43 protein-coding genes and 1 other annotated feature (2 of these 44 cut by a window edge) are annotated in these 57,671 nt (G+C 60.6%); of the genes, 15 read left to right on the top strand and 28 right to left on the bottom strand.

All coding sequences use genetic code 11. The features are described 5' to 3' along the window. Positions 1-2,070, top strand: the final stretch of a protein-coding gene (locus tag JFN93_RS02235; RefSeq protein ID WP_328753428.1) for a DEAD/DEAH box helicase. The gene continues 2,103 nt to the left of window position 1, outside the view; only the last 2,070 of its 4,173 coding nucleotides appear in the window; its start codon lies off the left edge, out of view; its stop codon occupies positions 2,068-2,070. A 103-nt stretch (positions 2,071-2,173) separates the two neighbouring features. On the opposite strand, the gene JFN93_RS02230 is transcribed toward JFN93_RS02235, so the two are convergent. Next, entirely contained in the window at positions 2,174-2,605 is a 432-nt protein-coding gene (locus JFN93_RS02230) for a type II toxin-antitoxin system HicB family antitoxin (RefSeq protein ID WP_199382363.1), read from the bottom strand. A 755-nt stretch (positions 2,606-3,360) separates the two neighbouring features. On the opposite strand from JFN93_RS02230, the gene JFN93_RS02225 reads away from it, so the two are divergent. The 4 genes from JFN93_RS02225 (at position 3,361) to JFN93_RS02210 (ending at position 9,127) form a co-directional block, all read left to right on the top strand. Continuing rightward, entirely contained in the window at positions 3,361-5,916 is a 2,556-nt protein-coding gene (locus tag JFN93_RS02225) for a hypothetical protein (protein ID WP_199382362.1), read from the top strand. A gap of 20 nt (positions 5,917-5,936) precedes the next feature. After that, on the top strand, positions 5,937-6,641 hold the full coding sequence (locus JFN93_RS02220; RefSeq protein ID WP_199382361.1) for a CsgG/HfaB family protein: 705 nt from the start codon (positions 5,937-5,939) through the stop codon (positions 6,639-6,641). 116 nt (positions 6,642-6,757) lie between these two features. Next, a complete protein-coding gene (locus JFN93_RS02215) occupies positions 6,758-7,252 on the top strand; it encodes a YkgJ family cysteine cluster protein (protein WP_199382360.1) in 495 nt (164 codons plus the stop codon). 207 nt (positions 7,253-7,459) lie between these two features. Beyond that, positions 7,460-9,127: a mucoidy inhibitor MuiA family protein gene (locus JFN93_RS02210; protein ID WP_199382359.1), complete on the top strand. Its 1,668-nt coding sequence runs from the start codon at positions 7,460-7,462 to the stop codon at positions 9,125-9,127. Positions 9,128-9,433: 306 nt separating this feature from the next. Here JFN93_RS02210 and def read toward each other — a convergent pair whose 3' ends face one another. Next, a complete protein-coding gene (def, locus tag JFN93_RS02205) occupies positions 9,434-9,955 on the bottom strand; it encodes a peptide deformylase (protein WP_199382358.1) in 522 nt (173 codons plus the stop codon). Between the two features lie 168 nt (positions 9,956-10,123). Here def and JFN93_RS02200 point away from each other — a divergent pair, with 168 nt between their 5' ends. The 4 genes from JFN93_RS02200 to JFN93_RS02185 all read left to right on the top strand — a co-directional run bounded on the left by JFN93_RS02200 (position 10,124) and on the right by JFN93_RS02185 (position 14,505). Beyond that, positions 10,124-10,402 (top strand): type II toxin-antitoxin system Phd/YefM family antitoxin, encoded by a 279-nt coding sequence (locus JFN93_RS02200; protein ID WP_199382357.1) that lies wholly within the window; start codon positions 10,124-10,126, stop codon positions 10,400-10,402. Beyond that, a complete protein-coding gene (locus JFN93_RS02195) occupies positions 10,392-10,661 on the top strand; it encodes a Txe/YoeB family addiction module toxin (protein WP_199382356.1) in 270 nt (89 codons plus the stop codon). Before JFN93_RS02200 ends, JFN93_RS02195 begins: the two co-directional genes overlap by 11 nt. A 260-nt stretch (positions 10,662-10,921) precedes the next feature. Next, complete coding sequence (locus JFN93_RS02190; protein WP_199382355.1) at positions 10,922-13,849, top strand: BamA/TamA family outer membrane protein; 2,928 nt, start codon at positions 10,922-10,924, stop codon at positions 13,847-13,849. 53 nt (positions 13,850-13,902) lie between these two features. Next, positions 13,903-14,505: a short chain dehydrogenase gene (locus tag JFN93_RS02185; protein ID WP_199382354.1), complete on the top strand. Its 603-nt coding sequence runs from the start codon at positions 13,903-13,905 to the stop codon at positions 14,503-14,505. Between the two features lie 108 nt (positions 14,506-14,613). Here JFN93_RS02185 and JFN93_RS02180 read toward each other — a convergent pair whose 3' ends face one another. Next, positions 14,614-15,738 (bottom strand): methyl-accepting chemotaxis protein, encoded by a 1,125-nt coding sequence (locus JFN93_RS02180; RefSeq protein WP_199382353.1) that lies wholly within the window; start codon positions 15,736-15,738, stop codon positions 14,614-14,616. A 182-nt stretch (positions 15,739-15,920) separates the two neighbouring features. Here JFN93_RS02180 and JFN93_RS02175 point away from each other — a divergent pair, with 182 nt between their 5' ends. Next, complete coding sequence (locus JFN93_RS02175; protein ID WP_199382352.1) at positions 15,921-16,625, top strand: DNA alkylation repair protein; 705 nt, start codon at positions 15,921-15,923, stop codon at positions 16,623-16,625. Continuing rightward, on the top strand, positions 16,622-17,125 hold the full coding sequence (locus tag JFN93_RS02170; protein ID WP_328753419.1) for a methyltransferase family protein: 504 nt from the start codon (positions 16,622-16,624) through the stop codon (positions 17,123-17,125). The genes JFN93_RS02175 and JFN93_RS02170 overlap by 4 nt, the downstream gene beginning before the upstream one ends. A 128-nt stretch (positions 17,126-17,253) precedes the next feature. Here the strand turns inward: JFN93_RS02170 and JFN93_RS02165 are convergent, their stop codons facing one another. The 4 genes from JFN93_RS02165 to JFN93_RS02150 form a co-directional block, all read right to left on the bottom strand. Further along, complete coding sequence (locus JFN93_RS02165; RefSeq protein WP_199382351.1) at positions 17,254-17,472, bottom strand: DUF1653 domain-containing protein; 219 nt, start codon at positions 17,470-17,472, stop codon at positions 17,254-17,256. A 163-nt stretch (positions 17,473-17,635) separates the two neighbouring features. Then, positions 17,636-18,586, bottom strand: coding sequence for an aldo/keto reductase (locus JFN93_RS02160; protein WP_199382350.1), 951 nt, complete (start codon positions 18,584-18,586; stop codon positions 17,636-17,638). A 98-nt stretch (positions 18,587-18,684) separates the two neighbouring features. Then, positions 18,685-18,888, bottom strand: a complete 204-nt coding sequence (locus tag JFN93_RS02155) for a SlyX family protein (RefSeq protein WP_199382349.1) — start codon at positions 18,886-18,888, stop codon at positions 18,685-18,687. Between the two features lie 231 nt (positions 18,889-19,119). Beyond that, the gene (locus JFN93_RS02150; protein WP_236021497.1) at positions 19,120-22,779 is read right to left on the bottom strand and encodes a DUF748 domain-containing protein; all 3,660 of its coding nucleotides are present in this window, start codon (positions 22,777-22,779) and stop codon (positions 19,120-19,122) included. A gap of 228 nt (positions 22,780-23,007) precedes the next feature. On the opposite strand from JFN93_RS02150, the gene JFN93_RS02145 reads away from it, so the two are divergent. Continuing rightward, positions 23,008-23,685 (top strand): hypothetical protein, encoded by a 678-nt coding sequence (locus JFN93_RS02145; RefSeq protein WP_199382347.1) that lies wholly within the window; start codon positions 23,008-23,010, stop codon positions 23,683-23,685. Between the two features lie 224 nt (positions 23,686-23,909). Here the strand turns inward: JFN93_RS02145 and JFN93_RS02140 are convergent, their stop codons facing one another. From JFN93_RS02140 to JFN93_RS02100, 9 genes are all read right to left on the bottom strand, one after another. After that, entirely contained in the window at positions 23,910-25,142 is a 1,233-nt protein-coding gene (locus JFN93_RS02140; protein WP_199382346.1) for an EAL and HDOD domain-containing protein, read from the bottom strand. Between the two features lie 234 nt (positions 25,143-25,376). Beyond that, a complete protein-coding gene (locus JFN93_RS02135; RefSeq protein ID WP_199382345.1) occupies positions 25,377-25,718 on the bottom strand; it encodes a nucleotidyltransferase domain-containing protein in 342 nt (113 codons plus the stop codon). After that, complete coding sequence (locus JFN93_RS02130; RefSeq protein WP_199382344.1) at positions 25,708-26,127, bottom strand: nucleotidyltransferase substrate binding protein; 420 nt, start codon at positions 26,125-26,127, stop codon at positions 25,708-25,710. Before JFN93_RS02130 ends, JFN93_RS02135 begins: the two co-directional genes overlap by 11 nt. Positions 26,128-26,199: 72 nt before the next feature. Then, complete coding sequence (locus tag JFN93_RS02125; RefSeq protein ID WP_199382343.1) at positions 26,200-27,063, bottom strand: carotenoid biosynthesis protein; 864 nt, start codon at positions 27,061-27,063, stop codon at positions 26,200-26,202. A gap of 4 nt (positions 27,064-27,067) precedes the next feature. Then, positions 27,068-28,159, bottom strand: coding sequence for an MlaD family protein (locus JFN93_RS02120; RefSeq protein ID WP_199382342.1), 1,092 nt, complete (start codon positions 28,157-28,159; stop codon positions 27,068-27,070). A 241-nt stretch (positions 28,160-28,400) separates the two neighbouring features. Continuing rightward, entirely contained in the window at positions 28,401-29,177 is a 777-nt protein-coding gene (locus tag JFN93_RS02115) for an MlaE family ABC transporter permease (RefSeq protein WP_199382341.1), read from the bottom strand. Continuing rightward, complete coding sequence (locus JFN93_RS02110) at positions 29,174-30,640, bottom strand: hypothetical protein (protein ID WP_199382340.1); 1,467 nt, start codon at positions 30,638-30,640, stop codon at positions 29,174-29,176. Before JFN93_RS02110 ends, JFN93_RS02115 begins: the two co-directional genes overlap by 4 nt. A gap of 105 nt (positions 30,641-30,745) precedes the next feature. Further along, on the bottom strand, positions 30,746-31,273 hold the full coding sequence (locus tag JFN93_RS02105; protein WP_199382339.1) for a 3-isopropylmalate dehydratase small subunit: 528 nt from the start codon (positions 31,271-31,273) through the stop codon (positions 30,746-30,748). A 171-nt stretch (positions 31,274-31,444) separates the two neighbouring features. Then, complete coding sequence (locus tag JFN93_RS02100) at positions 31,445-32,728, bottom strand: 3-isopropylmalate dehydratase large subunit (RefSeq protein ID WP_199382338.1); 1,284 nt, start codon at positions 32,726-32,728, stop codon at positions 31,445-31,447. Between the two features lie 262 nt (positions 32,729-32,990). Between JFN93_RS02100 and JFN93_RS02095 the strand changes: the two genes are divergently transcribed. The 3 genes from JFN93_RS02095 (at position 32,991) to JFN93_RS02085 (ending at position 35,103) form a co-directional block, all read left to right on the top strand. Continuing rightward, positions 32,991-34,019: an LOG family protein gene (locus tag JFN93_RS02095; RefSeq protein ID WP_199382337.1), complete on the top strand. Its 1,029-nt coding sequence runs from the start codon at positions 32,991-32,993 to the stop codon at positions 34,017-34,019. Between the two features lie 222 nt (positions 34,020-34,241). Then, complete coding sequence (locus JFN93_RS02090; RefSeq protein ID WP_199382336.1) at positions 34,242-34,442, top strand: cold-shock protein; 201 nt, start codon at positions 34,242-34,244, stop codon at positions 34,440-34,442. Positions 34,443-34,617: 175 nt separating this feature from the next. Then, positions 34,618-35,103, top strand: coding sequence for an REP-associated tyrosine transposase (locus JFN93_RS02085; protein WP_199382335.1), 486 nt, complete (start codon positions 34,618-34,620; stop codon positions 35,101-35,103). 193 nt (positions 35,104-35,296) lie between these two features. Here the strand turns inward: JFN93_RS02085 and JFN93_RS02080 are convergent, their stop codons facing one another. The 12 genes from JFN93_RS02080 to tsaB all read right to left on the bottom strand — a co-directional run. After that, entirely contained in the window at positions 35,297-37,147 is a 1,851-nt protein-coding gene (locus JFN93_RS02080) for an MXAN_6640 family putative metalloprotease (RefSeq protein WP_199382334.1), read from the bottom strand. After that, positions 37,147-37,626: a peptidase associated/transthyretin-like domain-containing protein gene (locus JFN93_RS02075; RefSeq protein ID WP_199382333.1), complete on the bottom strand. Its 480-nt coding sequence runs from the start codon at positions 37,624-37,626 to the stop codon at positions 37,147-37,149. The genes JFN93_RS02080 and JFN93_RS02075 overlap by 1 nt, the downstream gene beginning before the upstream one ends. A gap of 632 nt (positions 37,627-38,258) precedes the next feature. After that, positions 38,259-39,521 (bottom strand): hypothetical protein, encoded by a 1,263-nt coding sequence (locus tag JFN93_RS02070; protein ID WP_199382332.1) that lies wholly within the window; start codon positions 39,519-39,521, stop codon positions 38,259-38,261. 61 nt (positions 39,522-39,582) lie between these two features. Continuing rightward, the gene (locus tag JFN93_RS02065) at positions 39,583-47,592 is read right to left on the bottom strand and encodes a chitobiase/beta-hexosaminidase C-terminal domain-containing protein (RefSeq protein ID WP_199382331.1); all 8,010 of its coding nucleotides are present in this window, start codon (positions 47,590-47,592) and stop codon (positions 39,583-39,585) included. Between the two features lie 506 nt (positions 47,593-48,098). Next, on the bottom strand, positions 48,099-49,649 hold the full coding sequence (locus JFN93_RS02060; RefSeq protein ID WP_199382330.1) for a 2-isopropylmalate synthase: 1,551 nt from the start codon (positions 49,647-49,649) through the stop codon (positions 48,099-48,101). A 195-nt stretch (positions 49,650-49,844) separates the two neighbouring features. Continuing rightward, positions 49,845-50,101: a binding site (T-box leader), on the bottom strand. Between the two features lie 230 nt (positions 50,102-50,331). Continuing rightward, complete coding sequence (pssA, locus tag JFN93_RS02055) at positions 50,332-51,093, bottom strand: CDP-diacylglycerol--serine O-phosphatidyltransferase (protein ID WP_199382587.1); 762 nt, start codon at positions 51,091-51,093, stop codon at positions 50,332-50,334. A 29-nt stretch (positions 51,094-51,122) separates the two neighbouring features. Beyond that, the gene (locus tag JFN93_RS02050) at positions 51,123-51,782 is read right to left on the bottom strand and encodes a phosphatidylserine decarboxylase family protein (protein ID WP_199382329.1); all 660 of its coding nucleotides are present in this window, start codon (positions 51,780-51,782) and stop codon (positions 51,123-51,125) included. Between the two features lie 231 nt (positions 51,783-52,013). After that, entirely contained in the window at positions 52,014-53,030 is a 1,017-nt protein-coding gene (ilvC, locus tag JFN93_RS02045) for a ketol-acid reductoisomerase (protein WP_199382328.1), read from the bottom strand. A 161-nt stretch (positions 53,031-53,191) separates the two neighbouring features. Further along, a complete protein-coding gene (gene ilvN, locus JFN93_RS02040) occupies positions 53,192-53,683 on the bottom strand; it encodes an acetolactate synthase small subunit (protein WP_199382327.1) in 492 nt (163 codons plus the stop codon). 61 nt (positions 53,684-53,744) lie between these two features. Next, a complete protein-coding gene (ilvB, locus tag JFN93_RS02035) occupies positions 53,745-55,445 on the bottom strand; it encodes a biosynthetic-type acetolactate synthase large subunit (protein WP_199382326.1) in 1,701 nt (566 codons plus the stop codon). Between the two features lie 159 nt (positions 55,446-55,604). Next, on the bottom strand, positions 55,605-57,263 hold the full coding sequence (gene ilvD, locus JFN93_RS02030) for a dihydroxy-acid dehydratase (RefSeq protein ID WP_199382325.1): 1,659 nt from the start codon (positions 57,261-57,263) through the stop codon (positions 55,605-55,607). Between the two features lie 139 nt (positions 57,264-57,402). After that, positions 57,403-57,671, bottom strand: the 3' portion of a protein-coding gene (tsaB, locus tag JFN93_RS02025) for a tRNA (adenosine(37)-N6)-threonylcarbamoyltransferase complex dimerization subunit type 1 TsaB (protein ID WP_199382324.1). It continues 436 nt past the right edge of the window; only the last 269 of its 705 coding nucleotides appear in the window; the start codon falls outside the window, past its right edge; its stop codon occupies positions 57,403-57,405.

The raw sequence follows: 57,671 nt of genomic DNA, 5'->3' as shown, positions 1-57,671 counted from the left end.
CCTTTCGCCGATGCGGGACCCTACTTTGCCCCAGGCTCGGGGGGCGAGACCGTACTGGCGGAGCTGGACGGCAAGAAACTCCAGGCGCGCCGCGACCTGAAACTCGAAGTGCGCCAGGCCCTGCGGGTTCTATCCGAGCTCACCGTCCTGGAAGGGCTCGAGGACGAGGATCACCGCTGGCTGGTGCCGGACCCCGAGAAGGCGTTGGAGCTCCTGGAGCAGTTCCAGGAACTGGGCGACCAGGTGCGGGTCGCCTGGCCCGAAGGGGCGCGTTTCAAGGTGGCGCACCAGGCCTCGATGGGACACTGCCGCATGACCCTGCGCCACACCCGCGACTGGTTCGAGATCGAGGGGGAGGTCCGGGTCAACGACGGCCTCACCCTCAACCTCCAGGAGCTTTTGCGCCTGATGCAGGAGGGGATGGGGCGTTTCATTCCGCTTGGGGAAGGCGAGTTCCTGGCGCTCAGCAACCAGCTCCGGAAGCGGCTCGACGACCTGGCGGCCTATGCCGAGCCGCACGGCAAGGGACTGCGCTTTCATCCGCTGGCGTCGCGCGTCTTCAGCGAGTTCTTCGATGAGGTCGGCGAGATGCAGGTGGACGAGTCGTGGCGCAGCCAGGTGCGTCGGCTGCGCGAGGCGGAGGAGTTCGTCCCGGCGGTGCCGAGCACCCTTCGGGCGGAGTTGCGCGGCTACCAGGAGGAAGGTTTTGCCTGGCTGAACCGGCTGGCCCGCTGGGGCGTCGGCGCCTGTCTTGCCGACGACATGGGGCTCGGCAAAACCGTGCAGGCGCTGGCCCAGATCCTGACCATGGCCGAGCACGGCCCGTCGCTGGTGGTCGCGCCGACCTCGGTCTGCACCAACTGGGAAAGCGAGGCCGCGCGTTTTGCGCCGACCCTGAACGTGATCCCCTTCGGCCCCGGCAACCGGAAGGAGTGCCTGGAGCAGTTAAAGCCGTTCGACCTCGTCATCTGCAGCTATGGACTTTTGCAGCAGGAGGCGGAACTTCTCGCCCTGGTGCAGTGGCAGGGAATCGTTTTGGACGAGGCGCAGGCGATCAAGAACACGGCCACCAAGCGTTCGCAGGCGGCGATGGAGCTTAAAGGAGCCTTCAAGATGGTGGCGACCGGGACCCCCATCGAGAACCACCTCGGCGAGCTGTGGAACATCTTCCGGTTCATCAACCCGGGTCTCTTAGGCTCGCTCAAGCAGTTCAACGTGAAGTACGCCTCCCCCATCGAGAAGACCCAGGACAAGAAGGCACGGGCGCGGCTCAAGAAGCTGATCCAGCCCTTCATCCTGCGCCGGACCAAAAGCCAGGTGCTCGAAGAGCTCCCGTCGCGCACCGAGATCGTGCTGAAGGTGGAGATGAGCGAGGCGGAGGCGTCACTTTACGAGGCGCTGCGCCGAAACGCGATGGTGAACCTGTCCGGGCTGAACAGCGTGGACGGGAAGGAGCAGAACCACATCAAGATCCTGGCGGAGATCATGCGCCTGCGCCGGGCCTGCTGCAACCCGCGGCTGGTCATGCCGGAGAGCACCATTTCCAGCTGCAAGCTCACCGCGTTCGGGGAGATCATGGACGAGCTGCGGGAGAACCGGCACAAGGCGCTCGTCTTCAGCCAGTTCGTCGATCACCTGCAGATCGTGCGCGAGTACGTAGAGCGGGCAGGGATTTCCTATCAATACCTGGACGGGAGCACCCCGTCTGCGGAGCGCAAGCGGCGCGTCGACGCCTTCCAGGCCGGCGAAGGGGAGCTGTTCCTGATCAGCCTGAAAGCAGGCGGGGTGGGACTGAACCTTACGGCGGCCGACTACGTGATCCATCTGGACCCGTGGTGGAACCCGGCGGTGGAGGACCAGGCTTCCGACCGCGCGCACCGGATCGGGCAGCAGCGCCCGGTGACCATCTACCGCCTGGTGACCAAGGGGACGGTCGAGGAAAAGATCGTGGACCTGCACCAGCAAAAACGGGGCCTGGCGGAGAGCCTTCTGGAAGAGACCGACCTGAGCGCCAAGGTCACCGCCGAAGAACTCTTAGCCCTCCTCTCCCCCCCGCCGCCGAAATGGTAGGAAAACAAATCGCGCCAGGAATGGCGCTCCCACAGGAGGGCAGTTGCCAACCCGGTGGGAGCGCCATTCCTGGCGCGATAAATTGTCCTCTGAGTTATCGGTGTTACGCCGCCCTTCGAAACCTCACCTCTGCCTTCAACCCGAGCAGAGCCGCCGCTCGCAGTACGGCACGGATATGACTTTGGTGTTTTGGATCCAGCAGGCGCCTGATCATCTTCTCATCCACTCCCATACGGGCAGCAAGTTCAGTTCGTGAAATCCCCGCATCCAACATGGCATTGTTCAGAGCAGCTTTTGCTGCCAGCAGCGGATCCAGGGAAATAAAAGCATCGCCTTCATTCGCCGTCGCCTCCGGCACACGCTCCCGTCGCACAAGATAACCCGCCACCGCCTCAGCCAAGCAGTCCTCTGCTTCATCGAGAGCTTCCTCTCTGCTTTTGGCATCGGTAGCCGCACCGGGAAGATCGGGGAATTTGACCAAATGGAAACCGGCCTCATCACAGGTGATGTTGCAGGAATAACGATACGCTGTCACCGGAGTTCCTCCTTCGTCAGACCAAGGTCAGCAAGCATCGATGCGAGCAGCCCCGGGCCTATTTCCTTTTTTCTGTCTTTAATGATCGTGAATCACTCACCGACATAGAGCGTTGCATGGCTTCCTTTATCCCGCGAAAAATCAAGGGTGCAAGGAAGCCCCCTTTTCTTGGCAGCCGCTTTAACCTTCTTCACGAATTCGGCACCGTTCATTTGACTCATTTTCGGACATTTTTGTCCGCATGTCAATTCCACTGCTTTCTCCAAAAGGGAATGCAGAGATGAGGCGCACTTCCCATAATTGATCTCGGCACGGGTCTCTCGCTTCAGCCAAGCTATGCATGCCTAGAAAGACTCTGTATAGAAAAAATGGGTACCGCACTATCTCTCCTCACTACGGACTGCAATCGTTTCATCGATCTGTGATTCCTTCTCCAAGCTGTATCAGAAAAATTTCAAGGTGGTGTTCCTTAGAGTATGTTATTGTTACGACTCTGTTAATCGATTTACCTGCTATGACATGAAACGGAGGGCCCCGTGCGAAACCTGTGCTTTACCCACCGCGTATTGTGCTCCATTTTGCTCCAGATAGTAGTAGCGGCTGTGCTGCTACCGGCGGCGGTCACTGTCGCTGCTGCCGAACCTTCGTTGACCGGGGAAATGGCGCCATCGGCACCTGCGGTGCGGGCGCAGCATGTTGCGCCCCTACCCGAAGCTGTGACGGTTACTCAAACTGAACCGGCTTCCCCTCCCCCAGTGGCTGAATCAGAAAAGGCCGTTGCCGCGCCGATTCAAGCTCCAACAGCACCCCCCGCTCCCACCTCTGCCCGTCGTTCCAGCACCGACGCGAGCGACTTCACGGATAGGCCCCAGCGCTCCTGGCCGCTTTACTACCACCGCAAGGTGACGCAAACCAAGGAGCAGTACGTCTTCGGGCCGCTCTGGTTTTACGAAACGGACCGGGAGAACGTCACCAACTACCCGATCTGGCCGCTGCTCGGCACGGAGCGGAAGGGGGACCGTGCCACCGTCGACTTCCTCTGGCCCTTTACCGGTTACCAAAAACAAAACGGTGAGCTGAAGCAACTGGATTTGGTCTGGCCGTTCACCGGTTATGCCGAGGATGCGCTCGGGAGCCGCTACAGCCTGGCCCGCCCGTTCACCGAGGTGAAGACCACCAACGGCAAGATTTCCACCTTCAGCCTTTTATGGCCTTTCACCGGCTATCAGCACACCGAGCACGGCACGGATCTGGACGTCATCTGGCCGTTCTTCGCCTTCCGGGACAAGACCGCGCCGGCGTTTCGTTTCGATCCGAAATCGGGCACGAGCTCAGCGTCGGAAAGGTACGAGCGGTATCGTCACGTCCTGTGGCCGTTGATCGGCTGGCGCGAAGCCGGGACGGTGGGCGAGCCCCCGGATGAAAGAAGCCTCTGCCTCGTACCCTTCTATTGCGGGATTGACGATGCGGGAAGTACCTTCCGGTTCGTCGGCCCCACGATTTTCTGGAGCAGCGACGAGACCGATAAGAGCCGGTGGAGCGCCGTCTTCCCCTTCTATGCGCAAAGAACGGCACCAGGGAAACGGTTCATCTACGCTTTCCCTTCGTATCTGGACTATGTCGCGGAGGGGTCGGAACTGGAGCCGGCCGCCAACTTACAGGCGCTGTTCCCGTTCTATTTCCGGACGACCACTCCCGAACGCAACCTGCACTACTACTTCCCGACCGTCTGGCTGGATTGGAGCACTTACCAGGATGGAACCAGCGTCCACACCACCAGCTACCTCCCCTTCTATTTCAACCGTGAGGACAGCCTGGGCGCCAATGAGACCTTTGCCTTCCCCTCGGCAATCTGGGGCACGGCGAACGGCAGCAGCTACTCCGGGGTAATCCCCTTCTATTTCGATCGGAAAAGCGATGCCGACCAGATGCGGTACGTCTTCCCCTCCTACTGGCGGCGCGAAACCGGTCCGTCCTACCGCACCACCAAACTCATTCCGTTCTACACCACGACCTTTGAGAATGGAGAGAACTACCGCTCCATCCTTTGGCCCTTTTATTACCATCGCGACAACCCTGGCAAGGACACTTCCTATACCTCGGTCCTCTGGCCGATCTACATTGCCAAGAAGGAAGAGGACCGGACCGAGACGACGTCGGTGTTGTGGCCCTTCTATATCGACCGCGCCAACAAGGCGCAAAGAACCGCCTACCGCAGCGTCCTTTGGCCCTTCTACATACAAAGCACCGAAGGGGATACCGAAGAGAAGGCGCTTTTCGGGCGGCTCTACTACGACTACAAAAGTCCGGAAAAGAAGGAGTGGGATCTCCTACCCTTTTGTTCGATACGGGAGGATGGCGAGCGGCGGGACATGACCCTGTGGCCGCTTTTGGCTCGCCGGCACGAAGATAAGACCCAGGGGAAAACCGAGTGGCAGAGCGTGGTTCCGCTCTGGATCTTCACCAAGATTCCGCCCCTTTACTACAGCGATTACGACGAAGCCACCGGGCACCGGTACCGCACGGTACTCTGGCCGCTGACTGCGTTTGAAGAAGATCCGGCGCGCGAAAAGGTGCGGGTGTGGCCCTACAGCTACGAATACGACCGGGTCGCCAATTTCCGCTCGCACCATCTTTTCTGGCCCCTCTTTTCGGCCGGCTCCGGCCCCGAGGAAAGCACCGGGCGCTTCCTCCCGTTATTCGCCTACACCCGCGGCCCGGATTTCGGCAACACCTTCGTGCTCCCCTTCTATTGGAACAGTTGGGATCCTGAAAACAGGGACCGGGTGATCTTCCCTTTTTATTGGAGCCATGTGACGCCGGAGAGCACCCGGCACACGCTGCCGCTGGTCTCCTGGAGCAGCAGTCCGTCCCGGGATGCCAGCAGCTTCACGCTGTTTCCTCTGCTGCATACCGACCGCCAACGGGACCGGGAACGGTTTCTTCTTTTCCCGCTGGTGTGGAAGTCCTCGGACCGGAACCGCTCCTCCTTTACGCTGCTGCCACTGTTCTTCAACTCCTCCCAGGACCGGGAGGCACAGACAAGCGAGTACTCCGTGTTGTGGTGGCTCTACCGGCACGAGGAGGCGCCGGCGAGCACCAAGACGATCGGACTGTTCGGCCTTTATCGCAACGAAGATCACCCGGGTTACTACTTGAATCGGTTTCGCCCCTTTTTCGAGTATGAAAAGACGACGGCCCCGGGCCGCGAAGAAACCTTCTTCTCGATGTTATTGGAGTTGTACCGGCTGCGCCGGGTGAACGACAAAGTCGAGATCAGACTGTTTTTCATTCCCATCTATCGAAACTGAAGGCATCACAAAGGGTAATCATGCTGAAATGGTCCATGGTATTTCTCGCAACCGTTAGCGCCCTCACCGCCGGCTGTGCGACGGCACCTTCACTGCCGCCCGCTTTGCAGGTGCGCCAGTGCCGGGAGCCGGCGCAGCGGCCCCGCCTAAACGGCATGAAGCGGGTAGCGGTGCTGGAGCTGAAGAACTGCACCGCCTCCCCCGACGCTTCCGAAAAGGTCGTGGGACCGTTCACCGCCGGCCTGATGGAAACCGGTCGCTTCGACCTGGTGGAGCGAAACCGGATCGACAAGGTAATTCAGGAATTGAAACTGGGGATGTCCGGGCTCGTGGACACCAAGACAGCAAAAGAAGCCGGCCGGATGCTCGGGGCCGACGCGGTAATCGTGGGAGAAGTCACCAACTACCAGGTCGAGGTAAAGCCGTTCGAGTACAAGTACTCCCGGGACAAGACGGACCTGATGCCCCTCCCCCCCGGGGAGAAGACACCTACCATCGTCACGGTTCCCGCCGAGACCCGAACCTACACGGTCGACAAATACTACGTCTCGGTCGGTTTCACCCTCCGCATGGTCGCGGTGGAATCGGGCGAGATCGTCTGGAGCCGGCACGTCGCCAAGAGTTTCGGCATGCGCGAGGGGGAGTACGAAATCCGCAACGTGAACCTCCTCCTCGACAAGATCCTGGATGCCGCGGTGGCTGAAGCGATGTGCGATTTCAGGTGATCCACCCGTAAGAGCAAGTCATCGAAAAAGTGTGTTAGATTACTCGCGCCAGAAATGGCGCTCCCACAGCATGACGAGCCGGCCAAACAGAGTCAACAGGGGTTGTCATAGAAGCTATGTCATCAGCACAATCGAAGAGGAAACAGATCATCAGTCACGAGATTGATCGGCTCAAGCGGCGGATCCTCTCGGTGGAACGGGCGGGGGCGGACCAGGGACGGCAGCTTGCCTTTCTGTACCGTGCCGCCGACCGCTTCGCGCGGGCGGTCTATCCGCATTCGTTCTGCCAAGGCGAGGCGGCACAGGAGGGATGCAACACGGGGAAATGCTGTAAGTGCGGCCCCGATGTATTCGAGTACGAACGGCGGGTACTGGATCTGCTTCCGAAACGGAGCGACCAATCCGGGTACTGCCCCTTCTTCAACCTCAGTAAAAGGAACTGCGGCATCTACCAGGTCCGTCCCTTTGCCTGCCGCATCTATTACAACTTCGACAAGTCTGCCTATTACTGCCAGAACCCCAACGACACCACTTTGCAATTGTTCGATGGAGTGCAGAGACACCTAGAGAAGGTGCTCGGCGCCTACACCGGCGGATACTATTTCAAGTGAACAAGCCGATCAACGTCATCCTCATATGATGCCCTCTCCCTCTGGGAGATGGTGCCCGGAGGGCGGGTGAGGGAAGGTTCTTCGTGGCAATTCCCCTCACCCCGCCCCTCTCCCAGAGGGAGAGGGTGGTTACCGCGCGGATCTCGATCTTATTCCCAACATCCAGCCCCACCTGCGATACATCTTTTGCTTTTCAGGAGGATCAACATGAAGCTCCGCATCGCCCTTTGGACCGTTCTTCTCTTCGCCCTCCCCTGTGCCGCCGGCGCCGACGTCCGGCTTACCGCCGACTCCCGCATTACCGCGGTCACGGTCTTCGCAGACCGGGCCCAGGTTACCCGCAAGGCCTCCTTGCAGTTGAGCCCCGGAATCAACCTGATCACCTTCGAGGCCCTCCCCCAGTTTCTGGCCGAAGACTCGTTGCGTGCGGAAGGCAAAGGAACCGGCAAGGCGATCATTTCCGGCCTGACGGTAAAAAACGTGTTTGTCGAGCGGATCGCGGAAAAGAACATCCGCGACCTGGAAGACCAAATCCGCGCCCTGCAAGAGAAGATCGAGAAGATCGAGGCCCGGCGCAAGGGGCTGGTCGCCCAGAAGGCATTCATCGAGTCGATCCGCGTCGGCTGGGGCGAAAGGATTTCCCACGAACTCGCGGCAGGGAAACCGACGGCTGCGGAACTCGGCGAGGCGGCGAAGTTCGTCGGGGAAGGGACCGGAAAAGTAGAGGAGCAGATCTTTCAGGCGGATGCAGAAAAGAAACCGCTGACCGACCGGATCGCGGCGCTCAAAAAACAGTTGGAGCAGGCGCGCGGTGAACGGAAGAAGCAGGTGCGGACGGTCGAGGTCGCGGTGGAGACGACGAAGGCGATGCTGTTTGACATCGAACTCTCGTACGTGGTGAGCCAGGCGCGCTGGGAACCGGCGTACGACGTCCGACTGGCTGCCGATGGCAGGGAAGCGGAACTTACCTACCGCGGCATGGTCTGGCAGCAGAGCGGGGAGGACTGGAAGAACGTGAAGCTGGCGCTGTCCACCGCTTCGCCGGAGATCGGCGGCGCTCCGCCCGAGTTGTCCCCTTGGCATGTCTCTTTCTACGTGCCGCCTCGTCCAATGATGTACGAGCCGCGCGCCGCGATGAAAAGCGCCATGCCGATGGAACTCGCCGGCCGCGCCGCCGCTATGCCGGCTCCGGCTCCCGAGGCGGAGGCGGCGCCCGAACCGCAGGAACCTGCTCTCCCCCAGTCCGCCCTGGTGAGCGAGGGGCAGAGCTCGGTCCTCTTCAACATCGTCGCCCCGGCGGACATCCCGGCCGACGGGACCAAGCAGGCCACGGTCATCGCGGTCGCCCATCTCCCGGTAACGGCTGATTTCATCACCGTCCCGAAGCTCTCCCAGCACGTTTACCTGAAGTCCGAGGTGACCAACGATACGCTCTTCCCGCTCCTAGCCGGCGCCGCCAACATCTTCAACGACACGACCTTTACCGGGAAGGAAACCCTGCGCACCATCGCCGCGGGTGAGAAGTTCGATCTCTTCTTCGGCGCCGACCACCAGATCAAGGTCAAGCGCGAATCAACCAAGGTCCGCAAGGAAGGCGGGCTCCTCAGCAGCAACCGGGTCAGCTATCGCAGTGTCGTGGAGCTGGAAAACCTGAAAAAACGCGGAGTGACCGTGAAGGTGCTGGACCAGCTACCGATCCCTGGCAACGAGGAAATCAAGGTGAGCCTGGCGGAGGCGGAACCGCGTCCAAGCGTGGCGAAAAATGACGGAACGCAGATCTGGACCGTGAATCTCGCCCCGGGAGAAAAGAAGCGGATCACCTACGAGATAACCATCGAATATCCGAAGGGGAAAGAGGTGACGGGGATCGAGTGACCGGTGAGCGTCCGTGGTTCCCGAGGCGGAGTTGGAAACGGAAGAAGGTTGATCGCAGGTTCCCTCCCCTTCAAGGGGAGGGACAGGGTGAGGATGGGGTCTTCCTGTTTGAAGCATGTAGGTCGCGTTGAGGTACGAAACGCGACGCTCCACATTCCTCGTTCCCAAGCTCCAGCTAGGGACCGTCCTTAAATGCGAAGCTCCAGCTTCGTGAAGCATACGAAGCTGGAGCTTTGACGGCAATTGCGTTCCCAAGGTGGACCCGAGAGTACAGTCGCGTTTCGTTCCTCAACACGACCTACGAACTCAACTGAGCAGGTTCAGGTACTCCTTCTCGGTGGCGAGTTCGCGGGGGTCGGCCCGGTCGATGTAGAGCATCCCCCGGATGTGGTCGTATTCGTGCTGGAAAATCCGCGCGATGAATCCGGACAGCTCTGCTTCCTGGCGCACGCCGTCCAGCCCGGTGAAGCGGACCCGCAGGGCGAGGTGGCGGGGAACGATGCCGCGGATACCGGGCACGCTGAGGCACCCTTCCCACCCACTTTCCATCTCGTCCGATTTCCAGACAATCTCCGGGTTCATCATCACGATCGGCTCGATGGTCTGGGCCTCCGGATAGCGAACGTTGGGGCGCGGGCAGATGATGAAAAGCGCGAGCGACTCGTGGACCTGCGGCGCCGCGATGCCGACCCCGTTGGCGTCCTCGCAGGTCGCCAGCATGTCGGCAACGAGGGTGGCGATTTCGGGAGCGGTCGGATCGGCTACCGGCTCGGCCACCTTGCGCAGCACCGGCCGTCCCAGTTGGGCAATCTGTCGGATGATAGCCATGGCAGTTTCTCCTTACCTTCGGTCTATGACTGGCTCATCGTAGCGCATGATGGCGGGAATGTCCAAAAAGGTCAGGCGTTGGGAAAGGGCATCCCGGTTCACATTTCCGTTGATGACGCACCCCCCATCATGTACAGTGTTACTGTACAACTTTCCGGAGGTTCGCTCATGTTAAAAACGACCTATAGCAATGCCAGGGCAAATTTTGCCGGGCTATGCGACGAAGTAACCAAGAACAGGGAGATCGTGATCATCGGTCGTCGCAACGGAGACCGGGTAGCACTAATTTCAGCTGATGAACTAGAGGGACTAATGGAAACGGCGCATCTGCTTCGATCGCCGAAAAATGCTCAGCGACTCCTGACTGCACTGCAACGAGCGGTAAATGGAGAAGGAGAGCCAACTTCCGTGGAAACACTCAAAAAGGATTTAGGCCTTGAAGGCTAAGCGGCGAGAGGCTGTTTTCCATTCTGAGTTCCGTGAAGATCTCCAGTATTGGGTGAAGACGGACCGGAGAACAGCACTTCGTGCTTTCGAACTCATAGAAGCGATCATCAAAGACCCATTTTCTGGCATCGGGAAGCCAGAACCCCTGAAAAATCTCCTTTCTGGAGCATGGTCACGGCGCTTAACGCAAGAGCATCGAATCGTGTACATAGTTTGTGACGATAAAATCGATTTCCTTCAAGCCCGCTATCACTATTGACCTTCAGATTCCCTCCATTTCGCCCCCCCCTTCCCCCCTTGCCTTCCCCTGATATTAATGTTTTAATGCTGTGCACTTTGTCAGTGAGCGACGCACGGAAACAGACACTGAGCTTGTCGTTAATTGACGAACCTCATCCTCCCCCCGCCCGTCGCAAGCCGTGCTCTTGCACGCGCCCCTTGAAGGAGTGGGAGCCTGCTGTCCTAATAGTTTCACTATTTCAACAACTATTGTCACACTGCATTGCATTTGAGGGCATCATGAAATCTGTAGTTCTCGCCATCCTGCTCGTCCTGTCCGCTGCATCCCTTTCCTTTGCCGCTGTCATGGATACCTCTTTCAAGTTCTCCACCATCGAGACGTCGCATTTCTCGATCCATTTCCACCAGGGGCTGGAGCCGGCGGCGCGCAAGGTGGCGGCTACCGCCGAGGGGATCCATCCCAAGATGGTGCGGGAATTCAAATGGGAGCCGCAGGAGAAGACACAGGTTGTCCTGATCGACGATACCGACTTCGAAAACGGCATGACCATCACCATCCCGTACAACATGATCATCCTCCAGGTCGTCCCACCGTCGCTGGTCTCCAGTATCGGTGAGTACGACGACTGGCTGAAGGTCCTGATCACCCATGAGTACGCACATGTGCTCACCGCCGACGCCGCCCGCGGCTATTCGAAGGTCACCCGCTCCATCTTCGGAAAGCCGCTGCCCAGCATCGACCCGCTCTCCGAACTGCTGTTCTTCGTCACCGCGCCCCCCAACACCTTCAATCCCCGTTGGTGGCACGAGGGGATGGCGACCTGGGCGGAAACGGAATTCACCGGCGCCGGCCGGGGCCGGGCGAGCGATTTCGACATGATCTACCGCATGGCGGTCGCCGAGAACAACATTCCCAGCATCGACCGCATCAACGGCGAGCTCCCCGACTGGCCCGACGGCAACCTCCCGTACGTCTATGGCTACCGGCTTCAGCAGTACATTGCCGATACCTATGGCAAAGAGGCGCTGGGCACCCTGAGCCTGGAGCAGGCCGGACGCTTTCCCTACTTCATCAACGCGCCTCCCGAACGCCTGACCAACGGGAAGGACTTCGCCCAGCTCTACCGCGACATGGTGCAACAGATGTTCCGGGAACAGGACGCCCGCATCGTTCTCTTGTCCCGCGCCCCGTACACGCCGCTGCGCCTGGTGTCCAACGAAGGGGAGAACCTGACCTTCCCGCGCGTCTCGCCGGACGGCAGCCGCATCGCCTTCAACCGCAACGATCCGCACGATCACCCTACGGTAGTGATCGCGGACCGGCAGGGTAACCGCGTCATGGAGTTCCGCCGGGTGCAGTCCGATCGGGGGAGCCTGACCTGGGCGCCGGACGGGAACACCATCTACTTCAGCCAGGCCGAAGTCACCAACGGCTTCGACATCTTCCAGGACCTCTACGCCTTCGATCTCAATACCAAGAGCACCTCGCGGCTGACCAAGGGCCTGCGGCTGCATGACGTCGACCTTTCCCCGGACGGCACGACCTTCGCGGCCGTAGTCAGTAACCGCGGCAGCCAGAACCTGGTGCTCCTGGATCGGGCGGACGTGACGGCATACTCGCGGGTGACACCGCGGCAGGCGACCGACTTACAGATGCAGCGGGTCTCGGCACCGCGCTGGTCTCCCGATGGCCGTTCCATCGCCTACACGGTCACCGACAATGCCGGGCATACCGGAATCCACCTCTACAACGTCGTCTCGGGCACCGACCGCGCCGCCCTCACCCTCGACCACAACGTCGCCTTTCCGGTCTGGACCCGCGACGGCGGCGCCCTCATCTACGTCTCGGACGAGACCGGCGTCTTCAACCTCTTTGCCTACGACCTGAAGGAAAAGAAGAGCTACCAGGTAACTCACCTGCTGGGGGGAGCGCTGCACCCGGAGGTGGCCCCGGACGGCAAGAGCATCCTGCTCGCCAGCTACACCTCCCGTGGCTACAGCATTGTCTCGACCGACCTCGACCGCGGCAAGTGGTCCGAACAGCGCGGCCCGACCCTGCCGCCGCCGCGCCAGCTCAACCAGGCCCTGCCGCCGGGGACACCGGAGCCGGTCCCGCCGCAGACGCCGGAAGCAAAGCCGTATTCCCCCTGGAAGACGCTCTACCCACATTTCTGGCTCCCCCACATGACCTTTGACGGCAGCGACATGCCGCCTTTGGGGATTTTCACCGCCGGGCAGGACGTCCTGGGCTACAACACGTTTCTTCTCAGCGCAGACTACAGTACCGGGCGCAACCGGGCGTACTACGACCTGACCTATCTGAACAACTATTTCTATCCCACGATCCTGCTCCAGGGATACGCACAGCCGTTCCTCTACGGCGACCTGCTCCAGCGCGGTGGCGATTACTATGAACTGAACCGGGCGTTCAAAGCCGAGGTGTCGGTGCCGGTGAACTTCATCGAATCCAACTACCGGGTGAAGGGCGGGTATTGGCTGCAGGACCAGCGGGCACTGAGCTCGCTTGATCCTAACGGTCGGTTTCGGGGAATAGATGTCTTTCAGGGCAGGCGGGACAGCTTCTACGCCGGAGTAGACTACGCGAGCAACCTCCGGTATCCCTACTCGATCAGCTCCGAGGAGGGGCGCCTGGTATCGGCGCAGGTCCGCCGCTATCAGCGCGGCTTGGGAAGCGACGTCAACTCCACCGAGTACAGCGCCTCCTACAGCGAATTTCTGAGGATGCCTTCCCCGGCGCTCAAGCACCACGTCCTGTATGTGAATCTGGCCGGCGCCGCCGCAAAGGGTGATCTCACCCCCCAGCAGGCCCTGACGGTGGGCGGGGTCCCGTCCGATCTCAATCCCTATTCCGTGCGCGGCTACGCCGACCGCTCCGCCTTGGGACGGTACCTTGCCAAGGGCACCCTCGAGTATCGTCTGCCGGTGAGCAACCTGATGAGCGGCCCCGGCACCGCTCCGTTATTCTTGGAGAAGTTCCATACCGCCGTGTTCGTCGATGCCGCACACGTGTGGGACGACCACATCACCAACCTCGGTGACCGCACGCTGGTGGGGGCCGGGGGGGAACTGCGCCTGGACGTATCCATCGGCTACTGGCTCACGATCACTCCGGCACTGGGTGTCGCCCACGGCTTTGGCAGTGGCGGCGAAAACACCATTTATTTGACCATCTACGCCAATCTCTGAGACCCTTTCTGGTATGATAGGAAAGCTTTCAAATTCTTAAGGAGGTAGCGCTTATGCGGATCATCGTCATCGGAGCGACCGGTACCATTGGGACAGCTGTGGTGAATTTGCTCTCCCAGGACCACACCGTGGTGAAGGTCGGCAACAAAAGCGGTGACTTCCAGGTGGACATCGCCCGGAAGGAGTCGATCGAGCAGCTCTTCAACGACGTGGGGACGTTCGATACGCTGGTCTGTGCGGCGGGGCTCGCCAAATTCGGTCCGATGGTCGAGTTGAGCGATGCCGACTTCCAGCTGGGGCTTTCCAACAAGCTGATGGGACAGGTCAACCTGGTGCGCCTCGGCACGCGCTACGTCAACGATTACGGCTCCATCGTCCTTACCAGCGGCATTCTGGCGCAGCACCCGATGCCGGGGAGCGTCTCGATCAGCATGATCAACGCCGGCATCGAGGGATTCGTTCGGGCAGCAGCGATGGAGATGGAGCGCGGCGTTCGCCTCAATGCGGTAAGCCCGCCCTGGGTGAAGGAAACGCTCATTGCCATGGGGAAGGAAAGCTCCCAGGGGATGCCGGCGGACAAGGTGGCCCTTGCCTACCAGGCCTGCATCGAGCGCGAGCTGAGCGGCAAGATCCTGTACGCGCGGGACTTCGAATAACTGAGCGGGCTTCCGGCCCTTGCAGCAGCACAAAAGAAGGCCCCCTCTTCCGCTGGGAAAAGGGGGCCTTCTTTTTTGGTAACGATCACCGATCAACGCGGCGCGGTACTACTCGCCCCGGATGATCTCTTCCAGGTTGCCGGCAATGGTCGTGGAGGTCGCCGCCTGTTCTTCGGAGGCCGTGGCGATCTGCGAAATGAGGTGTTCGATCTCCTCGATGGAGGAGACGATGTGGGTGAGAGACTCATCGACCTGGTTGGACAACTGTTCGCTCACCTCCGCCTCGGTTTTGCCGCGCTCGATGGCATCAACCGCCAAGGCGGTCTCCTTCAGGATCTCATCGACCATGGTGCGGATTTCCTTGGTGGACTGGACGGTGCGGTCGGCAAGCCGCCGAACCTCATCGGCGACGACGGCGAAGCCTCGTCCCTGCTCGCCGGCCCGGGCCGCTTCGATGGCAGCATTGAGGGCCAGGAGGTTGGTCTGATCGGCAATGTCGTTGATGACGCTCACGAACTCACCGATCTTCTCGGACTTGGTCCCGAGACTCCCCACGATACCGGCGGAGCTGCGCACGATCTCGGCAACTTTCCGCATCTCGTGCACCGCCTGGTTCACCACCTGCTGCCCTTCGCGGGCATTGGAGGCAACCTGCGTCGCGGCATCGGAGGCGTTCACCGTGTTGCGCGCCACTTCGTTGACCGTCATGCTCATTTCTTCCATGGCGGTCGCAATCTGGGTGACCCGGTTCTCGAGATATTCCTTGCGGGCAAGTTCGCGGCGCTGGTGCTCGTCGACTGCTTTTTCGGCGCTGATGTCGCTCCAACAAGCCATGTAGCAAAGGACCTTGGAACTGTCGGTACTGCTCCAGATCGGGTAAGCCGTGGTCCGCAGGGTAACGCTCCCGATGGGAATTTCGGCGGTGTGGGGCAGATCGCTGCGGGGATTGCCGAAGATGCGACGAATCCGGGCCGGATCCTTATGAAACTGGTGGATCGACTCACCGGAGGCACGCGCCACGTCGGCGCCGGCCAGGCCGGCATTGAGCTGGGAGCGATGCTGGCTGAAAAGCTCCTTCGCACGCCGATTCATGTAGAAGATCTTGTTGTCATGAGTGGTGTCGCAAAGCATCACGATGTTGTCGACGTTGTCGAGCATCTGCACGAGCTTTGCGATCTCTGCATTTTTTTCGTCGAGTTCCTGTCTGGTGGGTCCGCCGCCGAAAAGGCCCATGGTGCTCTCCTCTTTTAATTCTTCGATTATGTTACGTAGGGCTTTCTTCATGTATCGGTAGGTAGTGGAAAACCTTGAAGGAAATAGTTATCTCCCGGCCTTTTCCAATGCTTTTCTTTCAATGCGGCGCCCATATATGATAGATTCCGCAGGGTTGAAAATGAATGAATAATGGATGGTCGATGAACGCTGAAACGGTAGTCAAACGGCTGCAAGAACTCGCCGCCCCGGAACAGGCGAAAATCATGCAGCGATATTTCAAGACCGGGTCGGGGGAATACGGGGAAGGAGACGTATTTCTCGGACTCAAGGTCCCCCAGTGTCGGCGTCTGATTCCGGAGTTTCGCCCCCTGCCGCTTGTCGAACGACTCCAGTTGCTCCAATCGCCCCTCCACGAGGCACGATTCCTGGGACTGCTTCTGCTGGTCGACGGTTTCCAGCGTGGCACCCCCGAGTTGCGCGAGGAGATCTATCGCGGCTACTGCGCCAACACGTCCCGGATCAACAACTGGGATCTGGTCGACTGCTCCGCCGAGCATGTCGTGGGGGCTCACCTGAGGGAGCGCTCGCGGGCACCGCTGCACGAGTTTGTCCAGTCGAAGCTGATCTGGGAACGCCGGATCGCGATCATGGCGAGCTTCCATTACATCAAGCGCGGGGAATTCGGGGAAACGCTGCGACTGGCCGAGACACTGCTCCACGACCGGGAGGACCTGATCCACAAAGCGGTGGGATGGATGCTGCGCGAGATCGGCAAACGGGACCGGTCAACCGAAGAGAGCTTTCTCCGTCAACACTACCGGTCGATGCCGCGCACCATGCTCCGCTATGCCATTGAGCGCTTCCCGGAGCCGTTGCGTCAGGGATACCTGAAGGGGAATTTGTGACGTTTCTGCCGACGGAAAAAACGAAATGGTGGCAAGGCAAGCGCGGTGAGTGGTACGTCGCGATGCAGTTCCTGCTGCTCCTGTTGCTTTTCTTTGCCCCGCGGGAAACGGCGTCGATCCCGCTTTGGTCCGAGCGGTGGAAAGCCGCGTCGCTCGTCGTTGCGGGGCTCCTGATCGGCGTCGGACTCACCTTCGGGATTTCCGCTGCATTGCGCCTGGGGAGGAATCTTACCCCCCTCCCCCGCCCCAAGGAAAGCGGGAAGCTGGTCGAAACCGGTCCTTACGGTTTGGTGCGGCATCCGATCTATACCGGGGTGATCTGCATGGCTTACGGCTGGAGTGTGCTCGCGATGAGTTGGCTGACGATTGGATATGCGACCGTTATCTTCGTTTTCCTGGACATCAAATCGCGGCGGGAGGAACGTTGGCTGGTGGAGCAGTACCCGGGGTACGAGGAATACCGAAAACGGGTGCGCAGGCTGATTCCGTTTGTGTATTGAAAGGCGGGGGCTGGGGTCGGGGGGCTGGTGTCTGGAAGAAAGCTCACCGATTCCCCCCAATAAGGGTTTGTCCCTCGGCGTGCCTCAGCGACCTCTGCGGTTGGCTTTGGTTGGCTTTAGTTGGCGTTCTATTCCGACGCTTCGCAGCGGGCGAAGCGGGGCACTTCCTTTCCTTCCACGACGACCGTCTCCTCGAACATCGCCTCGGGACGCACCCACAGTCCACCTTCGCCATACAAAGGACGATACACCACCAGGCGCTCATCGGTCTCGCTATGGCGCGCCGTCCCAATGACCTCGTAGTAATTCCCCTTGTAATGACGATACCTGCCCGGCTCAACAGCCATTCCTGCCTCCTGTTTTCCTATCAAAAAGCAAGAGCGTCCTTCCGACGCGATTTCTTTAATCGCGCCCGGAAGGGCGCTCCCACAGTAAAAGCACTCTAGTAAAGATCCTCAACAAGACCGAACCGATTGTCTCATTGTCTCATTGCTTCATTGTTTCATTGTCTCAGACCACCCGGATGATGAACTCCGGACAGGCGGCGCCGCAGTAGCCGCAGAGAATGCAGTCGGCCTCTTCAACCATTGCCTTCCCTTCCTTGATGGTAAGCGCGTTGTTGGTGCAGGCCGGCACACAGGCACCGCATCCCTTGCAGAAGGCCTGCATGATCGCCAGGGTCCGTTTCCTTCCTTCCAGCTTGCTCCACACCTCCTCCGGCGCGGCGCCGTTGTCGAAAAGGGCAAGGTTTCCGTCGATCTCCGCCTCGGTGAGCATCCCGAGCGCGATCCCGTTCACTCCGGTAAGCCCGAGCACGTAGCGCAGGCTCTCCCGTGCCGACGAGATCAGGTTCCCCCCCGCCAGCGCCTTCATGGCGTAGACCCCTTTTCCGACCGCGGCGCATTCCGCGATCGCCGCGGCCATCTCGGCGGCACTCCCGTCCAAAATCCCCATACCGGTCCGGTTGATCAGCGGATGGATCACCTCGATCTCCGGGTGCTGCGCGCTTTTCCTGATCGCGCTGATGAAATGGGAGGAAAGTCCCACATGGGCGATTTTCCCCTCTTCCTTCATCCGCAAAAGGACCTCGATCACCTCGGCGCGCTCGGTGAACGGATCGGCAACGCGGGCGCCGTGGAGGTGCACGATGTCGAGCCGTTCCCGCCCCAGTTCTTTCAGGGCGCGCTCGACATGGGCACGGGCATCGGCTGCGTTGTTGGCGTGGGTTTTGGTGGCGATGAAGACGGGACCGACGAAGCCGTCCAACCCGGCGCGGATGTGGGAGTAGGTCTGATAGAGTTCGGCGGTGTCGAGAAGGTTCACCCCCCGCTCCACCGCGTGGCGGATCAGCCGCCCCCCCTCTTCGGGAGTGACCCGGGCCTGCAGCGGTCCCAGGGGAAGGGTGCCGAATACCAAGGGGTTAATGGCCAGTCCGGTACTGCCCAGTGCAACAGTTTTCATGCTCCAGAATCCTTTCCGGGATAAGAACGATTCGACGCCAAGGCCGTTAACACACCGTTGGCAGACGCGGCCGGGCAGCCGCGTCGTCTTGCTGACGGTCAGTAATGCGGAGGCGGCTCTTCTTCCGAAGGAGCCTTGTTCTGGGAGAAATTCAGCCCCCGCAGGTGATCCTTGATGTGCTTGAGCTCTCTCATGAGGTGGTCGATGTGCCGCTGCTGCTGGGTGACAACCTCGTTCAGCTGGTCAATGACATGCCCCTGGTGCATGATCAGCATTTCCATGTCGGTTAGCCGTTGTTCCATGGCTTTTTCTCCTTTTGACGCTCCGCATCGGTGCGGCGTGTCGGCCGCCGATAATTAGTGGCGGCTATGCTTCAACACCGGGAATTCTAGCTCTTCTGATTTGGTAAACCAAGACAAAAATCAGGGAGCAATAGCATGAAGGAGCGGTATTTCTTACAAGACTCGGGCCCTATCTGTGGCTTCCCCCACCCCCGCGCCCGCTCCCGTCGAGAGAATGGGAGAGATGGGGAACTACTTCGCCGAGACGACGAATTCCACCCGCCCGCGGGGTCCGCCTTCCTTGGGAGCGGTATAGATGTCGCCGCTCTTTTCGAACATCCGCTCCTGCGGCACTTTCGCCTCCTTGGCGAGGTAGGAAATGACGGTCGCACAGCGGTCATGCGCCAGGGCGTGCAGTTCGTGGTCCCCCACGATCATGTTGGCGTAGATCAGCTTGGTCATCTCTTCCACCGGGAGATCCTTGACGGTGCCCAGGATGGTGCGCGGCTTGGGGAACTTCTCCTTGACGTAGACCGCGCGGAGCAGGTCCGGATACTCCTCCTTGGAGATCTCCAGGTTGTCCGCCGAAATGCCCGCCGTCTCCTTGTTCTTCTTCACCATCTGCAGGAACTTCTCGGTCCTGAGCTTCTTCTGCAACTGCTCGTGGCGATACCCTTCGGCATCCTTCTCCTTGTTTACGTACCCCCCGACCTCAAGCACGATCCCCGGCCGCTCGGTCAGCGCCTTGCCGAGCGCTTTAAGCTTGTCCGATTCGGCGGCGGAAAGCCGGCTGGAACCGGGATCGAAGGCAACGGTGCGCAGATCCTGATCCTTGCCGACCATGGATGAAAGCAGCGAGAACGGAGAGGTTGCCGCCTTTACCACCAGGTTCTTCAATACCTGCCAGACCACCCCCCAAACCTTGAACTGCGGGTCGTCGGTCCGCCCGGTGACCGGGAGATCGAGGTGGATCTCGCCGTTTCGGTCTTTCAGCAGCGCCACCGCAAGCCGCACCGGCAGCGAGGTCGCCTTCTTGCTCTCCACCTTCTGGCCGAAGGTGAACTGGTCCAGGAACACCTTGTTTTCGGAGGTCAGCTTGTTCTTCTCGATCAGGTATTTGAGGTCGAGAAACAGCTTCCCCTGGTCGATGGTGTAACCCAGGTAGGTGCCGGAGTACGGTGTCGCGGCAGGCATCTCGATGTCCCTAAAGGACATCTTCAAATCCACGAAGAGATCGCCCCGCAGCGGGTTGATCTTGCCCGTTATCTGCAGCGGCGAGCGGTTTTCCAGGTTACCCCTCAGGTCGACATCGGCGACGGTCGAGGACTCCGACGAAAGCCCGCTGACCCGCCCTCCCAGGTTGTAGAAGGTGGTATTGAATGGTTTGGAAAGGTGCAGGTCGGAAAAGGCAAGCGTCCCCCCCTGCACGACCACGGTGCCGATGCTGACCCGTTTCTGGGCCGCGGCCTGGGATGCTGCCGGCGACGCGGGCGGGACGGACTTGGCCACCGCCACCGGCGGCTGTGCCGGTTTGGCAGGCGCCGGCGGAGCGGCCGCTCCCGGTTGCTTGGCTGACGCCGCTGCCGCGGCAGGCGCCTCGGGAGGCTCGACCAGGTTCTGCAGGTTGAGGGTCCCGTCGGGGCGGACCACGATCTTGGAGTAGACGTTACTGAGCGACACTTCACGGACGGCGAGACTGAACGGCGCCAGGGTTCCCCGGACGTCCTCGACTTCCAGGCTTTCCCATTTCAGGAGATCCTGCTCGTCCACCGAGTCGAGGATATGGAAGGAGCGCACCCCCGCGCTTCCGGCGAAGGTGCCGGCGATCTTGCCGTCCTTGAGGGCGAGGTCGGTCTTCAGGGCGACATCGAGGTCGCCACCGGCCAGGATCACGTTCAGGTTGTCCGGAAGGTAGTCCTCGAACTGGCGCAGTGCGATGCTCTTGAGCGCCACGGTTCCGGAATAGCTGAAAGGCTGCGGCACCAGCTGGCCGTTGGCGGCGATCGGCCCCCGGTTGCCCAGCCGCGTCTTGAAGCGCAGCCCGATCGGGGCAAAGCGCGGCCCCTGGATGTTGGTGAGGTTGAAACCGGTGTCGTTCAGGGTGAACTGCGGGTGCTCCTCCCGCGTCTTGTCGGTAAAGGAGAAGTTGAGGGCACGGGCGTGCACCGTCCCGACCTTGTAGGAAAACGGTGCTCCCTTCTTGCCGTGAGCTTCCTTTTTCTCCGGCTTCGGGTGCGGCTTCCGCCCAGCTCCTGCCGAAGCGGCCGGCTTTTCCTTTTTCAAAAGGGAAAGGATCGACACGCCCCCCGGCTCCAGCGAAAGGCTGGTGGCACCGTTGGCAAGTCCCACGTCGGCGATGGTGAGGCGGTTGGCGTTCTGGTCGTAACCCGCATCCTTCACCAGGAGCTCGCCGAGCTTCATCCCCTCCCCCGCCCCGTATTTGAGCGAGAGTTTCCGGAGCGCCGCCTGTCCATGGGTCGAGACGAACCCCTTCTCCTTGCTGTAGGAAATGTCGCTGGAGAGGTCGAGCTTTCCCTCCACCGGGTTGGTCAGGTATGCCGCAAGGTAGGGCCAGGTCTGGCGCAGGTTGAAGTTCTTGATCCCCGCTTTGCCGTTGAGCGAGGCGGGCGCAACCGACAGCCGCCCGGCGGAATCCACCCCGGTCTCCTTGTTGAGCAGCAGCGAGATCTGGTAATCGGCGAGCGACTTGGGGTCGGTGCCGAAATTCTTCAAGCCGATGTTGATGTTGGAGACGGTGGAGGCAAAGCCGCCCTGCGGCAGCGCATCGGCAAAGTGGAAAGCACCGTTGGCAAGTTCGGCCGAACCGATGTGCATCCAGAGCGGATGCGCCTCCTTCTTTTTCTCCTTATCCTTATCCTTCTCTTTTTCGGGCTCCTTCTCTTTCTTCGCCTCCGCAGTCCGGAGCTGTTCGAACATCCAGCGCCCCTGCCGGTCGCGGCTCGCGAAGACCTCGATCCCGTCCAGCCGGATCGAGGCGATATCGAAGCGGTTGGCGAGGACCTCGAGCTTGGTGGCCTTGACCTCGGCCAACGGAGCCTTGAGGAGCGGCCGCCCGTCTTTGAGGTTGATGGCGACGTCATCGAGCCGGAAGGTGCCGCGCAGGGCAAGATCGGGGACGTCCCGCGACGACACGCGGTAACTCAGTTCGGTATCGAGCGAGAGATTTCCGGAAGGGACGTTGACCGGCGGTGGGACCGGCGAGTAGGCAAGGTAGCGCGGCAGGCTCAGCCGGTTGAAAGAGAGGTGGACCGAGGTCTCCAACGACTTGCTGAACGGCTTGAGCTGCCCGCCGAAATTGAACGGGGTGCCGTTGACGACGGCGCTGATCTTGGGCTGTACGTACTTCTCGACCCGGTAAGGGATGTTGCTGACGAAAGGAACGCCGATTTCCAGGTCGCGGATGGTGTGCTTGCGACTGACGGCGGCATCGTCGAAATCGACCGAACCGCCATGCAGGGTGATGTTGTTGATGGAGAAAAGAAACTTCTCTTTCTTCTCCTCTTTCTTTTTGGGGAGTTTCTTCTGCAGCTCGATGATGTCGCTGAAGCTGTACTTGTTGGCAGCGTATCTTGAGAAATTGAATGCGGGCTTGTCTACCGATACTTCATCGACGATGAGCGCCTTGCGGAAGATGGATGAGGGACTAACCGAGGCCCGGATGCGGCTCACCGAAAAGAGCGGCGGACGGCTGGCCTCCAGAAGCTGGAAGTTTTCGATGGTCGCGGTGAGGGTGAAGGGGTTGATCGAGATCGAGCCGATCTGGCTGTTTCGGCCGGTCGACTCCTTGATCGCTTCGACGGCTTTGCTTTTTACCAGCGGCGGCAGCACGAACATCACGAAAAGAACGAGAACCACCAGGAAAATGGTGCACCCGATAGCCACTTTCTTCATTCGACTCATAGCAATACCCTCGAAAATCATTTAATTGCGATCGCCGCTGCCATTACAAGCCGGCGCCGGAAAACTCTGATTCTAATCCTATAGTCCTAATAAGTAAAGACACGGCATGATCGACCGTTCGCTGACTGATAACGGCGGCGGCAAAAATGCTTCAAAAGAGCCTCGGAATCTGCTAGTTTTCATCTTCTGGCGCCAACAGCGCCGACCAAGGAGGAAGAAATGTCCGACGCACCTAAATCGAGCGGGGAACGCCATATTGACGCCATCATGGAGCAACTCGAACCAGGCTCGGACCGCTACGACGTTCTCGACAAGGCGAAGCGTTTCAAGTCAAGCTGGGTGGAACTGGGGGAAAAACTTCTCGTGGTGAGCAGCCAGGGGAGTTTCCGCGAGTGGGGATACAACAGTTTCGAAGAGTACTGCGTCCAGGAGATCCGGATCAAGCGCGGCACCGCCGAAAAACTCACCATGGCCTACCGGTTCATGGAAAAGGAGGAACCGCAACTCCTCCAGCACCGCGGCACCGCCGAAGACCTCAAGCCGCTGCCGGATTACCGTTCCGTGGACCTTCTGCGCAAGGCAAAGGAAGAAAAGGGATTCAGCGAAGAGGAATACCAGGATCTCAGGAAGACCGTGGTGGAGGACGAAAAGAGCCATCCGACGGTGCTGAAGAAGTACAAGGAGGTCGCGTCGCTCCGCGACGAGTACGATCCGCTGGTCCCGATGAAGGCGAGCCTTTCCGCCGCGCGGCGGCTGCATTCCGCCCTGCTCTCCCTCGATGACCGGCCGGATCTCTACCTCAGCCAGGTCGGAGAAATCATCACCCACCTGGAAAACGAGCTGGAAGCCCGCGGCGGCGAACCCAACGCCGAGGCGGGAGAGGTGAAGCCGATCTAGCACAATGAGACAATGAGACAATGAGACAATGAACAGGAAAGGCCGGGGAATCCCGGCCTTTTTGTTTCCGATCGCGTTGAGTCTCGCCCCTAAGGTCCACCTCGGCTACGTCGAGGAGGTAGCGGTGGCGCTCGTAATAACGTGCGGCGGTTTGCCTTCTCCGGTGCGCGCCGGGAAAGGCGCTCCCACAGGGTAGGGAGCACCGGCATTATTTCAAGACCATCTCACGCCGCGGACTTGCCGGCGGATTTCCACATGAAAGAGTCGAACCGTGCCTGAAGCATCTGGTCGTGGGTGATGTCCATCTGCTTCAACCGATTTTCGAGGGTGTCGTACCCCAGCAACAGCCTTTCCATGTCCTCGGCAAACTGCAGCAGTTCCCCGAAAGGACCTTCCCGGGTCAAGAGCGCACTACTCAACTCACCGGATAGATTCAGGGTCGTCACCACTTCCTGCATCGGAACGGAATAGATAGCCTCCATGAGCGAGAGGATCCCCACCATGAAGGCCTGTTCCGGAGCGGTCGGAATGCCCCGCAGCTTGCCGTGATGGCGGGCCAGCGCCTCCATGAACCCGGCCCGCACCGCGGCCATGTCCATCATCGGGTTGTCGCCGGTGCTCTGGGTCGAGGTGGCAAACAGGCAGATCTGCACCCAGCGCTTTATCTGCTGCAGCCCCAGCATGGTTATGGCATGCCGCACCGAGGTGATATCCACCCGCGACCCGACGGCGACCGAGTTGACCAGCATGAGCAGCTTGTAAGTCAGCCCGGGGCTCGCCTGGAAGGCGTTCACGATCTCCTCGATTCCGGCGTCATCCATCAAGAGATGCAAAAGCTTCAACAGTGACGCGCCGGAATCGTCGATTTTTTTCTTTTCAATCACTAGCGGTTTCGAGAAGTAGTAGCCCTGGAAATAGTCGAACCCCAGGTCACTGCAGGCTTCGAACTGTTCCCGGGTTTCCACCTTTTCCGCGACCAGCTTCATGGGATAGGGGCGCAGGTTCTCCACCATCTGAGCCACTTCGTCGAGATTGTTCTCAACCAGGTCCAGCTTCACGATGTCGACCATGCGGTAAAGAGGATCGTAGCTTGGGTGGTAGACGTGATCGTCCAGGGCGAGGGTGAATCCCCTCTCCTTGAGCAGGCGGCACCGCTCGACCATGGCATCGCTCAGCTGGATGCTCTCCAACAGCTCCAATACCACCATCTGCTTGGGCAGGATCTCGAGGACATCATCCATGAGCAGCTCGTGCTCTATGTTGATGAAGCCTTTGTGCCCCCCCAGGATCTCCTGGAGGCCGAATCCGGAAAGCGAATTGATGATGACGTTGGCGGTAGCGTAGGAATTGTCGAGGTTCTCGGTGGAAAGCGGACGGGAGGGACGAAACAAGAGTTCATAACCGAGCAACTGTTCGTTTCGATCGAGGATTGGCTGTCTGCCAATAATGTACTTCATGGTCCTGCCCTCCTTCCCGTGAGGCGCTGCGAATCGAGGACCGGCAGCAGACGCTGGAGTCCGTTCGACATTGGGTTAGGTTGGAGCTTGACCGTAACATAAATTAGATTAAAGAGACAATTGTTTTAATTATAACATTACCTTAAACAGCAGCAAAATTACGATTTGCGGTCTTCTGACTACAAAAAGGATTAACAAAAACGATACTGGCCGAAGAATAAAGCGATACTACTCCTAAAGCAGATATTCAGTACCGGCAGAATAAAGTATTCGCCCCACCCTTTCAACATGCTCTATGAGAGAGGGGTCACCGAGTTTGTGCATCAATGACAGGTCAATCTTGTACGGGAGCAAGAGGTCATCCAGTTCGTTTTCGATCTGGAACAGCTCCGAGAGAGTCACCCCATCACCTTTAATGGTGAGGTCGATATCAGAACCTTTTTTATACGTCCCCTTGGCACGCGACCCGTAAAGGATGACCTGCTCGACCTGGGGATGCCTGCTGAAGACGGTACGGATCAGCGTGATCGTCTTTTCAGGGAGGCCAAACTGTGTCGGACCTGGGTCATTCGGCATCCATTAACTCCGCCAACCGTTCGTGGAGGGCACAGAAAAGCGGATAGTACAGCGCGACCACCTTGGCGGCAATCTCGTTGGCAACGTCCTCGTTGTAGGTGTGGGAGGTCATATTGCGACTTCGGATCATCTCCATCCACCCTTCCCCGTCATCGACCAGCCCCCTCTGAAAGGCTTCCCGGCTGGCGTCGCGGGACCCAATGAGCGTAGCGATGCCCTGGTACTCGAAATAGTCCTTCAAAACGTTCCAGGCCAGTTCGTGGGTAAACTCGAACGCCTTGATCAGCCCCTGCTGCTCGATCTCATTCAGGGCACGCTGCCGACTCATATCCACCGCCCGCCCCAACTGGGTGAGCGCCTTGGAAAAGTGCTGGTAGCGTTGCCGCCACCGGATATCGGGGTCGTTCATTGCTACCTCCGAAAAATAGATCGATGCCGGTCCACGGGCCAGGTTCTGCTTCCCACTCCCGAGCCCCAGCCCCTAGCCCCGGTTTTTGGCTGCCGGCGACCAGGGAAAGTCCTGGAGATGGGCGGCCAGATCCTCTTTGCGGTACCGGTTCACCCGGTTGGCAATCAGCACAACGGCCATGGTAATGGGGAGGAAGAAGGTGAAGATTCCGGTGAGCGCCATCATGTTTTCACCGATGAAGAGGGTCACGCCGAGGTTGAAGACGAGTACGCACAGGTAGAGGAAAGGAGCATAGAGGGAGCGAAACGGAAGCGCCGCGACGCCGTACGGCCGCTCCTCGGAACGGACCAGGCGGTCGATAAGCTGCAGCGCGAAGATCATCACCGCGCTCACCAGCCACCAGCCGAGGTAGTTGGAAAGGGGGACGCCGTAGTGGTACCCCGCCTCCTTATAGCCGTAGATCTGTCCCAAAAACCAGCGCCGCCCCTGCAGGGCGACCGGGTCGATGACGATGTCGAGGAAGGTCTGGAACAGCGAGCCGAGCAGAAGGACCGAGAGGGAGCGCCGCAGCCGGAAGGTCTCCAGGGTGACCAGGTCGCCGCGCCACCGTTTGATCGGGGCGAGGACCAGGATCGCGGTGGCGTAGCTTACGTAACAGAGAAAGACGTAGGACAGCGAATCGAAGAAGGGAACCCCGGCGATCCAGAGTTCGTCGTGGCGGGTGGTATCGATGTAGTAGTACCACCCGTAAGGAAAGCCGTTGTTGATCGAGGAGACCTCGGAAACGAAGGCGATCAGGTAGCCCGCCGCGGTGAACCAGATGGTCTTCTTCCAGCCCAGGTGCAGCACGCTCGCCACCAGGTAGGCGGCAAAAAAGGCAAACACGTACGGGCGGAGCAGGAAGGTCCCCGCGGCAATGTGGAAAAGCTGTTCCATGGCGCTAGAAAAGGGTGCCCAGCACCGATCCGAGGACGGAGATCGGACCGGTGTCGCTCAACCCTTCCATGGCCCGTTCCGCCTTCTTAAGGGTGGCGGTGGTGTCGCGGTACAGGGAGTCGTCGTTAACCAGCTTGCCGAGGGTCCCCTGCCCCTTGTTGATCTTCGCCGCGATCTCCTTCAGGTCCTGCATGCCGGAACGCATGTCGGTAAGCACGCCGTTGGCGTTGTCGTAGAGCTTGGGATCGTTGACCAGCTTGCCCAAGGTGCCGTCGCCGTGGTTGATCTTGGCCGCAATTTCCTTGGCATCCTTCAGGCCGCTGTTCAGATCCTTCACCCCGACCCGCAGGTCGGAGACCAGGGAGGTGGCGTCCTTGTAGAGGAGTTCGTCGTTGATGAGCTTGCCGAGGGTTCCCTCGCCGCGCTGCATCTTCCCGGTCACGTCCTTAAGCGATGCGACCGTGGTCGCGGCATCGTCGTAGAGGGTCTTGTCGTTCAACAGTTTCGCCAGGGTTCCATCCCCCTTGTTCACCTTCTCGGAGATGTCGTTGAGGTTGGAGATGGCGCTTTTCAGGTTGCCGCGGTTGTCGTCCAGGATGCCGGAGATCTTGTGCATGACCTCCTCCTGGTTCTTGTTCAGGTTGTTGATGAGCACCTTGGCGTCCTTGGTCAGGTCGCTCACGTTGTCGACGATGACGTCGATGTTGGCGGAGTCCTTGCCGATGACGGTCCCGCCAGGCGGGAGCAGCGGTGCGTTGGGCGAGCCGAAGGAAAGGCCGAGGAACTGGCCGCCGAGGAGGTTGGTAAGCCGCAGGCCGGCGACGGTATCCGTGCGGATCCGGGTGCCCGGCTTCACCTCGAAGTCGATTTCGATCCGGTCGGTGAGAACTTCGATGCTGGTGATGCGCCCGACGTCGACGCCGGCCAGCCGGACCGGGTCGCCCATCTTGAGACCGGTAATGGTGGTGAGATAGGTCTTGTAGGGGACGTTATGCTGGAACGGGTTCCACTTCTCCCCGACCTCCAAAAGGACGCCGAGGATGATGAGACCGAAGATAAAGAAAAGGCCGACTTTGCGCTCCACCGTCATTGCCATAGATATATCCCTCCGGAAAAAGAGCCCAATGGCTCTTCAAAAAGGCACAACTATAACCCCATCCTCACCCCGTCCCTCTCCTTGAAGGAGAGGGAGCGTAAGGGCGGATTTTAAGGGAAGTAGGGGCCTATCCTGCTAGTAGCTGTTTTACCGAACATTTCCGCACACGTCCCCTCCCCTTCAAGTCGCGTGCAAGAGCACGGCTTACGACGGGCAGGGCGGGGATGGGTTTCGTCACCAACTACATGAGCAGCCGGGTCAGGATGTAGTCCGCGACCAGAATCAGCATGAAAGAGAGCACCACCGAACGGGTGGTCGACTCGCCGATGCCGCGCGCCCCGCCGCGGGTGGCAAACCCGACATAGGTGGAGACCAGCGCGATCAGCGCCCCGAAGACCACCGCCTTGGTAAGGCCGGTCCCGATCTCCTTCATCTTCAACGCCGCCGTGAGGCTGTCGTAATAGGTGGCGTAGGAGACGAAGATCTGCGGGTGGATGTTGCTGATCAGCGCCCCGCCGACGATCCCGATGCAGTCGGAATAGATGACCAGTGCCGGCACGCAGATCAGGCAGGCGATGAAACGCGGCATCGCCAGGTACCGGATCGGGTCGATGTCGAGCGTCTTGAGCGCGTCGATCTCCTCGTACACCGTCATGACGCCGAGTTCCGCGGCCATGGCGGAACCGCAGCGCCCGGCAACGAGAAAGCTCGTCATGACCGGCCCCAGTTCCCGCACCATCGAGTGCCCGACGATCGCCCCGATGATGTTCTGGCCCCCGTACTTGTTCAACTCGACCCCGGTCTGCAGCGCGAGGACCATCCCGACGAAAAAGGCCATGACCGAGGCGACCGGGAGCGTGTCGTAACCGATGATCGCCATCTGGGTGAGGATGCTCGGGATATTCCGCGGCGCCTCGCGGATGTAGGCCACGATCTTCCAGATGAGGATGACCATCTCGCCCACGACCTGCTGGAAGTACAATATTCGCTTGCCGAGGTTGTCCACCCTGGAAGTCACTTAGTCCCCCATTTCAGCCCAGCCGGAATCCAGAGCAGGGTCAGTTCCCGTTCCCCACCGCTTCTGCTGTAACCGAAAAGCCCCTTGAACAGTTTGAATTCCGTCTCCGCCTTTTCCGAGCGATAGGAAACCAGCGGGAAGAATTCGTAGGCAAGATCCTCGCCGCGGCGCTCATGCCAGAAAAGGTTCCAAAGAAACGACGACGCACTGTCCCCGTTCTCGTTCCAGCGCCGCTGGTAGATGCGCCACAAAGGCGCCCAGTCGCGCTCGATCCCCTCCTTGTCCAGGATCGGCTCCACCGGCGCCGGAAGGGATATCGAGGATACCCCATGCGGGGTGCTCTTGTAAAGAAAGAGCGGCCAGAAGGCGGTTCTCCGGGCGGTCGCCCCGTCCTTGGGCCAGGTCTGGCGCCGGTCGGTGTACAGGAAGAAAAGGTACCGGTCGTACTCCTCGTTGAACATCGACGAGGTCATCTCCTGGTGGCGGTAAAGCGGCCAGATCAGCCACTTTTTCTCCCACCCGGGGGAGGTCTCCTTCATCCAGAAGGGGAGCACGCTGGTGGTGTTTTTGGTCTCGCCCCGCACCGTGTAGATGAAGGGCCAGAAGTAGTCGGTCTCGAAGGTTTTCTTGTCCCGGTCATCATCGTAGCCAAAGAAGGGCCAAAGGTAGCTGCGCGCGGTTTTCTTCGGCGAGTCGGTCGCCGCATAGAGCGGAAAGATCAGCGTCTTGCTGGTCGGATTGTCCGTGTTGAGCCCGGTGTCGTTGAAGGTGAAAAAGGGCCAGACGACGTAGCGCTTGGAGTACACCCCTTCCTTGTGCGACCGGCCGTAGAGCGGGAAGAACTCGAAACCGCTCTCCTTGTCCCCGGTGGTGGTCGAGAAGAAGGGATAGAGGTAGTGCCGGTTCGTGGTGCCGTTTTTGACGGTCCTGCCGTACAGCGGAAAGAGGACGAAGTGATACTCGTCGCGCCAGAAGCGCTGATAGAGGGTGCCGTAAAAGGGGAATACGGCGCGGTAGGGGCCGTATTTTTCCGAGGTACCGCTGAAGTAGAAGGGGAACAGGGTTACCCCATGCTCTTCCTTGGGCTGGTCCTTGCGGTAGATGGTGTTCTGGTAGATCTCGAAGGCGCGGTAGCTGAAGGCTTCCGGGGTCACGTCGAGCGACGCCGCCGGGTAGAGGAAGTCGGTCGACCGCCTCCCCTCCTTGGGGTTGGCGGAAATATAAAAGAAGGGACGGATCGCGGTATCGCGGTCGTCCCCCTTGATTTGAAACTTGAATATGGGGCCGAGGAGGGAGAGGTTTCGGTAGCCCTCCGCGGGACTGGTGCGGTAGTCGACCAGCGGCCACAGGGTGAAGATGGTTCCCCGTTCCTTTTTTGCGGGTTCCTGGTCGGCCGCAAAAAGAGGAGACGCCGCGACGAGCGCGGCGCAGACAACCCCTATGAAAAACCTGAAAACGTGCATGGACCTCTACGGATGTGGGTGGTGGCCGGTAGAAGCCCGAATAGTAACTGCAGTTTTAATCACCAGTCAAACAAAAAGATGAAAATACTCTGCTTTTACCTCTAATCAGTACTTCTGGTCCGCGTAATCGACCCATCCCCCGGCCAGAACCAGTGCCTTGTCGAACGGAGACATCTCGAAGGAGATGCTCTCCTTGCGGCCGGCGCCGGTGACGGTCAGGATCTGGCCGGCGACGTCGACACTGATTTTCGCGTCGGCGGCGTTGGCGAAGGAGAAGAGGAGGTCGATCTTGTCGGCCGGAAGTTCGATGGCCGCCATGCCGCAGTTGAACATGTTCTGCCGGAAGATGCGGGCGAACGACTGGGCGATCACGACGTACTGCCCGTTCACCTCGAAGACCCAGGGAGCGTGCTCGCGGGAGGAGCCGCAGCCGAAGTTGGCGCGGGAGACGATGACGCCGGCGTTGCGGGTCTTGTCGCTCTTCGGGTCGAAACCGGGGAGTTTGAGGTCCTCGAGGAGGTACGGCTTGAGGTCCTCCTTGGTGATCTCGGTCAGGTACTTGGCCGGAATGATCTCATCGGTATTGATGTCGCTCCGGTCCAGAAAAAGTACGGGGCCGCCAAAACTCTTCATATCAGATCTCCTTAAAGGCAATTGACAATGGACAATTGACAATTGACAACGATTTGTCTTTTCGTAAGCGCCGGAAGAAACCTATGACATGACCTGGCATTGACTGAACCGGCGCCAGCAAGGCGGCCCCGGTTTTCCTGGTCAATTGTCCATCGTCAATTGTCAATTGGTTTACAGGTATTTCCGCGGGTCCGCCAGCACGCCTTCGACGGCGCTGGCCGCGGCGGTCGCCGGCGAGAGGAGGTGCACCATGCCGCCCTTGCCCATCCGCCCCATGAAGTTGCGGTTGGTGGTGGAGGCGCAGACCTCGCCCTCGGCGAGAACGCCGTTGCTCATCCCGAGGCAGGCGCCGCAGGTCGGGTTGGTCACGCAGAAGCCGGCGGCCATGAAAACGTCGATGAGCCCTTCGGCAGCGGCGTCGGCGTAGATCTTCGGAGTGGCCGGGGAGAGGATGCCGCGGACGTGCGGGGCGATCTTCTTCCCTTTGAGGATCTGGGCGGCGATGCGGAGGTCTTCCAGACGGCCGTTGGTGCAGGAGCCGATATAGACCTGGTCGACCGGGGTGCCGGCCAGCTCCGAGATTCCCTTGACCTGGTCCGGCTTGTAGCCGAAGGTGGCCACCGGCTCGAGGTTGGAGAGGTCGAGATCGAGAACCCGGTCGTACTGGGCGTCGGCATCGGAGCACCACTTGGCGAAATCGGCCACGGCCGCTTCCTTGGAGGCGTAGTTGCCGGAGATGAACGGCCAGAGGTAGTCGACGGTGACTTCGTCCGGCATGCAGATGCCGGAGGTCCCCCCCGCTTCGATCGCCATGTTGCACAGCGTCATGCGGGACTCCATGGTCATCCCCTTCACGATCGGGCCGCCGAACTCGATGACGCGGTCGGTGGCGCCGTTGACGGTGAGCTGGCCGATGACGTGGAGAATGGCGTCCTTGGCGTAGACCCCTTTGGGGAGGGTACCGTTCAGGTTGACCCGGATGGTCTTCGGCTCACGGAAGGCGCAGACCCCTTTCAGGATGCCGACCTCGAGGTCGGTGGTGCCGACGCCGGCGGCGAAGGCGCCGAAAGCCCCGTGGGTGCAGGTGTGGGAGTCGCCCATGATCACCGTGTTGCCCGGACGGATGAAACCTTTCTCCGGGAAGATGGCATGGCAGACGCCGTTGGCGCCGATGTCGAAGAAGTCCTTGATATCGTGACGACGCGCCCAGTCGCGCAGCATCTTCGCCTGGGTGGCGGTCTTGGAGTCCTTGCTCGGGGTCACGTGGTCGATGACCGCCTTGATCTTGCTGGGATCGAACACCCGGTCCTTGCCCCGTGCCTGCAGGTCGGCGATGGCGATCGGGGTGGTGATCTCGTGACACATGACAACGTCGATCTTCAGCACCTTGGTGCCGGCAAACGGCTCGTCCACGAGATGGGCGGCAAATATCTTCTCAGCTGTTGTCATTCCCATAAAAAGCGCATCCTCTTGAGAAATGGAATAGAGTCATACTTTCGTGCCACAATAACCAAATATGATCTACAAATCAAACTAATATTTGTTCAATTATATTAAACCTTTGCCTATGCCTTGCGGCTTTGCTATACTGCTTTTCCCCGATTCGGGAGGGCACCGGTGCCCCGGGGCGGTAAACCGCAAAAGCGTACGGAATTACTACCAAAAGCGGAAATCCGCGCCTCGACGCCGCAACATGTGAATAACAGGAGCCTCACAGATGCAACTTCGCTTCACAGCAAACAACGGGGAGATCGACAAACTCATTGATGAGCTCCTGGAAAAGGCGGGCGGGATCCACCACCCGACGATCGTACGCGAGATGATCCTCGCCGCCATGAAGGCCGGGCAGGACACCGATTACCTTGCCGACCTCAAACTCCTCAGCAACACCATGAAGGAGATGCGCTACACCACCCTGGTCTTCGCCCCCTACCGCCAGACCAAGAAGGTGACCATCTTCGGCTCGGCCCGAACCCAGCCCGACGAGGAGATGTATCTGAAGTGCGTCGACTTCAGCCGGACCCTCGCCAAGCGGGGTTACATGATCATCACCGGCGGCGGTGGCGGCATCATGCAGGCCGGCAACGAAGGGGCCGGCTCGGACTGCTCGTTTGCCGCCAACATCCGGCTTCCCTTCGAGCAGAGCCCGAACACGGTCATGCTCAAGAACCCGCGCCTGATCACCTACAAGTACTTCTTCAACCGCAAGGTGGCCTTCGTGAAGGAATCGGACGCGATCGCCGTCTTTCCGGGCGGCTTCGGCACCCTGGACGAGGCGATGGAGGTGTTCACCCTGATCCAGACCGGCAAGACTTCACCCAAGCCGCTGGTCCTGGTGGACGACGAGGACGGTTACTGGGAGCAGTGGTTCAAGTTCGTGAAGGAGCGCCTGCTGGTCAAGGGATTCATCTCCCCCGAGGACTTCTCCCTCTTCACCGTCACCAAGAACGTGGACGAGGCGGTCCGGGTCATCGAGGAGTTCTACATCAACTACCACTCGATCCGGTTCGTCAACGGCGAGCTCATCATCCGCCTCAACAAGGAACTGACCGCCGAGCAGGTGGAGATGCTGGAAAACGAATTCCCCGAGCTGCGCCGCCCCGACACCCGGCTGATCGCCTGCAGTGCGCGCCCGGAAGAAGCCGACGAGCCGGACCTCATGGAACTTCCCCGGCTGGCGATGCGTTTCGACCACCAGCACTACGGCCTGCTCCTCGCCTTCATCCGGCGTCTGAACACCTTCTGAGAAGGCTTTTACAAAAAAATAAATATGAAAAATATTTTCTTGACAAGGTTATTACACGATGCTAATTTTTCTGCCGAGCAAGCTGGCCTCGGAAGTTTTAGCTGCACTGGAAAAATGTCAAGGAGACCCGTTGTGAATTTTTCTCCCGTTTTTCTGCCAAGACTCTCCGGACAGCACGAAATGTAGATCCGGCTTGAACCGGAGGTAAAAGGAGGCAGGAAAATGGCACAGGGGAAAGTTAAGTGGTTCAACGATGCGAAAGGGTTCGGTTTCATCGAGCAGGAGAATGGTGAAGACGTATTCGTGCACTTCTCGGCAATCGTCGGGGATGGCTTCAAATCGCTGACCGAAGGTGAAGCGGTACAGTTTGACGTGACCAACGGCCCGAAAGGGCTTCAGGCGGCCAACGTCAAAAAGATGTAATGAATCTAACGATTCGAAGCATACAAAGCCCCGCCGGGTCCCCCGGTGGGGCTTTTTTCTTTAAAACCAAGCCGATCTCGGCAAGGATGTGGCTCCCACAAGTACAGTCCGCCTCCACCTGTAGGAGCGACATTCCTGTCGCGATGTATTTTCTCCATCCGACGAGGAGAGGGAAATGGACTGTCACCACGGTTCCCGATTAAGAAAAGGACGGATATCGCTGGAAGGGCATGTCTATCTTGTGACCGCCGTCACCCATCTTCGAAGGCCGCTCTTCGCCGATTTCACAGCGGGCCGACTCGTAGTGCATGCAATGAAGTATCATGCCGATCAAGGAGATGCCCTGACATTGGCATTTTGCGTTATGCCAAATCATCTGCATTGGCTTCTTGCCCTTTCTGGGGATAAGGGACTCTCAAAGGTAGTGCAGTCGGTGAAGGGATACTCCGCGTACCGGTTGAGGTCTCATAATTCTGATTGCTCCGAGGACACAACCAAGGAAGCCGAACCGATTTGGCAGCAAGGATTCCATGATCATGCGATAAGGGGCGAGGAGCACGTCGTCGAGGCCGCGAGGTATTTGGTAATGAACCCGGTGCGGGCAGGAATAGTGAGCAATATCTGGCAGTACCCGTTATGGGATGCGATGTGGATTGAATAAAAAAAAGGTTCAATGACAATCGCGACAAGAATGTCGCTCCTACAAGCATCCCCCTGTAGGAGCGACATTCCTGTCGCGATCTTTTCTCCTCAATCAGACAAGGTTAAACCCGAGCAACAAGACTTCCTCACCAGTTCTGCTGCCAACCCCGTGGGAGCGCCCTTCCGGGCGCGATGCTTTTTATGGCCTATACCTACCCAACCACCGAAGCGGAAGCTCCCGCCGTCCTCTTCTCCCGTCGACTCACCCACCGCCACCCTACCCCGCCGGCCAGCGCCAGCACAAAGATGAGCGCCAACCACGGATGCTCCACCGCAAACACGAGCGGCGTCAGCAACACCCGCACCGCGGCCCGCATCCACTCGTGCCCGGCAATCACCTTGGCGATCGGCGGGCTCACGGCATAGTACGCCGCCACGAACGCCCTTCCCGGCGCGTTGGTCATCAGGTAGCGATCCCGAAACTGCCGCAGCTCGGCGACCTTGGGATGGAGGTAACTCCCGTACGCCGCGGTGGCAATGAAACAGCCGCCACCGCTGGACTTGCTCCCGGTCGGCACTGGCTGTGCCTGCGGGATGGTAAGAACATTCGCATCCAGATTCGTCCCATCCAAAATGGTGCTCGAATCAGCGGGAAATGCCGGGGAGACCACCACGGGGGCGGCCATGTTCCCGCCGTTGTTGCAAACAACCAGGTAGACGTCGTTATTAAAAACCGGAATGGTGATGCGCTGGTTCCCACTGTCATAGGGATATTCCTGCCACCCCGTGGCGGTGCTCCCATCAACCTGGAACGCGGTGACCGCCAAGGCTGCCGGAAGGCTCGGCAGGTTGATCAACAGCGGTTGTCCGTCCTGGGTGGACGCGGTGTACCGATAATAGCCGAAGGTGTATGCGGTCGGCAGGCTCAGAGTCGGGGTCACGGTGCCATGTACCGAATTTACGGCAAGCGGAGTGATCCTCGGTATCAGCGACAACTCGCTCTGATGACTGGACCAGTCCCGAACCAGCATCCTTTTAGCGAAGCCGAAGAAATTGTTGGCGAAGTTTCCCTTCAGTACGGAGTCAATGATCGGCTCAATCGGTATTTCATTGCTGGAATCGGGAGCCGCGGAAGAAGGTGCGGGCATGGAACCGAGTTTTTCCCAGATCGACCGGACCACGGTCCGGCCCTGGAGCTCGGCTAAATATCGGTTAAAAACCCAACGTCCATACGGAGAGTTGGAATTGTCCATCGGACCATTTATGGCAATCGTATCGGAATAGCTGAGGTAGTCCGGGATGTAATCGTAAAGCTGATTGCCTGAATCATAGACTTCATCCTCCATCCAAGTCGAAGTCATCTCTGCGTAGACTGACGGAAAGTAGGCGTTGTAGCCGTACTGGATGGCATGATGAAACTCATGTGCAGCGGTGATACGTAAACTCGTAATAGGCGCAAACGGCAAAAAGATGCTGTTGGTGAATGATTTATCTATTTCAATGTAGCTAGGATATGAAACCGAGGTTACGCCGGTAAAGTCGTTAGTCGTGAATCCGTAGACCTTTTGTGGCGCAAGATCTTCCAGGTAGACGTCATAGCTCGAGCCCGGGGGGGCCTGGTAGCCCATCTTGCCTATTTCCACGCTGTAGACGTACTCAAAAACCCCCGCCACCGTCTCAACCCAGTCAGGCACGTTATTGCCGTTGGCGTCGGTAGAATCCGGAGCATCGGAGCCAGAAGTCGCATAATGGATGGTGAAATGCCCTCCTACGGGAGTACAGGTCCTCTCTCCGGCCAAAGTCGGCCGAGCCATGACCTTAGCAAGGGTCTTGCGGGTAGATGGCTGCAGTTTCTGCCAATCCAGCCATGCCTGATGGCGAATGATGGTCTGACCACGATCCGGGCCCAAGGATTGCCCGGGGACAATCGCAGCGAGGGAACGAGCACCGGAATGTGCGTTTGCCAGGCGGGAAAGGTAGTAATCATCGAGGGCCGCGCCCCAGGAGGCAGCGGGAACGACGATCAGCAGCAACAGAGTGACCACGCGCAGGGTACGAATCACTAATCCACCATCCTTTTCCCTCCCCGCAGGGAGGCGAGGGTTGTCTTCCCTCGTTCAATGACGACTGCTTTCTCGAAACTGCCGAGCCGGATGGTATAGTTTCCCGGCGGCAGGGCCAATATGAGGTATCCCGCGACATCGGTTCGTGCCGCCAGGGAAATACTGCCTCCCTGCAACTGCACGGCGACGCCGGCTATCGGTATAACGCGCGGCTGGCGTTTCAGTTTACCGCCGCCGCTTTGCAGGTAGCACAAAAGTGCCACCGCGCCGGTGTTGGCAGGAAGAGGGTCCTCACGAACCGCCCCCTCCCCCACCGGAACCGGAAGCCGGTAATCCTTCACCAGGACACCGCCCTCCCCCTTCCCTTCCCGGAAGGACTGGCCGTCGAAGAAATAGGCTTTGAACCCTGCGATCTCGGCGCCAAGCGCGGACGTGCAGAGCAAAAGAGCCAGTGTCAGCAATCCGGCGATCTTGACCATAACACCTCCAAATCGTTCACCACGGTAGCATGAAGAAGAAAACTTTGGCAACCTCATTAGTTGGATTGCGGATTGGAACAGTGTAGCCCAGAGAGAGCTTCACCATCGGGTGTGACGTCACCCAAATCCATTCTCCCTAATGATTCCTATTTTCCAAGGGCCAAACGATTGTCTCTCAAGCCTCAGCCCCACCCCCCCTCCTCGATACAACGTCCGTCCTCCCACACTTGGCAAGGGCTGGAAGTACCGGATCCCGGTCCTGAAAAGCTCCGACGAAAGAAAGAATTTCTTCCAAGCGCAGAATAACTTACTCCAAGTGATACGTAAGTTACACCGAGCACGAATCAATTTAGTCCGAGCACGAAGTAATTTACTCGAAGCCGGAGGTAAATTACCTGGAGCGCGATGTAAATTACTGCGAGCGCAAAGTAATTTATTTCGAGCATGGAGTTAATTACTCGGCACCTGAAGTAAGTTACTTCGTGCCAAAAGTAATTCATTCCGAGCGTGAAATAAGTTATCACCGGCAAAAAGTAAATTACTTCGAGTATGGGATTTGCCACCAAGAAAAAGATCCCCCTCTTCCGCTGCGGAAAAGGGGGATCTTTTTTATTGCCGATTTAGCTGGAAGGTCAGGAGCTGGCGCCGGACAGGGTAAAGGCGCTAGTCAGGGAACTCCCGTTCGAATCGGAGGTCGAGACAACGGCCTCGGTGAAGGTGATGCTGTCGCTGGAGCGGCTAAAAACCAGGGTGGCGAGTTTCCCGGTGGGAAGGGCCGCCGAGCCGCCGGCGACGAGCACCCGGAGGGTTCGGGTCTCGGGAGTGTAGTGGGCCGAGATCATCGTCCCGCTCAGGACCCCGCTGGCCAGGGTGATCTTGGACATGTCCGGTTTCCCGCTGCCGTCCAACGCAACGGAGGCACCAGCGGGAAGAACGACGTCGAAGGTAATGCCATAGAGGGTATTCGCGGCGACGTTAGTGCTGATATCGAGTGCCACGCGGGGCGGCGGAGTGTACTGGGCCGTGGATACTGCGACTGCGGATACAGAGGCCGCGCTTACCGCGGTGGTGGCCTGCGTCAGGCTGCCGTTGCCCAGAGAGAGCTGCTGGAACTGCTGCGGGTTCTGGTTGTTCGGGGTACCGGAGAGCACCTGGTTTACATCGGTATTGCTGGAAACCGCGGCGGAGACGATGTTCAGCATGTTCACCAGGTTGACCAGTTGCGGAGTCAGTGCGCTCAGGTCCGGCGGTGCCGTATCCTGCCCTTGGGCGATGGCGGTCTGGATCTGGAGCACCTGTTGAACCTTGGCCACGGTGTCGGTGATGGTCTGTTCCAGGGTCTGGGGCGCCACGTCGGTGAAAATGGCGCTGGACATGGCGCTTTTCTGGGTGTCGGTGAGCGTGGTCGGCTCACCGAGATTGAGAGTGGTAACGCCGGCGGCGCTGGCGAGCTTCTGGGAGGCGATAACGACCGCGGTCGTTGAGACCTCGCTCACGTCCATCCCCTGGACCGTCGCTCCGGGGGCCACGGTCACCTTCTCGATGAGCTTTTTGAGCACTTGCTGCCCCTTGGTGGACTTGAGCACGTAGTCCACGCCGGGGGGGAGGTTCGGGATCGAGAACGCGCCGGTCCCGGCATCGGCCTGCACCGGGGATCCGACCGTCACCCCGTCCAGGGTGTACGCCTGGACGACGATGGTGGGGTCGGTGGTGGCCCCGGCGGCCCGTTTGCCGAGGCTCGTGGGGAACTGGACCGTACCCGAGATGGTGGTGGTCGCCTTCGCCGGAGGCGGAGGGGGGGAAGTGGTGCTCCCTCCTCCACCCCCTCCGCCGCAGGCGGTGAGTCCCAGCAAAGCTGCCCCAAGAAGTATCCGTGCCAAACCTTGTATCTTCATAACTGCACCTCTTCGTTAGTTGTTGGTGTTCGTTTTCCGGCCGGTTTCGGCGCCGTGCCGGCTACCAGGTATCCAGCCCGACCAGGCGCCGCATCAGCACGACCACGTCCCCGACCTCGATCACGCCGTTGGGGGCCGGCTTGTCATTGACCAGCGGGGCGACGTCGAGGAGCTTGAGTTCCGTGTCGGTAGGTTCAAGGTTCCCGACCGCCATCTCCACAGACCGCTGCACCAGGGGAAGGTCGAGCAGGGTAAAGGTCTGGCTCTTCACCTCTTCCTGGTTGCCGACGGGGTCCACGGCGAAATACTTCACGGTCACGTTCTTCAAGGGATTGCTGGCGTCCCCGTTGCTGGTAGCAGTCAGCGGGATCGGCCCGCTGTAGACGGTCGAACCGGTGGTCGGGGCGGACCCGTCGGTAGTGTAGTAGATGGTCGCCGGTTTGCTCACCGTGAGGGTCAGCGTGAAGCCGTCGGTGAAGAGCCCCCCCGCCTGGGACGGCGTGGTAGCCGGCACCACCGTGTCGATGGTGTAGGTCAGGGTCTTCACCGCCTCGTTATTCCCGGTCAGGTCGCGGGCGAAGAACTTCAGCTTGAGCGAGGCGCTGACCGGGATCGGGCCGCTGTACACCGACGAGAGGGTGGTCGGGGTGGAACCGTCGGTGGTGTAGTAGATGGTCGCCGCCTTGCTCACCGTGAGGGTGACCGTCTGGGGCGTGTTGAAGGCCCCTGCCGCCGGGAAGGCGGTGGTCGCCGGGAGCACGCTGTCGATGACATAGGTCTGTGACTTCACCGTCTCGGTGTTCACGGCGGTACGGGAGTAGTACCTAAGCACCGTGCTGCTGCTCACCGTGATCGGGCCGCTGTAGATGGTGAAGGCATCGTTGGAGGCATTCGGGTCGGTGCTGTAGTAGATGGTCGCGGTCGACCCGGTGCTGCTGCTCAGGGTGACGTTCTGGGTCGCGCCGTAGAGCCCCCCCGGAGGGGTCGCCACGGTGAACGGCGAGACGGTGTCGATGGTGAAGGTCTTGCTGTTGACCGCTTCGACGTTGCCCGCGAGGTCCTTGCCGAAGAAGTTAAGGGTCATCGTCGCGTTGACCGGGATGGCCGTGCTGTAGACCGGCGACGCGGTGGTCGGGGTGCTCCCGTCGGTGGTGTAGTAGATGGTCACCCCCGCTTTGCTGGCCCGCAGGGTCACGCTCTGCGCCTTGTTGAACATCCCGCCGTCCGGAGTGGCGCTGGTGACCGGGACCACGGTGTCGATGGTGTAGCTCTGGCTCTTCACCGCCTCGAGGTTCCCGGCGAGGTCGACCGCGAAGAAGCGGACGATCATGTTCTTAGCGACGCTGATCGGCGCCGTGTACACGGTGGACTTCGCGGTCGGGGTGCTGCCGTCGGTGGTGTAGTAGATCGTGGCGTCCTCGCTGGCGGCAAGGACCACGCTCTGGGTGGCGTTGTAGAGCCCGCCCGGAGGCGTTGCGGTGGTGACCGGTGCCACGGTGTCGATGGTGTAGCTCTGGCTCTTCACCGCCTCCTGGTTCCCGGCGAGGTCTTTGGCGAAGTACTTGATGGTCATGGTCGCGTTGACCGGGATCGGAGTGCCGTAGACCGGCGACAGGACGGTCGGGGTGGAACCGTCGGTTGTGTAGTAGATGGTCGCCTTCTTGTTCATCACCATGAGGCTCACCAGCTGGGCGTTGTTGTAGATCCCGCCGGCCGGAGCCGCCGTCGTCACCGGCACGGTCGTGTCGATGATGTAGGTCTGGGACTGGAGCGCCTCCTTGGTCCCGGAAACCGGGTCCTTCGAGAAGTACTTCAGCACCGTGGTGCCGTTGCTGAGGGGGATCGGCCCGCTGTAGAGGGTGGAGCTGGTGGTCGGGACCGAGCCGTCAACGGTGTAGTAGATGGAGGCGCCGATGCTGTTCACCAGGGTTACCGTCTGGGAGCTGTTGTAGGTCCCGCCCAGGGGGAGCGCCGAGGTGACCGGGATCCCGTTGGTGTTGATGACGTAGCTTTCGCTGTGCGGCGTCTCGATGTTACCTGCGACGTCTTTGGCGAAGAAAGTCAAAGTGGCGCTGGAGCCGATGACCAGCGGCTTCATGTAAACGGCGGAGGTGGTGGTCGGAGTGCTGCCGTCGAGGGTGTAGTAGATAAGCGCAGGTTTGCTGCTGGTCAGGGTGACGGTCTGCGGTGCGGTGTACTGCCCCCCCGCCGGAGCGGCGGTGGTGACCGGCACCACGGTGTCGACGACGTAGCGCTCGGTTTTCACCATCTCTTGACCGGCACCGTTGACGCCGAAGAACTTGAGGACGGTGGAAGCGCTGATGGCGATGGGAGCGCTGTAAACGGCCGAGTTGGTCGTCGGGGTGCTCCCGTCGGTGGTGTAGTAAATGACCGCATCGGTGGCGCTGCTCTTCAAGGTGACGTTGAGCGCCTTGTTGTAGGTGCCGCCGGCCGGAGTCGCCGTGGTGGACGGCAGGCTGGTGCTGGCAACGGTCGGTTTGAAGCTCATCCCCTGGACCGCGGCGGTGTTGCCGTCGAAATCCTTTACGCTCAGGTTCACGTAATACGTGGCTCCCACCTGCAGTGCCGCGCCGCCGTAGACCACGGAGGTCTTGGTGGCCGGAAGGGTGACGTCCCACAGGCCGTTACCGCCGTTGTTGCTCTGCAGGTAGACCTGCAGCTCGTAGCGGTACTGCGCCGGCGGGTTGACCGGAGCGGTCCAGGTGAAGGACGGGATCGTGGAGCCCCCTACCACCTGCAGGTTGCTCGGGAAGCTGCTCAAAAGTGCGGTGATCGAGGAGGAGAGGGTCTCCTTGCTCCCGTCGGAGTAGACCACGTCGAAGGTGTAGGTATCGCCAACCTTCGGCGCGGTGCCGTTGCCGCCGGTCCAGCCGTGGAACTCCTTACCGTCCACCCCAAGATCGACCGGGCCGGAAAGGTTCGGGGCTCCGGTCAGGGTGACGGTAACCGGCTGCTTGGTCTGGCCGCGGACGCCGTAGTTGACGCTGTACCAGTCGTTCATCCCGGTGCCGGTGCCGCCGGCATTCTGGCTGTGGTAGGAGTTGACGTAGACGGAAACCGGCTGCCCCATCTTCACCGTCACCCCGGTCGCCCCGGAGCCGGTGAGGTTGACCACCGGTGCGGTGGCGTCCGAGGTCATGATGTCGCCCAGACCGATCAGGTGGTCCTGGTTCTGGTCGAGGATCGCATAGACGTTGTAGCTCCCGTTGGGGACGCCGGAGACGCTGAAGGCGGCCGGCGAAACCGGGGAGGCGACCTGGGTGAAGTAGATGGTCTCCCCCTGGGAAGCGGTGTCGACCACAGCCACATAGAGCGGACCGGTCGCGGTGACGGCGCCGAAGTCGACGGTCCCCGAGACGGTGTTGCCGCCGGTCCCGGCACCGATGGTGACCGGGCCCACGACAGCAGAGGGGGTACCGGTGGTGTTCCCGGAGCGGGGGACCACGACGAAGTAGTAGGAGGTGCCGTCGGTCAGACCGGTGCAGATGGACGGGGTGTCGCTGTTGGTGGTGACCGAGGTCAGTTTGCCCTGGTAGTTCGCCGGACCGACCTGCGAGGAGGTGCTCCAGTAGACGTCGTAGTTTTCGGCGGCGGAAACCCCGCTGTCCCGGGCCGAGTCCCACCCGATCAGGGCGGCGCCGGTGCCCGGGAAGACCCGGATGTGCTGCGGAGCCACGAGGTTCACCGAGGTCGGGTCGGCAAGGGTAATGGCGACGCCGGTGACGTCGGAGGTAAGGACCTGGACCGGCGCGCTGCTCCCGGCGGGGGACCCCTGGGTGGCGGTCGCGGTCCCGGTGAGATCCATGAAGGCGTTCACGGTGTAGGAGCCGGCCGGGACGCCGCGGATGGTGAAGTTGCCGGCGCCGTCGATGCTGGTGCCGAGGTTGCCGTTGTTGGTCCCGATGGTGAGGTAGATCCGCCCGTGGGCGTTGCCGCTGTAGCTCACCGTGCCGGAGATGCTGCGCGGCGGTGCGACGGCGAGCGTCGCGTCGATCCCGGTAACCGGGGTGCCGGAGGTGACGGTGACCGCGGTTGCCGAGGCGAGCGCGGTGGCGTTTTGGTACCACTGCGGGAGGTAACCCTGGCTCACCCCGTCGAAGTGGACCTGGTAGGTGCCGGCGGTAACACTGAGGAAATAGGAGCCGTCCATCCCGGTAGAGCTCTTGCTGACACTGTTTCCGTTGGAATCCAGCGCCTCTACGTTGATGCCGCCGAGGCCGAAACCGTTGGCGTCACGCACGTGGCCGGAGATCCCGACCGGGCTGTTGCCGCCGTTGTTAGTGAAGAACGCGCCACAGGTGACGTTGCTCCCCCCGCCGGTGCCCTGGCAGGTCCAGGACCACGGGCCGTTGCCGGTCACCGGTCCCGGAGTCCCGGCGCTGCAGAGGTTGTCGCCGGTCGGGGTGCTGGTGAAGCCCAGGCCGTTGGCGCTGCCGCAGGCCCCGTTGACCGGGCCGGTGCCGACGTTGGCGAGGTTCGCGCCGCAGGTGGCGGTGCTCCCGCCGCCGGCGCCCTGGCAGGTCCAGGACCACGGACCGTTGCCGGTCACGGTACCGGCGGTGCCGGTGCTGCAGAGGTTGCCGGTCGGGGCGCTGGTGAAGCTCTGTTGGTTCGCGCCGCCGCAGGTCCCGTTGATCAGGCCGGGGGAGGGGATGTGAGCGATCCCCATCAGCCGGCCCTGGCTTACCGCGTTTGCATAGATGGTGTAACTCTTCAGGGGGAACGACCACGCGGAACTGGTCGCGGTCACGGTGACCTTGGTGCCGGCCGGAACGTTGTTGACGGCGAAGGAGCCGTTGCTTGTGGAGGTTGCGTTGACGCTGACGCCGTTGTTGTCCCAGTAGGTGACCGTGAAGGTGGTGCCCGGGTTGGCGCTGTCGACGGCGGTAAGGGTCACGCCGCCGACGTAGCCGGTGGCGGGGTTGGCGCTGTCCACCACCCGTCCCCGAATCGCGCCGTTGCCGCTGGTGACGTTCCAGGAGGCGAGCTGGGCTGCGGTGAACATCCCGACCGGACGACCGGCGGCGGCGATGCCGGCGGTGAGGTACTGGTCGGTGATGTAGGTATCAACGAACCCCTGCTTGGTGAACTTGAGGTCGAACAAGGCCCCCATGGGGAGTCCGGTGAGCACGAAACTGCCGTCGGTCAGGGTGGTGGTGCCGTTCGAGGTCCCGATCTGGCTGACGGTGGCGCCGGCGAGGGGAACCGAGGTGCTGGTGCTGTTGTCGGTTACGCTCCCGGTGAAGTAGACCGTACCGGTGGCGGTGTTCGGGCTGCCGGAGATCCTCCCCTGCGAGACCGAATTGGCAGCCACGATGAAGGTCTTGGCTTCGAAGGTGTACCCGGATTTGGCTGCGGAGACCTGCACGGTGGCGCCGGAGGGGACGTTGAGCACCATGTAGTTGCCGGTGTTGGCGGAGGTAGCGGTGGTGCTGTAGCTGCTGCCGTCGTAGTAGACGACCGGGTAGTTGGCGTTGTTGGCGCTGTCGGTGGCGGTTACCACCACCCCGCCGACATAGCCGTTCACGAGGTCTGCCTTGTCGACCACCTTGCTCCTGATGATCCCGGTCCCGGAGACCAGGGCGACCCCGGCGCTGCCGTCCCAGGACTGGACGTTGGCCGGAGTGAAGAGGGTGTAGGGGCGATCGGAGACGTCGAGGTAGCCGTTCAGGGAGAAATTGGCGGAATAGGTGTCGACGTACCCGGCTTGGGTCACGTGGATCTGGAAGGTGGTGTTGGCCGGAATCCCGGTAAGGGTGAAATACCCGGCCGGGTCGGTGCTGGCGGTGACCGCCGAGGAGAGACCGACCGTGGCGACGGAAGCACCGGAGATCGGATTGGCCGGAGAGGCACTGTCGGTCACCCTCCCCCGGAAGGTGTAGGAGCCGGGGTTCGTCCCCTGGGTGACGTTCAGACTCAGGGTGGCGGTGGCGGTCTGGGACAGGGAGTCGGTCACCTTGACGGTGAAGGAATAGCTGCCGACCGTCGTGGGGGTACCGGAGATGCGCCCGTTACCCGGGTCCAGGGTCAATCCGGCCGGAAGCGTGGAGTTGCCGTCCAGCGCGAAGCTGTACGAAGGGGTTCCTCCCTGCGCGGCCAGGTAGATCATGTAGTTGGTGTTGACGGCCCCCGCCGGCAGCGGCGAGGTAGTCGTGATCTGAAGCGGCTGGGAGGAAACCGAAGCCGAGACGAAAAGGTGGTAGTTGCGGGAGGAACCGTTGGGGGGGACCGAGGAATCGGAAACGTTCACCTGGAACGGGAAGTCACCACTGGCGGTCGGGGTCCCGCTCAAAAGGCCGTTGACCAAAGAGATGCCCGGGGGCAGGGTCCCGCTGTAGGACCAGTTGTAGGGGGACGTCCCGCCGGAGGCCTGCAGCTGCTGGGAGTAGGTGGTCCCCTGCAGTGCGCTCTGCAGCGACACGGTGCTGATGCTCAAGGGGGTGCCGAAGGTGAAATCGACCCCGTTGGAGGACGAGTTACCCTGCGCGTCCACCACCTCGATGTACCAGCGGTAGGAGCCGTTGTTGCTGAGTGTGCCGAGCGCGCTTCCATCGAAGTTGTAGATCGCGCTGAGCGATCCGGTCGAGGGGAGGTTGCGGGAATCCCACAGGTCGCTCATCCCGCTCTGCAGCCGGAGCTGGTAGGAGAACCCGCCCACCGGGCTCGCCGAGGGAGCCGTCCAGGTGAAGGTCGGGGTGGCGGAGTAGGTGGACGGCCCGGAGGGGGACACCGGCGTGGCCAGCGGGGCGATGGCAGTCACTTTCCCGGCAAGGGACTCGGTGCTGTTGTCGTTATAGGTCACGTCGAAGCCATAGCTGTCGTTGACCTGGGGGGCCGCGCTCACGGTGTTGAACCAGCTCGAGAAGTCGCCCCCATCGTTGAGACCGAGGTCGATAGGAGTAACGAGACCACTTGCGGAGGGGACCGTGGTGAGGGTTACCTTCACCGGCCGCTTCGCGGCGCTGCGGACGTCGATGTTCACCCCGTACCCTTCGGAATACGGATCTTTGTAATGGCTGGTACGAACGTAGGAATGGGCGCTGGCATTGTCCAGGACGATGGTCCCGACGTCAACCGGGCCGGAGGTCACGGTGAAGGGCGCCGTGGCGCTGTCGTCGGTCTGGAGGTTGCCGTTAGCATCGATCTTGCCGGTGCCGCTTTTGTCGTAGACCCCGTGCATCTTGTAGGTGCCGGCGGCTACCCCGGAGAGGGTGAAGGGAACGGAGGCAGAGCCGAGCGGTCCGTTGAGGACCGAAATGAAGCAAGAGCTGGGGAGGCCGTTTTTGTTGTCAACGCAGGCGGCGAGGTAAACCTTTTCTCCGGTAACCGGTGCGTTCGGCAGAGATAGGGTCCCGGTAACGTTCACCCCCTGAGCCGGAGCTCCTACGGTGACCGGAACTGCTGCCGAGGGTGCCGACTCAGTGTTTCCGACGGTGGCGGTGGCAGCGACATAAAGGTTGGTGGCATTGGTGAGCCCGCTGATGACGACCGCGTTGCTCCTCGAGCCGGCGGTCACGGTGAGGTGCCCCCCCCCCGTCATGTCGTTGGGACCGGGAGTCGCGTCGGTGCTCCAGTAGACGGTGTAGCTGTCGGCCGGAATGGCGGCGGTGGAATTATGGTTGTCGTCCCAGACGACCAGCAGCGAACCGGAACCGGGAAATACGGAAAAAGGAGGCGGAGAAGCGGCGGGAGGCTGGGAAGGGTCGGCAAGGGTTATGTTGGCGCCCGTTACCGACGCGCCGACCACCGAAATGGTCCTGCTCCCAAACGGATCACTGGCGTGGAGGCTGCCAGTGTCGTGGCTGTCGACGAAGGCGGTGACCGCCCCCATGGTCCCGTCGGGGACCCCACGAATGGTGTACGACCCTGCGCTGGCGATGCTCGTCCCCAAGGTTCCGCTCTGGGTGTTGATGACGAGGTAGATGCGGCCGCTCTTTGAGCCGCTGTAGCTCACTGTGCCCGAAACATCAAAGGCCAGTGCGCTGGTGGAAAACAGTGCCAGCAGCATAAACATACCTAGCAGCAGCACCCACGGAAACCTCTTTTTCATACCTGATCTCCTTTTGCAATGAAAACTACAGAACAAGGCAAGCAACTAAAATTACGAATTGGTAATGCAAACAATATTTATCCGTTACATTAGACTTATAAGGCTGGAATGAGCAGTGTGGTGGTTATCGTCAGGATCTGTTTCAACTTGAGAAAAAAATTTCACTTTATTTCCCATTGTTGAAAGAATGAGGTTTTCCCATTCTTGGCAAAATTGGTGTATTTACCTTTACGTCAACCTACCTATTTAGAAAACAGATACCCCCTCATGTGACATTCAAATAATGAAATATGTGGAACCCAATTGCCAATGTCACACTGTTGAGACACTAATTGTTTCCAACCTGCTCACTATTTAGTAGGTCAGCGGTTATTTCCCCAAAGATGCCGGCTCCGCCCGGCCCGGCGTCTTCGGGAACAGCCCCGCCGGCGCAACCGAGACAAAAAAAAACCGCCTTCGCGAAATGCGCGAAGGCGGTCTGTAACTGCAGCGGTGGAAGGGTCGTTTTACAGGGACTCGACGTCCCGGGCGGTGGCGAAATGCAGACGGTTCAGGGCGTCGATGTACGCCTTGGCAGAGGCCTCGATGATGTCGGTGGAAGCGCCGCGGCCGATCACGGTGCGGGTCCCCTCTTCGACGCGGACGGTGACTTCGCCCTGGGCATCGGTGCCGCCGGTGATGGAGCCGACGTTGTACTGGGTGAGTTTCGCTTCGCTGCCGGCGAGCTTCTTGATCGCCTTCAGGGTCGCGTCGACCGGCCCGTCGCCGAGTTCCGCGGTGCGAACCTGCTCACCGTCGATCTCGAGCTGCACGGTCGCGGTAGCGACGGCAAAGGAGCCGCAGGTGACCGTGATGTGGGAGAGCTTGTAGCGCTCGGTCGCACGCATCACCTCGTCGGCGACGATGGCGTCGAGATCCTCGTCGAAGACCTCCTTCTTCAGGTCGGCCAGCGCCTTGAACCGGGTGAACGCCTTGTTCAGATCCTCGTCGTTCAGCTCGTAGCCGAGCTCCTCGAGGCGCTTTTTGAAGGCGTGCCGGCCGGAGTGCTTGCCGAGCACCAGGGCGCTCGCCTTGAGGCCGACCGACTCGGGAGTCATGATCTCGTAAGTCGACTTCTCCATCAGCATGCCGTGCTGGTGGATCCCCGCCTCGTGGGCAAACGCGTTGGCGCCGACGATTGCCTTGTTCTGCTGCACCACGATCCCGGTGATGTTGGTGAGCAGGCGGCTCGCCGGGGTGAGCTGCTCGGTGACCACGTTGGTCTTGAACGGGAGGATGTCGCCACGGGTCTTGATGCTCATGACGAACTCTTCCAGCGAGCAGTTACCGGCGCGCTCGCCGATCCCGTTGATGGTGCACTCGACCTGCCCGGCGCCGGCCTGGACCGCCGCGATGGAGTTGGCCACCGACAGGCCGAGGTCATTGTGGCAGTGGACCGAGATGATCGCCTTGTCGACGTTGGGGACGTTGTCCTTCAGGTGCTTGATGATGTTGAAGTACTCGAACGGGATGGTGTACCCGACGGTGTCCGGGATGTTGACGACGCTGGCGCCGGCATCGATGACCGCGGTAACCACCTCGACCAGGAATTTCAGGTCGGTGCGGACCGCGTCCTCGCAGGAGAACTCGACGTTCGGGGTGTAGGAGCGGGCGCGCTTGACGCCGGCGACCGCAGACTCCAGCACCTGGGCCGGGGTCATCTGCAGCTTGTATTTCATATGGATATCGGAGGTCGCGATGAAGGTATGGATGCGGCCTTTATCCTCGGCGTACTTGAGGGCTTCCCAGGCACGGTCGATATCCTTGAATCCCGAGCGGCAAAGCCCGGCGATCTCGGGTCCCTTGATCGTCTGGGCGATCTTCTTCACCGCCTCGAAGTCCCCTTCGGAAGCAATGGGGAAACCCGCCTCGATGACGTCGACATTCAGCTTCTGTAGCTGTTTGGCGAGGCGGAGTTTTTCATCGATGTTCATGCTGGCGCCGGGAGACTGCTCCCCGTCCCGCAGGGTGGTGTCAAAGATCTTGATAATGCGCGGCTCGGTGTTGGTTACGGACATTCGTTCTCCTCCCTGTGTTGGAGTAATGAGCCACAATCATTGTGGCCCAAGCTCATATTTTTATGTCTCAACATTGAAGATGTAACGTTTACTTAATCGTCGCGTGCGGCGGAAACTTGAAAGCAAAACCCCTGACAAAACAATTGTTTAGGCACACCAAATCCAGTCAGTAGATAATAAAAAAGCCATCGCCCAGCAAGGGGCGAAGGCTTTGAAGCTTCCGCGGTACCACCCTCATTCGTCCGCCTAGGCGGACCTCGTTGACCCTTTACGCGGGATGACGGATGCGATTACCACCGTAACGCTCCTGCGTCCGCATCCGGACGCCGGACTATTCCGGGTTCACCACATCGGCTCCGAGGCGAGTTCACCTGTTTCCCCACCGGTTTGCACCAGCCACCGGCTCTCTGGAGAGGAAAGGTACGGCTACTACTCCTCATCACTGCCTTTGCATATTGCGACGGATATTAAGCAAAAGCCCCGACGGCTGTCAAGGCTTTTTTATAAAGCAGTTGTAACGACTGGCGTTTAGGAGTGAGCCATACGATAACTTCGCAACTGGGGCAAACACATTACCCAGAGTTGATCGCGACAGGAATGTCGCTCCTACCAGGAAATTCAGCAACCAAGAGATGCTTTTCTCTGCGCCCCTCCGCGTCCTCTGCGGTGCGCTTTGAACAACCTACCCCTGCGAGTTCTTCCGCCCCAGTTCCTCGTGCCCCTTGCGCATCGCCTTTTCCAGGCGCCGGCGGCGCGGCCAGGTCAGGATGAACCCGATCGGCCCGGAGAAGATGTACCCGATGAAGATGGTGAAGAGCATGAGCACCGGCTCGGCGGCGATGACGATCAAGAGGAAGACCGCGAAGACCAGGAAGGCAAACGGCTGCCGCTTGATCAGGCTCGGGTCCTTGAACGAGTAGTACCGGACGTTGGAAACCATCAAAAGGGCCAGGAAATAGATGAGCGCGAGGACGGCGGGTTTCGCGTAGGATGCGGGCCACCCCATGTGATAGAAGAGGAGCACCGTCGCCGAAGCCATGCTGGCCGCGGCCGGGGTCGGCAAACCGACGAAACGCTTGCTCTCCACGGTGTCGACCTGGACGTTGAAACGGGCCAGCCTGAGCGCGGCGCAGACCAGGAACAAAAACCCGGCCAGCCACCCTACCCTCCCAAACGGCTTGAGCGCCCAGGCGTACATCAAAAGCCCCGGGGCCGCGCCGAAGGAGACGACATCGGCCAAAGAGTCGAACTCGACCCCGAACTTGCTCGCGGTCTTGGTAAGACGCGCCACCTTCCCGTCAAGCCCGTCGAAAATCGACGAGGCGAGGATCCAGAGGGCGGCGGTCCGATAGTCGCCGTTCAAGGTGGAAACCATGCAGTAGAAGCCGGCAAAGAGGCTCCCCGCCGTGAAAAGGTTCGGGAGGATGTAAATCCCCTTCCGCATCCCCTCGCGCTCCACTACCTGAATTTCGCTCACGAGATTGTCCCCACTACGGTCTCCCCTGCGACCGTCTTTTCACCCAGCCCCACCTTGACGGTGCTTCCGACCGGGAGGTAGATGTCGAGCCTGGAGCCGAACCGGATCAGGCCATAGCGCATGCCGCGGGTCAGCTGATCTCCGGTCTTCGCATAACAGACGATGCGGCGCGCAATGAGCCCCGCGACCTGCACCACGACGAGCTTTTTCCCCGCTGCGGTCTCGACGACCAGCCCCTGCTGCTCGTTTTCGAAGGTAGCCCGCTCGTCGCGGACGTCGAGGAACTTGCCCGGGGTGTAGAAGGTATCCACCACCTTGCCGGTGATCGGGGCACGGTTCACGTGCACGTTGAAGACCGACATGAAGATGCTGACCTTCTCCATCTCCTTGCCGGTGTGCGGCTCCTTCACCTTGCCCGAGTAGATCACCACCCCGTCGGCGGGGGCGATCACGTCGCTTTCACCCTCCGGAGTCACGCGCTCGGGGTTGCGGAAGAAAAAGACGGTGAACAGGGTCAGGATCAGGGCGAGGACGGTGAGAACGAAGAATCCGCCGTAGATCTGGAAGGACAACCCGCACAGGACCACGGTGATGACGACGCCTGCGGAGATGAAAGGATACCCCTCGGTAGCGACCGGGGTGTTTCTATTGCGCATTCATACCTCTTGGGACTGTCAAGTTAACTCCCCCCTTTGACAAAGGAGGGCTGGGGGGGATTTTGCCGTTACGAAACCGGAAAACCAAATCCCCCTAAATCCCCCTTTTTCAAAGGGGGACTTCACACCCGGGTGGTATCCACCGGGCACAACCGAAAAGGGGCCGGGGGCGGACCTACCGCAACTCGCGAGTATAGCCCGAACCCGGCCCCTCATGCAACGAAACAGGTGTTAGTTCTTGGCCTTGTCCACGATCTTGGACGCGGAGATCCAGGCCATCATGGAGCGGAGCTTGGCGCCGACCGCTTCGATCTGGTGGTCGTTGCCACGCTTGCGCAGCGCGTTGAAGCGCGGCTTGTTGACCTTGTTCTCGAGCATCCACTCGCGGGCGAATTCGCCGGTCTGGATCTCGTCGAGGATCTTCTTCATCTCTTTCTTGGTCTCTTCGGTGATGACGCGCGGGCCGCGGGTCAGGTCACCGTACTCGGCGGTGTTGGAGACGGAGTAGCGCATGTTGGCGATGCCGCCTTCGTAGATCAGGTCGACGATCAGCTTGGTCTCGTGAAGGCACTCGAAGTAAGCCATCTCCGGAGCGTAGCCCGCCTCGACCAGGGTCTCGAAACCGGCCTGGATCAGGGCGGAGATGCCGCCGCAGAGGACCGCCTGCTCGCCGAAGAGGTCGGTTTCGGTCTCTTCTTTGAAGGAGGTCTCGATGATGCCGGCGCGGCCGCCGCCGTTGGCGGAAGCATAAGCCAGGGCAACCTGCTTGGAGTCGCCGGACGGGTCGTGGTGCACGGCGATCAGGGACGGAACGCCGCCGCCTTTGGTGTACTCGTGGCGCACGAGGTGACCCGGGCCTTTGGGAGCAACCATGATGATGTTCACGTCGGCGCGCGGAACGATCTGGCCGAAGTGGATGGAGAAGCCGTGGCCGAAGGCAAGGTAGGCGCCCTGCTTCAGGTTCGGGCCGATCTCCTCGCGGAACACGTCGCCCTGGATCTCGTCCGGGAGCAGGATCATGACCACGTCGGCAGCCTTGACCGCTTCGGCGGTCGGCAGCACGGTCAGGCCGGCGGCGGTGGCTTTGGCGACCGACGGGGAGTCGGACTTGAGGCCGACCACGACGTCGATGCCGGAATCCTTGAGGTTATTGGAATGGGCGTGCCCCTGGGAGCCGTATCCGATTACCGCGACCTTTTTGCCTTTAAGAACGCCGAGGTTGCAGTCCTTGTCGTAATAAATGTTCATCTTCTCTCCTTTGGTATTGCAAGGTTAGTTTAAGGTTCAGCGCTCGGCCGAACCGTTCGAAAAAACACTCTCAGGGGACTGGCTCCGCAGGTGCCGGTCCCCCTTTCAGGGGCCGCTGCGAGGGGGACAGGCACCGTTCCGGAGCCAGTCCCCTTGAATGATTACCCTCTCCAACCCTTGGCGCCGCGGCCGATCACGACCGGGCCGGTGCGCACCACTTCCTTCAGGCCCAGCGGGCGAAGGAGTTCCAGGAGCGCGTCGACCTTGGACGGTGCGCCGGTCGCCTCCAGGGTGTAGGACTTGGGGGTGACGTCGATGACTTTCGCGCGGAAGATGTCCGCCACGCGCAGCACTTCGGCACGGTGGTCGTCCTCGGCGGAAACCTTGATCAGCGCCATCTCGCGCTCGATGGCGTTTTCCGGCTCGAAATCGATGACCTTGATGACGTCGATGAGTTTGTTGAGCTGCTTGGTGATCTGCTCGATGATCTGTTCGTCGCCACGGGTCACCACGGTAATCCGGGAAAGGGATTCGTCGTTGGTGGGGGCAACGGTAAGCGAGTCGATATTGAAGCCGCGTCCCGAGAAGAGCCCGACGACGCGGGAAAGAACGCCGAATTCGTTCTCAACCAGCACGGCAATGGTATGTCTCATTGATCCCTCCGCATATATGCAGTAACGATCCGGATCTCAACCCGGATCGGCCTAGGCTGCCTTAGGAAGCCAGCACCATCTCAGTAAGCGAAGCCCCGGCGGGAACCATCGGGAGCACCTTCTCCTCACGGGCAACCTTGAACTCCATCAGGACCGGGCCCGCCGTAGCAAAGCCCTGCTTGATGACCTCGTCGACCTGGTCGGTCTTGTCGGCGCGCAGGCCGGTGGCGCCGAAGGCCTCGGCGAGCTTCACGAAGTCGATGGGGAGTTCCATGCAGGTGGAGGAGTAACGCTTGTCGAAGAAGAGCTCCTGCCACTGGCGCACCATCCCGAGGAAGTTGTTGTTCAGGATGACGATCTTCACGTTGAGACGGTTCTGGACCAGGGTGGCCAGTTCCTGCATATTCATCTGGAAACCGCCGTCGCCGACGACGACGATCACCTGGCGGTCCGGGAAGCCGGCCTGGGCGCCCATTGCGGCCGGAAGGCCGTATCCCATGGTGCCGAGGCCGCCGGAGGAGAGGAGGGTCCTGGGTTTGGTGAAGCCGAAGAACTGCGCGGTCCACATCTGGTGCTGCCCGACGTCGGTCGCGACGATGGCGTCCGGCTCGGAAAGGGCGCGCAGGCGCTGGATCACGTACTGGGGCTTGATGATGGTGCTGGACGGCTGGTAGGTAACCGGATGCTTCGCCTTCCACCCGTCAATCTCGGCAATCCAGGGGCCGACCGCCTCTTTCACCTGCTTCACGTCGTCGCCCTGCTCTTCGCTCACCTTGAGCATCTTGCCGAGCACTTCGCGGACGTCCCCGACGATCGGGAGGTCGACGCGGACGTTCTTCTTGATGGAGGTCGGGTCGACGTCGATGTGGATGATCTTCGCGTGCGGGGCAAAGGTCGCGATCTTGCCGGTGACGCGGTCATCGAAGCGGGCCGCGACCGCGATCAGCAGATCGCAGTTGGAGATCGCCATGTTTGCATAGTAGGTGCCGTGCATCCCGAGGAGCCCCAGGGAAAGCGGGTTGTTTTCCGGGAAGGAGCCGAGCCCCATGAGGGTGGTGGTGACCGGGAAGCCGAAGCGCTCGGCGAGCTCGGTGAGCTCCGCACCCGCGTCGCCGAGCACCACGCCGCCGCCGACGTAGATCACCGGCTTCTTGGCGTGCAGCATCATGGAGACCGCTTTTTCGATCTGCTTCGGGTGCCCCTCGACGGTCGGCTTGTAGCCGCGGATCTCGACGGTGTCCGGGTACTTGAACTCGGTCTGGGCGATCTGGACGTCCTTGGGAAGATCGATGAGAACCGGGCCGGGACGGCCGGTGCGGGCGATGTAGAAGGCCTTCTTGACGATGGTCGCGAGGTCCTTCACATCCTTGACCAGGAAGTTGTGCTTGGTGCAGGGGCGGGTGATGCCGATGATGTCCGCCTCCTGGAAGGCGTCGTTGCCGATCAGGGCGGTCGGGACCTGGCCGGTGATGATCACCATCGGGATCGAGTCCATGTAGGCGGTGGCGATGCCGGTGATGGTGTTGGTGGCCCCGGGGCCGGAAGTGGCGATGGCCACCCCGACTTTGCCGGTCGCCCGCGCAAAGCCGTCGGCGGCGTGGACCCCGGCCTGCTCGTGACGCGGCAGGATGTGCCGGATCTCTTTGAAGGAGAAGAGTTCGTCGTAGAGGTTGATGACCGTCCCTCCGGGATACCCGAAGACCGTGTCTACCCCCTCCAGCTTGAGACACTCCAAGAGAATGCGTGCGCCGTTCATCTTCATAGGTTGTACCTCCGTACCGCGGCAGCGAGCTGCCGCATGTTATAGATCCCGAGTCCGGTAAGACTGGAACCACTTGTGAATAAACAAGTCCCCTGAGACGGGAGCACCCTCGGTAAAGGGAATCCCACCCCTGCCCCTTCGGTAAAGGGGGTCGAGGTACTAATCCGCCGTCGTAACGGCGCCGGTGTGGGCCGAGGTAACCACCTTGGCGTATCGGGCCAGCCAGCCCTTCTTGATTTTCGGCTCGGGAGCGACCCAGTGTTTCCTCCGCTCCGCAAGCACTTCGTCGCTCACCAGGACCCTGAGCGAGCGGTTCGGGATGTCGAGTTCGATCTGGTCCCCGTCCTCGATGAGGGCGATCGGACCGCCCTGCGCGGCTTCCGGAGAGATGTGGCCGATGCAGGGGCCGCGGGTGCCGCCGGAAAAGCGCCCGTCGGTGATGAGGGCAACGGAGTCGCCCAGGCCAAGCCCCATGAGGGCGGCGGTGGGGGCGAGCATCTCGCGCATGCCGGGCCCCCCTTTGGGCCCTTCGTAGCGGATGACGACGCAGTCGCCGGATTTCACGACCCCGCCCATCATGGCCGCCATCGCCTTCTCCTCGGAGTCGAAGCAGCGGGCCACGCCGGTGAACTGCATCATCTTCTCGCCGACGCCGGACTGCTTGACCACCGCGCCTTTGGGGGCGATGTTGCCGAACAGCACCGCGATCCCCCCCTCTTTCTTGACCGGGTCGGAAAGTGGGTGGATGACGGTCTCGTCGACCCCGTCGAGGCTCGCGGCGATCTGCTTGGTGGTAAGGCCGAAGACGGTCGGGCAGTCGTGGATCTTGTCCCCCAGCTGCTTGAGCACGCCGGCCACGCCGCCGGCAACGTCCAGGTCTTCCATGAAGTGCTCCCCGGCGGGGTTCATGGAGGCGAGCTGCGGGGTCGTCTTGGAAAGGATGTCAAAGGTCTCCAGCGGGAGCTCGACGCCGGCCTCGCGGGCGATGGCGAGGAGGTGGAGCACGGTGTTGGAGGAGCCCCCCAGCGCCAGGTCGACGCGGATGGCGTTTTCGAACGCCTCGCGGGTGAGGATCGAACGCGGGGTGATGTTGTCGCGCACCATGCCGACGATCCGCTCGCCCGAGGCAAAGGCGATCCGGCGCTTGAGCGCGGAGACGGCGAGCGCGGTGCCGCAGCGCGGCAGGCTCATCCCCATGGTCTCGGTGAGGATCGCCATGGTGTTGGCGGTGAAGAGCCCCTGGCAGGAACCCATCCCCGGACAGGCGTTCTCCTCGCAGCGGGCGAGTTCCTTGTCGTCGATGACGCCGGCCTTGTAACGGGCCATCGCCTCGAAGGTGTCGGTAACGAAGGAGTAGCGGCGGTCCTGGCCGCGGCCGCCCATCATCGGACCGGCGGTGACCACGATGCACGGGATGTCGAGCCGCGCGGCGGCCATCAGCATGCCCGGGGTGATCTTGTCGCAGTTGGTCAGAAGGACCAGGCCGTCCAGCCGGTGCGCCTCGGCGACCGACTCGACCATGTCGGCGATCAGCTCACGGGTGGGAAGCGAATAGTGCATCCCCTTGTGCCCCATCGAGATCCCGTCGCAGACGCCGGGGATCCCGAAGAAGAAGGAGTAGCCGCCGCCGGTGTGGACCCCTTTTTCAATGAAGCGCTCCAGATCCCGCATCCCGACGTGGCCGGGGATGAGGTCGGTGAAGCTGGTGGCAATCCCGATGAAAGGCTTCTCCATCTCGCTCTGGGGAAGTCCGGTTCCTTTCAGAAGCGCCCGGTGCGGGGTACGCTCCAGTCCCTGGGTGATGGTATCGCTGCGCATATGCTCCCTCATAAATCGCAACCCCGCCGGTTCCGGCGGGGCAGCGTTGGATTCGTGCAAAAAAACTTGTAGTTAAAAGAGGTTATCTTAAATGAAATCGAACGACAAACATAATACATTAAGATGCAACTGTCAACAGCTACGAAATACTGTTTGAGGCGTCTCTTTTCTGTTTGGCAATCTCGGCTTCGGAGGGGCGGATGTAGGTGGGATTGAGGAGTTCCAGCGGGGTGAACCTGCCCTGGCGGGCGAGGTCGCAGGCGATGACCGCTCCGGCCGCGGCACGCGGGACGTCGGCATGGAACGGGGCGAAGCGGGCGCGGTCCCCGAGGGTCGCGGTAATGAGGTCGCGGTAGCGGACCGCCCCCTCCCCCAGGAACAGGGTCGGCTCATCGATGGTGGCGAGAA

This window comes from Geomesophilobacter sediminis (genome assembly GCF_016458275.1).
Classification (GTDB): domain Bacteria; phylum Desulfobacterota; class Desulfuromonadia; order Geobacterales; family Geobacteraceae; genus Geomesophilobacter; species Geomesophilobacter sediminis.
This window is presented reverse-complemented; position numbering and strand designations above follow the sequence as displayed.

Coding starts and splice junctions, on each gene's coding strand:
- JFN93_RS02060 (WP_199382330.1), bottom strand. CDS start 49,649: ATGTCCGTAACCAACACCGAGCCGCGCATTATCAAGATCTTTGACACC.
- def (WP_199382358.1), bottom strand. CDS start 9,955: ATGGCTATCATCCGACAGATTGCCCAACTGGGACGGCCGGTGCTGCGC.
- JFN93_RS02215 (WP_199382360.1), top strand. CDS start 6,758: ATGTCATCAGCACAATCGAAGAGGAAACAGATCATCAGTCACGAGATT.
- JFN93_RS02070 (WP_199382332.1), bottom strand. CDS start 39,521: ATGAAGATACAAGGTTTGGCACGGATACTTCTTGGGGCAGCTTTGCTG.
- JFN93_RS02120 (WP_199382342.1), bottom strand. CDS start 28,159: ATGGCAATGACGGTGGAGCGCAAAGTCGGCCTTTTCTTTATCTTCGGT.
- ilvC (WP_199382328.1), bottom strand. CDS start 53,030: ATGAACATTTATTACGACAAGGACTGCAACCTCGGCGTTCTTAAAGGC.
- JFN93_RS02095 (WP_199382337.1), top strand. CDS start 32,991: ATGCAACTTCGCTTCACAGCAAACAACGGGGAGATCGACAAACTCATT.
- JFN93_RS02050 (WP_199382329.1), bottom strand. CDS start 51,782: ATGCGCAATAGAAACACCCCGGTCGCTACCGAGGGGTATCCTTTCATC.
- JFN93_RS02140 (WP_199382346.1), bottom strand. CDS start 25,142: ATGAAGTACATTATTGGCAGACAGCCAATCCTCGATCGAAACGAACAG.
- JFN93_RS02155 (WP_199382349.1), bottom strand. CDS start 18,888: ATGGAACAACGGCTAACCGACATGGAAATGCTGATCATGCACCAGGGG.
- pssA (WP_199382587.1), bottom strand. CDS start 51,093: ATGCGGAAGGGGATTTACATCCTCCCGAACCTTTTCACGGCGGGGAGC.
- ilvN (WP_199382327.1), bottom strand. CDS start 53,683: ATGAGACATACCATTGCCGTGCTGGTTGAGAACGAATTCGGCGTTCTT.
- JFN93_RS02200 (WP_199382357.1), top strand. CDS start 10,124: ATGTTAAAAACGACCTATAGCAATGCCAGGGCAAATTTTGCCGGGCTA.
- ilvB (WP_199382326.1), bottom strand. CDS start 55,445: ATGAAGATGAACGGCGCACGCATTCTCTTGGAGTGTCTCAAGCTGGAG.
- JFN93_RS02110 (WP_199382340.1), bottom strand. CDS start 30,640: ATGCACGTTTTCAGGTTTTTCATAGGGGTTGTCTGCGCCGCGCTCGTC.
- JFN93_RS02145 (WP_199382347.1), top strand. CDS start 23,008: ATGTCCGACGCACCTAAATCGAGCGGGGAACGCCATATTGACGCCATC.
- JFN93_RS02190 (WP_199382355.1), top strand. CDS start 10,922: ATGAAATCTGTAGTTCTCGCCATCCTGCTCGTCCTGTCCGCTGCATCC.
- JFN93_RS02090 (WP_199382336.1), top strand. CDS start 34,242: ATGGCACAGGGGAAAGTTAAGTGGTTCAACGATGCGAAAGGGTTCGGT.
- JFN93_RS02065 (WP_199382331.1), bottom strand. CDS start 47,592: ATGAAAAAGAGGTTTCCGTGGGTGCTGCTGCTAGGTATGTTTATGCTG.
- JFN93_RS02100 (WP_199382338.1), bottom strand. CDS start 32,728: ATGGGAATGACAACAGCTGAGAAGATATTTGCCGCCCATCTCGTGGAC.
- JFN93_RS02125 (WP_199382343.1), bottom strand. CDS start 27,063: ATGGAACAGCTTTTCCACATTGCCGCGGGGACCTTCCTGCTCCGCCCG.
- JFN93_RS02165 (WP_199382351.1), bottom strand. CDS start 17,472: ATGGCTGTTGAGCCGGGCAGGTATCGTCATTACAAGGGGAATTACTAC.
- JFN93_RS02105 (WP_199382339.1), bottom strand. CDS start 31,273: ATGAAGAGTTTTGGCGGCCCCGTACTTTTTCTGGACCGGAGCGACATC.
- JFN93_RS02220 (WP_199382361.1), top strand. CDS start 5,937: ATGCTGAAATGGTCCATGGTATTTCTCGCAACCGTTAGCGCCCTCACC.
- JFN93_RS02150 (WP_236021497.1), bottom strand. CDS start 22,779: ATGAAGAAAGTGGCTATCGGGTGCACCATTTTCCTGGTGGTTCTCGTT.
- JFN93_RS02135 (WP_199382345.1), bottom strand. CDS start 25,718: ATGCCGAATGACCCAGGTCCGACACAGTTTGGCCTCCCTGAAAAGACG.
- JFN93_RS02185 (WP_199382354.1), top strand. CDS start 13,903: ATGCGGATCATCGTCATCGGAGCGACCGGTACCATTGGGACAGCTGTG.
- JFN93_RS02075 (WP_199382333.1), bottom strand. CDS start 37,626: ATGGTCAAGATCGCCGGATTGCTGACACTGGCTCTTTTGCTCTGCACG.
- JFN93_RS02085 (WP_199382335.1), top strand. CDS start 34,618: ATGGACTGTCACCACGGTTCCCGATTAAGAAAAGGACGGATATCGCTG.
- JFN93_RS02175 (WP_199382352.1), top strand. CDS start 15,921: ATGAACGCTGAAACGGTAGTCAAACGGCTGCAAGAACTCGCCGCCCCG.
- JFN93_RS02180 (WP_199382353.1), bottom strand. CDS start 15,738: ATGGGCCTTTTCGGCGGCGGACCCACCAGACAGGAACTCGACGAAAAA.
- JFN93_RS02130 (WP_199382344.1), bottom strand. CDS start 26,127: ATGAACGACCCCGATATCCGGTGGCGGCAACGCTACCAGCACTTTTCC.
- JFN93_RS02160 (WP_199382350.1), bottom strand. CDS start 18,586: ATGAAAACTGTTGCACTGGGCAGTACCGGACTGGCCATTAACCCCTTG.
- ilvD (WP_199382325.1), bottom strand. CDS start 57,263: ATGCGCAGCGATACCATCACCCAGGGACTGGAGCGTACCCCGCACCGG.
- JFN93_RS02210 (WP_199382359.1), top strand. CDS start 7,460: ATGAAGCTCCGCATCGCCCTTTGGACCGTTCTTCTCTTCGCCCTCCCC.